The sequence below is a fragment of the Butyricicoccus sp. AM78-15b2TA genome (assembly GCF_027665985.1).
Classification (GTDB): Bacteria; Bacillota; Clostridia; order Oscillospirales; family Butyricicoccaceae; genus Agathobaculum; species Agathobaculum butyriciproducens.
Map to the genome: position 1 here is coordinate 176,792 of NZ_JAQEHY010000001.1, position 57,671 is coordinate 234,462.

At 54.7% G+C, this 57,671-nt stretch carries 59 protein-coding genes, 2 tRNA genes, 1 other RNA gene and 1 pseudogene (1 of these 63 cut by a window edge); 27 read left to right on the top strand and 36 right to left on the bottom strand.

All coding sequences use genetic code 11. From position 1 onward, the window contains the following. Positions 1-107: 107 nt before the first annotated feature. From PGS25_RS01015 to PGS25_RS01055, 10 genes are all read right to left on the bottom strand, one after another. Entirely contained in the window at positions 108-602 is a 495-nt protein-coding gene (locus PGS25_RS01015; protein WP_442861144.1) for an antirestriction protein ArdA, read from the bottom strand. Positions 603-672: 70 nt separating this feature from the next. Next, a complete protein-coding gene (locus PGS25_RS15695; protein WP_382737162.1) occupies positions 673-846 on the bottom strand; it encodes a helix-turn-helix domain-containing protein in 174 nt (57 codons plus the stop codon). A 43-nt stretch (positions 847-889) separates the two neighbouring features. Continuing rightward, positions 890-1,111 carry a hypothetical protein gene (locus PGS25_RS01020; protein WP_110436175.1) on the bottom strand — a complete coding sequence of 74 codons (222 nt, stop codon included), beginning with the start codon at positions 1,109-1,111 and terminating at the stop codon, positions 890-892. A 48-nt stretch (positions 1,112-1,159) separates the two neighbouring features. Beyond that, positions 1,160-2,350, bottom strand: coding sequence for an XRE family transcriptional regulator (locus tag PGS25_RS01025; RefSeq protein ID WP_117492378.1), 1,191 nt, complete (start codon positions 2,348-2,350; stop codon positions 1,160-1,162). A 256-nt stretch (positions 2,351-2,606) separates the two neighbouring features. After that, on the bottom strand, positions 2,607-3,029 hold the full coding sequence (locus PGS25_RS01030; RefSeq protein ID WP_117492380.1) for a hypothetical protein: 423 nt from the start codon (positions 3,027-3,029) through the stop codon (positions 2,607-2,609). Beyond that, positions 3,026-4,426, bottom strand: a complete 1,401-nt coding sequence (locus PGS25_RS01035; RefSeq protein ID WP_117492382.1) for an FtsK/SpoIIIE domain-containing protein — start codon at positions 4,424-4,426, stop codon at positions 3,026-3,028. The genes PGS25_RS01030 and PGS25_RS01035 overlap by 4 nt, the downstream gene beginning before the upstream one ends. A 5-nt stretch (positions 4,427-4,431) precedes the next feature. Beyond that, positions 4,432-4,839: a YdcP family protein gene (locus PGS25_RS01040; protein ID WP_117492384.1), complete on the bottom strand. Its 408-nt coding sequence runs from the start codon at positions 4,837-4,839 to the stop codon at positions 4,432-4,434. Between the two features lie 23 nt (positions 4,840-4,862). Continuing rightward, on the bottom strand, positions 4,863-5,186 hold the full coding sequence (locus PGS25_RS01045) for a YdcP family protein (RefSeq protein WP_117492386.1): 324 nt from the start codon (positions 5,184-5,186) through the stop codon (positions 4,863-4,865). Between the two features lie 28 nt (positions 5,187-5,214). Then, positions 5,215-6,282 (bottom strand): DNA cytosine methyltransferase, encoded by a 1,068-nt coding sequence (locus tag PGS25_RS01050; RefSeq protein WP_117492388.1) that lies wholly within the window; start codon positions 6,280-6,282, stop codon positions 5,215-5,217. Further along, positions 6,269-6,424, bottom strand: coding sequence for a hypothetical protein (locus PGS25_RS01055; protein WP_158557260.1), 156 nt, complete (start codon positions 6,422-6,424; stop codon positions 6,269-6,271). The genes PGS25_RS01050 and PGS25_RS01055 overlap by 14 nt, the downstream gene beginning before the upstream one ends. Before the next feature lie 285 nt (positions 6,425-6,709). Between PGS25_RS01055 and PGS25_RS01060 the strand changes: the two genes are divergently transcribed. The 4 genes from PGS25_RS01060 to cysK all read left to right on the top strand — a co-directional run bounded on the left by PGS25_RS01060 (position 6,710) and on the right by cysK (position 11,683). Further along, positions 6,710-7,024 (top strand): DUF2584 family protein, encoded by a 315-nt coding sequence (locus PGS25_RS01060; protein WP_117492390.1) that lies wholly within the window; start codon positions 6,710-6,712, stop codon positions 7,022-7,024. A 134-nt stretch (positions 7,025-7,158) separates the two neighbouring features. Continuing rightward, positions 7,159-8,730, top strand: coding sequence for a hypothetical protein (locus PGS25_RS01065; protein WP_117492392.1), 1,572 nt, complete (start codon positions 7,159-7,161; stop codon positions 8,728-8,730). Between the two features lie 1,099 nt (positions 8,731-9,829). After that, a complete protein-coding gene (gene ung, locus PGS25_RS01070; RefSeq protein ID WP_270417381.1) occupies positions 9,830-10,501 on the top strand; it encodes a uracil-DNA glycosylase in 672 nt (223 codons plus the stop codon). 249 nt (positions 10,502-10,750) lie between these two features. Further along, complete coding sequence (gene cysK, locus PGS25_RS01075; RefSeq protein ID WP_110436951.1) at positions 10,751-11,683, top strand: cysteine synthase A; 933 nt, start codon at positions 10,751-10,753, stop codon at positions 11,681-11,683. Positions 11,684-12,117: 434 nt separating this feature from the next. On the opposite strand, the gene PGS25_RS01080 is transcribed toward cysK, so the two are convergent. The 5 genes from PGS25_RS01080 to rpsT all read right to left on the bottom strand — a co-directional run bounded on the left by PGS25_RS01080 (position 12,118) and on the right by rpsT (position 14,992). Beyond that, positions 12,118-13,209 (bottom strand): S-layer homology domain-containing protein, encoded by a 1,092-nt coding sequence (locus tag PGS25_RS01080; protein WP_270417382.1) that lies wholly within the window; start codon positions 13,207-13,209, stop codon positions 12,118-12,120. Positions 13,210-13,415: 206 nt separating this feature from the next. Beyond that, a complete protein-coding gene (locus tag PGS25_RS01085) occupies positions 13,416-14,063 on the bottom strand; it encodes an SdpI family protein (protein WP_270417383.1) in 648 nt (215 codons plus the stop codon). Then, a complete protein-coding gene (locus PGS25_RS01090) occupies positions 14,047-14,331 on the bottom strand; it encodes an autorepressor SdpR family transcription factor (protein WP_118358725.1) in 285 nt (94 codons plus the stop codon). Before PGS25_RS01090 ends, PGS25_RS01085 begins: the two co-directional genes overlap by 17 nt. Next, positions 14,331-14,564: a hypothetical protein gene (locus PGS25_RS01095; RefSeq protein WP_117490282.1), complete on the bottom strand. Its 234-nt coding sequence runs from the start codon at positions 14,562-14,564 to the stop codon at positions 14,331-14,333. The genes PGS25_RS01090 and PGS25_RS01095 overlap by 1 nt, the downstream gene beginning before the upstream one ends. 164 nt (positions 14,565-14,728) lie before the next feature. Beyond that, positions 14,729-14,992, bottom strand: coding sequence for a 30S ribosomal protein S20 (gene rpsT / locus PGS25_RS01100; RefSeq protein WP_110436956.1), 264 nt, complete (start codon positions 14,990-14,992; stop codon positions 14,729-14,731). 140 nt (positions 14,993-15,132) lie between these two features. On the opposite strand from rpsT, the gene gpr reads away from it, so the two are divergent. From gpr to PGS25_RS01135, 7 genes are all read left to right on the top strand, one after another. After that, positions 15,133-16,017 (top strand): GPR endopeptidase, encoded by an 885-nt coding sequence (gene gpr / locus PGS25_RS01105; RefSeq protein ID WP_270417384.1) that lies wholly within the window; start codon positions 15,133-15,135, stop codon positions 16,015-16,017. A gap of 71 nt (positions 16,018-16,088) precedes the next feature. Further along, positions 16,089-17,156, top strand: coding sequence for a stage II sporulation protein P (spoIIP, locus tag PGS25_RS01110; RefSeq protein WP_270417385.1), 1,068 nt, complete (start codon positions 16,089-16,091; stop codon positions 17,154-17,156). A gap of 90 nt (positions 17,157-17,246) precedes the next feature. After that, positions 17,247-18,695 (top strand): spore germination protein, encoded by a 1,449-nt coding sequence (locus PGS25_RS01115; RefSeq protein ID WP_270417386.1) that lies wholly within the window; start codon positions 17,247-17,249, stop codon positions 18,693-18,695. After that, positions 18,692-19,318, top strand: a complete 627-nt coding sequence (locus PGS25_RS01120; protein WP_270417387.1) for a Ger(x)C family spore germination protein — start codon at positions 18,692-18,694, stop codon at positions 19,316-19,318. The genes PGS25_RS01115 and PGS25_RS01120 overlap by 4 nt, the downstream gene beginning before the upstream one ends. Further along, positions 19,311-20,141 carry a hypothetical protein gene (locus tag PGS25_RS01125; protein ID WP_270417388.1) on the top strand — a complete coding sequence of 277 codons (831 nt, stop codon included), beginning with the start codon at positions 19,311-19,313 and terminating at the stop codon, positions 20,139-20,141. The genes PGS25_RS01120 and PGS25_RS01125 overlap by 8 nt, the downstream gene beginning before the upstream one ends. Positions 20,142-20,308: 167 nt before the next feature. Next, positions 20,309-20,644 (top strand): arsenate reductase family protein, encoded by a 336-nt coding sequence (locus PGS25_RS01130; RefSeq protein ID WP_110436962.1) that lies wholly within the window; start codon positions 20,309-20,311, stop codon positions 20,642-20,644. A gap of 207 nt (positions 20,645-20,851) precedes the next feature. Then, positions 20,852-21,268 (top strand): hypothetical protein, encoded by a 417-nt coding sequence (locus PGS25_RS01135; protein WP_270417389.1) that lies wholly within the window; start codon positions 20,852-20,854, stop codon positions 21,266-21,268. Between the two features lie 392 nt (positions 21,269-21,660). On the opposite strand, the gene PGS25_RS01140 is transcribed toward PGS25_RS01135, so the two are convergent. From PGS25_RS01140 to PGS25_RS01170, 7 genes are all read right to left on the bottom strand, one after another. Further along, on the bottom strand, positions 21,661-23,019 hold the full coding sequence (locus tag PGS25_RS01140; protein ID WP_110437238.1) for a PFL family protein: 1,359 nt from the start codon (positions 23,017-23,019) through the stop codon (positions 21,661-21,663). Between the two features lie 72 nt (positions 23,020-23,091). Next, positions 23,092-23,361 carry an ACT domain-containing protein gene (locus tag PGS25_RS01145; protein WP_117490297.1) on the bottom strand — a complete coding sequence of 90 codons (270 nt, stop codon included), beginning with the start codon at positions 23,359-23,361 and terminating at the stop codon, positions 23,092-23,094. A gap of 81 nt (positions 23,362-23,442) precedes the next feature. Continuing rightward, positions 23,443-24,585 (bottom strand): radical SAM family heme chaperone HemW, encoded by a 1,143-nt coding sequence (gene hemW / locus PGS25_RS01150; RefSeq protein ID WP_270417390.1) that lies wholly within the window; start codon positions 24,583-24,585, stop codon positions 23,443-23,445. Next, a complete protein-coding gene (gene lepA / locus PGS25_RS01155) occupies positions 24,572-26,383 on the bottom strand; it encodes a translation elongation factor 4 (RefSeq protein ID WP_110436966.1) in 1,812 nt (603 codons plus the stop codon). The genes hemW and lepA overlap by 14 nt, the downstream gene beginning before the upstream one ends. Before the next feature lie 595 nt (positions 26,384-26,978). Next, a tRNA-Gly gene (locus PGS25_RS01160) sits at positions 26,979-27,054 on the bottom strand. A 218-nt stretch (positions 27,055-27,272) separates the two neighbouring features. Further along, positions 27,273-27,348: transfer RNA gene (locus tag PGS25_RS01165), tRNA-Phe, on the bottom strand. A 224-nt stretch (positions 27,349-27,572) separates the two neighbouring features. Further along, complete coding sequence (locus PGS25_RS01170; protein ID WP_270417391.1) at positions 27,573-28,259, bottom strand: hypothetical protein; 687 nt, start codon at positions 28,257-28,259, stop codon at positions 27,573-27,575. Positions 28,260-28,457: 198 nt separating this feature from the next. Between PGS25_RS01170 and PGS25_RS01175 the strand changes: the two genes are divergently transcribed. The 5 genes from PGS25_RS01175 to PGS25_RS01195 all read left to right on the top strand — a co-directional run bounded on the left by PGS25_RS01175 (position 28,458) and on the right by PGS25_RS01195 (position 34,290). Further along, positions 28,458-28,991, top strand: a complete 534-nt coding sequence (locus PGS25_RS01175; protein WP_270417392.1) for an RNA polymerase sigma factor — start codon at positions 28,458-28,460, stop codon at positions 28,989-28,991. After that, on the top strand, positions 28,992-29,672 hold the full coding sequence (locus PGS25_RS01180; RefSeq protein WP_270417393.1) for a DUF4367 domain-containing protein: 681 nt from the start codon (positions 28,992-28,994) through the stop codon (positions 29,670-29,672). Positions 29,673-29,802: 130 nt separating this feature from the next. Next, positions 29,803-31,812: an S-layer homology domain-containing protein gene (locus PGS25_RS01185; RefSeq protein ID WP_270417394.1), complete on the top strand. Its 2,010-nt coding sequence runs from the start codon at positions 29,803-29,805 to the stop codon at positions 31,810-31,812. 24 nt (positions 31,813-31,836) lie between these two features. Continuing rightward, on the top strand, positions 31,837-33,267 hold the full coding sequence (locus PGS25_RS01190; protein WP_270417395.1) for an MBOAT family O-acyltransferase: 1,431 nt from the start codon (positions 31,837-31,839) through the stop codon (positions 33,265-33,267). Between the two features lie 12 nt (positions 33,268-33,279). After that, the gene (locus tag PGS25_RS01195; RefSeq protein WP_270417396.1) at positions 33,280-34,290 is read left to right on the top strand and encodes a hypothetical protein; all 1,011 of its coding nucleotides are present in this window, start codon (positions 33,280-33,282) and stop codon (positions 34,288-34,290) included. 58 nt (positions 34,291-34,348) lie between these two features. Here PGS25_RS01195 and PGS25_RS01200 read toward each other — a convergent pair whose 3' ends face one another. Further along, the gene (locus PGS25_RS01200) at positions 34,349-35,764 is read right to left on the bottom strand and encodes an alanine/glycine:cation symporter family protein (RefSeq protein ID WP_270417397.1); all 1,416 of its coding nucleotides are present in this window, start codon (positions 35,762-35,764) and stop codon (positions 34,349-34,351) included. 109 nt (positions 35,765-35,873) lie between these two features. After that, complete coding sequence (locus PGS25_RS01205) at positions 35,874-36,506, bottom strand: alpha/beta hydrolase-fold protein (protein WP_270417398.1); 633 nt, start codon at positions 36,504-36,506, stop codon at positions 35,874-35,876. 131 nt (positions 36,507-36,637) lie between these two features. Here PGS25_RS01205 and glpK point away from each other — a divergent pair, with 131 nt between their 5' ends. Next, positions 36,638-38,125, top strand: coding sequence for a glycerol kinase GlpK (glpK, locus tag PGS25_RS01210; RefSeq protein ID WP_270417399.1), 1,488 nt, complete (start codon positions 36,638-36,640; stop codon positions 38,123-38,125). A gap of 68 nt (positions 38,126-38,193) precedes the next feature. Here the strand turns inward: glpK and phnX are convergent, their stop codons facing one another. The 4 genes and pseudogenes from phnX to PGS25_RS01230 form a co-directional block, all read right to left on the bottom strand. Beyond that, positions 38,194-38,808: a phosphonoacetaldehyde hydrolase gene (phnX, locus tag PGS25_RS01215; protein ID WP_330671827.1), complete on the bottom strand. Its 615-nt coding sequence runs from the start codon at positions 38,806-38,808 to the stop codon at positions 38,194-38,196. A 26-nt stretch (positions 38,809-38,834) separates the two neighbouring features. Further along, positions 38,835-39,140 (bottom strand): annotated as a pseudogene (locus PGS25_RS01220) (ABC transporter ATP-binding protein); the annotation flags it as partial. A 338-nt stretch (positions 39,141-39,478) separates the two neighbouring features. Next, positions 39,479-40,153, bottom strand: a complete 675-nt coding sequence (locus PGS25_RS01225) for a response regulator (protein ID WP_118479595.1) — start codon at positions 40,151-40,153, stop codon at positions 39,479-39,481. Between the two features lie 12 nt (positions 40,154-40,165). After that, the gene (locus PGS25_RS01230; protein WP_270417400.1) at positions 40,166-41,794 is read right to left on the bottom strand and encodes an ATP-binding protein; all 1,629 of its coding nucleotides are present in this window, start codon (positions 41,792-41,794) and stop codon (positions 40,166-40,168) included. Between the two features lie 191 nt (positions 41,795-41,985). Between PGS25_RS01230 and PGS25_RS01235 the strand changes: the two genes are divergently transcribed. The 9 genes from PGS25_RS01235 (at position 41,986) to PGS25_RS01275 (ending at position 48,658) form a co-directional block, all read left to right on the top strand. Next, positions 41,986-42,672: a F0F1 ATP synthase subunit A gene (locus PGS25_RS01235; protein ID WP_270417401.1), complete on the top strand. Its 687-nt coding sequence runs from the start codon at positions 41,986-41,988 to the stop codon at positions 42,670-42,672. A gap of 31 nt (positions 42,673-42,703) precedes the next feature. Continuing rightward, entirely contained in the window at positions 42,704-42,919 is a 216-nt protein-coding gene (gene atpE / locus PGS25_RS01240; protein ID WP_270417402.1) for an ATP synthase F0 subunit C, read from the top strand. Between the two features lie 15 nt (positions 42,920-42,934). Next, positions 42,935-43,426, top strand: coding sequence for a F0F1 ATP synthase subunit B (atpF, locus tag PGS25_RS01245; protein WP_270417403.1), 492 nt, complete (start codon positions 42,935-42,937; stop codon positions 43,424-43,426). Continuing rightward, the gene (locus tag PGS25_RS01250; RefSeq protein ID WP_270417404.1) at positions 43,423-43,929 is read left to right on the top strand and encodes an ATP synthase delta subunit family protein; all 507 of its coding nucleotides are present in this window, start codon (positions 43,423-43,425) and stop codon (positions 43,927-43,929) included. The genes atpF and PGS25_RS01250 overlap by 4 nt, the downstream gene beginning before the upstream one ends. A 14-nt stretch (positions 43,930-43,943) precedes the next feature. Continuing rightward, positions 43,944-45,452 carry a F0F1 ATP synthase subunit alpha gene (atpA, locus tag PGS25_RS01255; RefSeq protein WP_270417405.1) on the top strand — a complete coding sequence of 503 codons (1,509 nt, stop codon included), beginning with the start codon at positions 43,944-43,946 and terminating at the stop codon, positions 45,450-45,452. Further along, on the top strand, positions 45,440-46,393 hold the full coding sequence (gene atpG, locus PGS25_RS01260; protein ID WP_270417406.1) for an ATP synthase F1 subunit gamma: 954 nt from the start codon (positions 45,440-45,442) through the stop codon (positions 46,391-46,393). The genes atpA and atpG overlap by 13 nt, the downstream gene beginning before the upstream one ends. Positions 46,394-46,410: 17 nt before the next feature. Continuing rightward, positions 46,411-47,808 carry a F0F1 ATP synthase subunit beta gene (atpD, locus tag PGS25_RS01265; protein ID WP_270417407.1) on the top strand — a complete coding sequence of 466 codons (1,398 nt, stop codon included), beginning with the start codon at positions 46,411-46,413 and terminating at the stop codon, positions 47,806-47,808. After that, positions 47,808-48,206, top strand: a complete 399-nt coding sequence (gene atpC / locus PGS25_RS01270; protein WP_110436414.1) for an ATP synthase F1 subunit epsilon — start codon at positions 47,808-47,810, stop codon at positions 48,204-48,206. Before atpD ends, atpC begins: the two co-directional genes overlap by 1 nt. Positions 48,207-48,319: 113 nt before the next feature. Further along, positions 48,320-48,658 (top strand): threonine/serine exporter family protein, encoded by a 339-nt coding sequence (locus tag PGS25_RS01275; RefSeq protein WP_442865190.1) that lies wholly within the window; start codon positions 48,320-48,322, stop codon positions 48,656-48,658. Between the two features lie 238 nt (positions 48,659-48,896). Here PGS25_RS01275 and ssrA read toward each other — a convergent pair. The 8 genes from ssrA to PGS25_RS01315 all read right to left on the bottom strand — a co-directional run bounded on the left by ssrA (position 48,897) and on the right by PGS25_RS01315 (position 56,435). After that, positions 48,897-49,250, bottom strand: a transfer-messenger RNA (tmRNA) gene (gene ssrA, locus PGS25_RS01280). 67 nt (positions 49,251-49,317) lie between these two features. Beyond that, complete coding sequence (gene smpB / locus PGS25_RS01285; RefSeq protein ID WP_117490323.1) at positions 49,318-49,788, bottom strand: SsrA-binding protein SmpB; 471 nt, start codon at positions 49,786-49,788, stop codon at positions 49,318-49,320. An 84-nt stretch (positions 49,789-49,872) separates the two neighbouring features. Next, entirely contained in the window at positions 49,873-50,478 is a 606-nt protein-coding gene (locus PGS25_RS01290; RefSeq protein WP_270385242.1) for an Ltp family lipoprotein, read from the bottom strand. A 445-nt stretch (positions 50,479-50,923) separates the two neighbouring features. Further along, positions 50,924-51,505, bottom strand: coding sequence for a xanthine phosphoribosyltransferase (locus PGS25_RS01295; RefSeq protein ID WP_118753351.1), 582 nt, complete (start codon positions 51,503-51,505; stop codon positions 50,924-50,926). Positions 51,506-51,615: 110 nt separating this feature from the next. Continuing rightward, complete coding sequence (locus tag PGS25_RS01300) at positions 51,616-52,227, bottom strand: toprim domain-containing protein (RefSeq protein WP_270385241.1); 612 nt, start codon at positions 52,225-52,227, stop codon at positions 51,616-51,618. Then, entirely contained in the window at positions 52,224-53,276 is a 1,053-nt protein-coding gene (holA, locus tag PGS25_RS01305; protein WP_270417408.1) for a DNA polymerase III subunit delta, read from the bottom strand. Before holA ends, PGS25_RS01300 begins: the two co-directional genes overlap by 4 nt. 3 nt (positions 53,277-53,279) lie before the next feature. Next, on the bottom strand, positions 53,280-55,502 hold the full coding sequence (locus PGS25_RS01310) for a ComEC/Rec2 family competence protein (RefSeq protein WP_270417409.1): 2,223 nt from the start codon (positions 55,500-55,502) through the stop codon (positions 53,280-53,282). Positions 55,503-55,571: 69 nt separating this feature from the next. Beyond that, positions 55,572-56,435, bottom strand: a complete 864-nt coding sequence (locus PGS25_RS01315; RefSeq protein ID WP_270417410.1) for an AraC family transcriptional regulator — start codon at positions 56,433-56,435, stop codon at positions 55,572-55,574. Positions 56,436-56,614: 179 nt separating this feature from the next. Between PGS25_RS01315 and PGS25_RS01320 the strand changes: the two genes are divergently transcribed. Next, positions 56,615-57,671, top strand: the 5' portion of a protein-coding gene (locus PGS25_RS01320; protein ID WP_270417411.1) for an MATE family efflux transporter. The gene runs 311 nt beyond the window's last position; the window shows 1,057 of its 1,368 coding nt (coding positions 1-1,057); it begins with the start codon at positions 56,615-56,617; the stop codon falls past the right edge of the window.

Sequence of the window (57,671 nt, forward strand, 5' to 3'; positions counted from 1 at the left end):
GTCTTTCCTCGCCCCCTGCGCCCGGTTATGGATAACTGCCATGCAGTTACCCACAGCCGGACACACCCCCACACCATTCTCACAGCGGCGGGCGAAAGAGAAAACGGTTAAACTGCGATCTCAAACACACCATTCCGCGTTTCAACAAACGTACCCTCCATAGATAAGTCGCGCCCATACGCTTCATAGTCAAAGTAGTATATCAGGTGGTCTGGTACGGAGATATAACCTTCCTCCACCATTTGACGCGCTACATCCGCCATATCTTCGCAGCCGGGGTAATAGATAATGTCGTCCTGATGGTCGCACAAATCCTCAATACTGCTGAAATAGCCTTGCAGTTCACGTAAATTATCCTGGATATACTCCGGCAAATCCTCCACCATTTCACACAGGCGGTTGACTTCCTCAATAGGCGTGTACTCGTCTATCTCAAAGGGCAGCTCGTAGTCGTGGATGGCGTATTCCTCGTAAAATTCGTTCAGGCCGATGCGCTCCGCCATTTCGTCATAGTCTATGGGCGGTTCAAACCAGTCGCCGACAAGCTCGCCCTCGTTGTATTTGCCGAGGTTCGCTACATATACCCGCATTTCTTCCATAATCCATTCTCACCTCCACCATGCAGGCATAAAAACGGCCGGTCTCACATTGAAACCAGCCGTTACATCAAACTCAAAAGCCCATGAGATAAGGGACAGACACACCGAAATACACTGCGAGCCTGTCCCATACTTCCTGATCTCTCGGTATACTGCTTCCATTTTCATAGTTTGTAAGCATACTCTGTGATACGCCTACCAGTACCGCAAGTCGTTTTACTGTGATACCACGCGCCCTGCGCAGCATCTTGATACGGTTTTGACGATAGCGCACATCCACACCCCATTCCTTATGCGCCGATGATCTGATTGAACAGCGTGAGCAGAACGTCTTTCACGCCTGCCGCATTGAATACAAGGCCGACCGCGATCAGCGACACGACCAGAAAACCAATGAGCTTGGAAAACTCGCGCTTAAAGCCGAGATAAATACCAATCACCACGATCGCCATAAGCACAAGAGACTGGGCGTTCGTAAGAAACCAGTTGTAAAGGTTGACGCCGAAATTCATAGGCTAATATTCCTCCATTCCGCTTGTAATTAAACTTTTGCTTGCATTTTATTCTGTAATTACAACATCCCCGATTTCCTGAAGCTGCTGTTCAATGATCTTGCGGTGCTTATCTGCCAGCTCGGTTGCCGCAAGCATTTCTTCCATGATATTTGTCCCGCATTTGCGGTCTAACTCCAGCAGCATCTTCCACGACGGCGCGACCTGATGGGACAGCCAGTTCAGCGTTTTTTCAAGGCTGTACGGCTCAGGGTCAGTCGTCAGTTTGAGCCGGTCACGATGTTCCCCAATAAACACCGACCACATATGATTCAGCGGCCAATCTTCGGGCGGCTTACGGCTATCCCTATCCACGAACCGGACATACCGGTTGATGATGCCGAATGCAGTATCTTCGGGGCTTTCGTTAGACACCAGATCATAAACCGCATAGAAAGCACGGTCGTTTTTGAGCCGGATTTCAAACCGGTTTTTGACTTCCGCATCTTCAACGGGGATTCCTTTTTTCACAAGCTGTTCATATGCCTTTTCGTAAATGCAGAAATACAAGTCAGACTGCATCGAGCCGATATACAGCGTCGCACCCATGCTTTCCTTGTTTTCCTCCCGCAGATGTGCAAGCCCGCCCGTGCGGTACGCCTTGAAACTGCGGAATACCGAGATACATTCCCCGCGGTCGCATTTATCACACAGATAGGGGATATCCAAAATCCCCGCCCGATCATTGATTGCAAGGTCTATCCGCTTGAAAACCGCTTTTTCATCGAGAAACATCCGGAACAATTCAATCCAGCTTCTTTTCTGTCCATCCAGATAGGCTTCAAATTGGCGGCAGCCCTTGCCTTTAAGCTCAAGCAGCACACCTTTTTCCTCCATCGGTGAAGTCATGACCGCAATATCGCCCAGCACATACATACTGGAATAGGAATAAAGCCCGTGATCTTCCTGCGCCATATAGTTCATTTTGAGCCGCAGCACATCTTCAATAATATGCCTTGCGTCCATCGTAGGGAAGCGCACCCGCACATAGTCGATCATCAGGTTAAGCGGGTCTGGGTACAGGGTCTTGAGCGCCGCGGCGAGCCTTTTCCTTGTCTTGTCTGTCACCGGCAGCTTTCCGGTTTCCAGACGGCACAGGTATTCACGCGAAATACCTGCAACAGCGGCAACCGCCTTGCGCGAAATACCGTTGCGTTCCCGTTCTTCACGGAAATGCCAAATCCATTCGTTGTTTTCCATGAGATGGTCTCCTTTCTGCGTCATGTGACATTGACGCCCGTTTTTGACATAACCCTTAAAAGCCCAAAATCCAGACGGCATCAGGGTTTCTACTTTGTAAAGCGGCTGGCCATTGGCGATTTGTACCCCCCTGTTAGATACAGGGGGTTCAGGCACGCGGGCGCGGCTTCGCCGCGCCCGCCATCCGCCCTTGCCGCGCTGGCGGCTTTCGCGCTGCACACCGCGCGCGGCAGGGCGGGGCGTGCAGACAGAAATGCTATACATGGTATGTCACTTGCAGGAGTATGCCGGAAAAGGAAAGTTCGACATGCTCATCCGCTGGACGGTAACTGTCCTGCATACAGAACTCCCACACTGCCGCATCCTCAAACCCCAGCCAGACCATTTCGGAAACTTTTTTCTGCTCCGGATTATCCCGCATCTTCGCTTCAAGGAAACGCACAGCAGCGTCAATACTGCTTTCGACCTTCTGCATCCGTCCGTCTGCTTCCCGCATGACCTGATTAAATTCCGGTACGGTGAGATCAGATGCCGAACCTCCTACGAACTGCAATTCATCCAGCTCGTTTACATGAAACCATGTTGCTATCTTGTCCTCATTGTATGGAAACAGCACCATTCCCGTAATATTTTCGTCCCTATCCTTTGTTGTAACGAAGCGTTCTACTTTGTCATTCACTGCAAATCCTCCATTATATCCCTATCTGAACACACTTGCTTTAGTCCAGCCGCCAGTGTGCCGATCTCCCTTAGGAAGTCATACCCTTTGGGTACGACCGGCGTATAAAACTCGGTAATGACACCCTTACCGGTATCTGCATAGCCGCACCCCTTGACGTTCTTGAAGAAAAACTCTTTCTTCACTTCACCGAACATCATGCTGTATCCCAGCTCGGACATACGCCCCAGCGCGACACGGAAGTTAAACTGGTCACGGATACCGTCACCGAGATACTTTGCATCCGGGCGCTGGCAGGCGAGGATCAGGAAGAATCCCACCTGCCGTCCCAGCATGACAATCTGCTTGAGCTTGTTTAATACGTCCTCACGTTCGCGCGTGTTCAGCATTTCCATGAACGCGACGTATTCGTCGAATATCAAAAAGTGCGGTTCCAAGCTGAGATAGGCGTAGTTCTCGCCGGTCTTATAGCCCTGCATGGATTTCATGCTTTCGCTTCGCTGCATCATCCTGTCGCAAAACCGGCTGACACCGGCAGCAATATCCTCCTTGCGGTAATACACCTCCGGCATCACAGTAGACAGGTCTGCCAGATCAGCATTTTTCGGGTCTAAAATATGCAGCACAGCATCGGTCTGTAAAAGCGCCTGGATGATCGTCAGGATGAAATACGTCTTGCCGCCGCCCGTACCGCCTGCGATCAGCATGTGCGGGAGCGTGTCATACTCCCACCAGACGTTCTTCATCAGCCGTAGACGCCCGCCCTCGGCTTTCGCTTCGGCAATCGGGATACGGTTTGCCACCATGTCATAAAGCAGGGTATATTCCACATACCCGTCCCGCAGCTCGCGGCTGACCAGCTCGCAGTACAGGCCGCTTTCCAGCTTGGTTTCCAGATGAAGCAGCGGTTCCTGATATTTCCCCATCGTGATTTCCACTTGAAAATGCAAAAGCCCGTTTTCCATGCGGTAATACATCCGTGGAAAACGGGCTATCTTCGTTTTTGTATCCGGACTGGGTAAATCCTTGAAAAAGCCGTCCTGCTTTGTCCGTTCGGCCTGCTCGTACCACTGATTTTCGAGCACCATGCGCGCCAGCTTTTGACGGTGCATGAGCTGCCGCACGACATCCGGGAATAGACGGTACAGCAGGACAAGCACTGTCCCAGCAACCGCCGCCGACACAATACTACTGAGCAGCAGATACGGCATATGCCAACCAAAGCCGCCGACGCCCAGCATGAACAGCCTGCGCCAGTCTGTTTGCAGGATGGTTTTCAAGTTGAGTAAAGCGAAAGCCGCAAGGAACACCGGAAGCACCACACAACAGGCAGACCGGAACACCAAATCCCTATCTGCCGGACGGATACGCTTGCCGCGATACCGGAAAAGCTTCATATCACTTACGCTTTCTTCTCCGGCGGGTTGTCCTTGCGCGGCTGGGCGGGCTGCCCGCTGTTCGGCGCAGAAGCCGGTTCGGGCTTGACCAATACGATATCCTCCGCCTTGATATACCAGTCTACATCTGCGTTGTCGCCGAACGTCGCGTGCGCCACAGCGCCGAATTTCGCGCCCACGAGGTCTACCACCGCATTATACGGATAGTCCCGGACCGGGACGCTGGCCGGGATACTCACCTGGATCATGCGGCCCTGCGTTTTGCTTTTCAGATCGTAGGTACGTTCTTTTACCACATCCGACCGCGTACCGTCCTCATTCTGCACATAGACCTCACGGCGCATGGAAGAAAAGCGCAGCTCACCCAGCGTAGGGACATGTCTCCCTGTAAATCCATTTCCGAATCTTGCCATAAACAATACCCGTCCTTTCTTCCTTACGCCTTGATGATATCATCCGCGTGGATAATAAAATCTATATAACCATTCCCGTTGATCGCGTAACCTTCCGCCGTCACCCACGGGTTGACAAGCTGCACCGGCTCCATATAGTCAAAATGTTTTTCGCCCGCCTGCGCCGGGATCACGACTTCGATATCGTCCGCACGCTGTACATCCGAAAACAGCTTGTACCGCCGCTGGACAACAACTTCCTGCCGCCCGACACGCTTTTTATCTTCACGGCTGGCCTGTTCCGGCCCGCCAAATTCCAGATTGCCAAGGTCTTTTTCCTTGTCCGGGACTACAAACAGTAAATTCATAATGTTACCTCCAAACTGCTGTTATGGTTTATTCTGTCATTACTTCTGCGATACCCGCCATGATATACTCCGCGCAGGGCAGGGCGATCGCGTTGCCGAGCGCAAAGCAGCGGGCATGGTTGCTGATGGGTTCATCCTTGCAGCCGTATGCCGTCCAGCCCTCGGGCAGGCCCATGAGCCGTTCACATTCCAAGGGCGTAAGGTCACGGATAAAACCGTCCTGCTCTTTTCCCTCATACCAGAATGCGAAGGGCTGACCTACACTGGCAAGCAAAGTTGGGAAGGGTTCGCCGTTTCTGCCGAAACACGTGCGGAAACCTTTTTGATCGCCCTGCTTTGCCATTGACCGCATCCGCCGGAGCTGGAAGGGACGCACGACGGGTACCTGCCGCCCTGCTTGAGCAGCAGGTATTCGATCTCCGCGGGCGGCGGGCAGCCTGCTTTCGCCGCAAGGCGCAGGATACGGGAGCATACTGCGGGGCTTAAATAATACTTCTGCGGCACGTTCTCCTGCAAAATCCGCCACGACGAACACCCGCCGCCTACGCTGCGAAAGAGCGGGTTCTCCCCAATACTGGGCGTCCATGAGCCGCCAAGCGGTATCAGCCCGTCCCCCTCGCACCATTCCGGCGTGCGCCCAGATACCACTATCAGGCATTGGAATCTCGGTACCTGTGAATGCGTGGAGCACGGCTGCAAAATCCAGCCGGTCATTTGACACAAAAGCTCCCGCGACGTTCTCCCAGACAGCGAAAGCTGGATACCGGTTATCTGTTGCATTCCTCATTTCCTCAATAATACGCATGGCCTGATAGAACAGGCCGGATTTACTGCCTGCCAGACCGGTACGGTTGCCGATCTGCGACAGATTTTGGCACGGCGAGCCGAACGTGACCACATCCACGGGCGGTATTTTGCCGCCGTCTATCTGCGTAATATCGCCCAGATGCAGCATTTCAGGGAAATGCCGCTTGGTGATGGATACCGGCGCTCTGGCGATCTCGCTGGCCCACACGGGGACAATGCCACAGCGGGACGCGGCGAGAGGGAACACGCCGATGCCGTCAAAGAGACTGCCGAGTTTAAGTGCGGACACGGCCGGACCTCTTGCGCCCCCGCGCCCGCACGCCGTCCATGCTGTTCCACTTTGGGGATTTCCCACGGATGCGGGAGAAGCAGTCACAGCGTTCGTCCGGGTCCAAATTCGCCCCGCAGTAGGGGCAGGTGTGATAGTACATAAGCTGTCCTCCTTTTGATGGTTGGTTGATGGCCTGCACAGATCCCGGCGGCGGGCGGGCATGGTGAGTGACGATCTCAGGGCATAAAAATAACCGCCCGGACAGGGCGGTTCGGTGGATTGTTCGGTTGTTCATAAACTTATTCTTTCTACATAATATTTTTGTCACACATGATTCACCTTGACAAAAAAGGCAATCTAAGATATCCTTTTATTAGAAAAAGCAGAATACAGAATTTTAACATAATTTCTAACATCAAAAGATATTTCAAAGGAGATTTGCTACATGGGTATGATTATTGAGTTTAATTGGTTTATGGTTGTCGCTAATGAAAATAAAATACTTGAAGAGCAAGAAAACCTATTCTATACAATAAAGAGTGAAAAACGCATTTATCCAATAGGTTTCCAAATTCCATTAATCGTTAAAGAACAGGGTTGCATCGGCATGATAAAAGTTTTAAAAACTGTTATTAATGAAAAAGAAACAAGGATTTATTTCAATAAAACTGAGTCTTTTGATATGAAGAGTGCAGTAGCCACTCATTACTATGAAAGATATTTAGATTTCAAAAAACGTGAGAAAGAAATAAATCCTTGATTCATATCACCATAATTATTATATCTGTGGCACCCTAATCTAAGTTTTTATGGTATATCATTGAGCTATGATATAAATTCCATAAAATTGAAGATCGGGGTGTCGTATTTTTAGATATGATGATGGAGGTCATTATGCTAGGAATGCGAGGATTTTATATCACTAAGGCCGAATATGATTCAATACGAAAAAATCTGGTATCTAACAACAATCAACTGATAAAAATTGCATTACAGAATCTTATTACTAAGTTAGAATATGGTCAACGTATGAATAATGTCTGTTCAAAAGATTTATGTGCAGTACTATATGATGTTGTTCAGAACGATGATTATAAAATCAGGAAATGGGCATATCACCTCATTGTTTACAAACAAAATCGTGCATTGGTAAATCGTTGCATTCATAACTTGAAATCTGGATTCGAAAAAGATGCAGAAAATATTAGTTGGATATTGGCGATTGTGTCAAGATCTTATAACTCGGATATGCTTCACGAGTTATATAAAAAATGTCCAGATACAAAAATATCACAGCAAACATATACTTTATGCTCTACCTTGTTTTCTTCAAATTCAAATATGCTTAACGCTCAAGAAATCAATCATATTGTTGATGGGGAAGATTTTCTGTCTAAAATGTGGTTAACCAAAGTTTTTGGCTGTAATTATAATCGACAAAAAAAGAGAGATTATTCGAATTTGATCAACGCTAACGTGATGAATTCTTTGTTGCAAGATACCAGCATTCAAAGATATGCTTTATGGGCCTTTTCTACTTTAGAAAAAGTCAATGTAAAAGTAATTGAAATCAATCCATATGATGCAAAAAAATTACCATCTAAAAGTCTAGCATGGTACTATACAGGATTATTTAAAGATGAAAATTATATTCAAGAAAATGTGGATCATATTATAAATATTCTTGAAGACTTTCTGATTTACCCTCAAGTTGTGCAAATGGGTATATTAAGAGGCATTTGTAGTGCACATTATCCATTAGGGGAAATGTTATATCCAATAGCAAGTGCATTTTTAGAATTAGATGAGAACGATGATAAACAGTTACCCTTGGTGATACTATTTATTCAAATTCTAATTGATCATGAAAAAGAAAGCGGGGAAATCACCAAAATATTGAAAGATTATAGCGATTCAACAACTTGTGATGAATTGAGAAGATTATTATGGTATCGTGAAGGGATAATCACGGAGGAATCTAATATGGGAATAGTTATCAACGGGAATGTTGGAAATATTCAAAATAATGAAGGAATATCAATGGCAAACCAAAATAATATTTTATTTTATACAGAATCCGATTCGACATTAAATCCGCAGTCTATTCAGCAAGATGTAAATCAAATAAAAGAAAAAGTCGTTGCCGGTGAATTTGATGGATATTTTGAAGGCGAAAACGATGAGTTAGAGGCGCTTTTTGAAAAAGTGCAATATGGATTTAATTCGGCAAAACGTAGCAACGTAGTTAAGGAAAAAGAGGTTCTGGAACTACTATCTAAAGTAGAAGTCGATTTAAGAGAATTGGCACATGAAAGTAAAACGGACAAGAAAAAATCACGATTCTCTGATATGCTATCAAAGGTTTCACAAATTTGCTCGATATCCGTCAACGCACCAAAGCTGTGGCCCTTGTTAAAAGATGCAGTGGATTTTATCAAACAGTTTTTGCATATTTTGGAAATTTAATCAATTTTTACACAGGGAGACTAGAGCCTTAAATCTTTATTTTAATGCAAACTCGCCCATCCCCATCTTAGATATACGGACGAGATCATCTAAAAAATGACATCAATTTCGTTAAAATAGTGTCATTTCATGTTAGCTGCTGCTGCCACCTGGATTTTGACACCACAAATGACACCAGAGATTTCGGCTACTATAATTTTGAAACGGCCTGAAACGGTGCTTTTCGTAGATCCTTTACACTGCATTATTGAAACTTCTGATTTCAAAATTACAGACTGTAAGCATTTTAAAGGGGAAATGCTATACTTTTGTTCTACCTTTGAACTTTTCGTATAATTGAAGGGAAACTGCTTTTGAAAAACTGCGGTTTTCCACCCTCTTGTGAATCTCCCCTTTTCCCTTAGAGGGCACGGCGGTAACGGTAGAGAGGAGACCGCTGCGAAAAAAAGAGTACGGCAGAGGATTTTTCGTTCCGCGTTGTATCCGCCTATTCGTAGTGTCGGATACCGTACTGCTACATCCAATTTGGGTCTACGCAGGCGCGGCATAACAGTGCCGCGCAACACGATTACGGGTGCATATCGCCTATATCCGTAGGATTTGGATAATCTGCACAGGCAAAAAATTTGCGCGGCACGGGTATGCCGCGCCTGCGTGGAGTAAGCCGCCTGTGTAGCAGTACGGTATCTGGCGCTGCGAATAGGTAGAGGAATGGACGCGCAATGCGCGCCCCTACGGAACGGTAACCCGACTGCCGTACTCCTTTTCGGAGCGGTCTCTTCTCTACCATTACCGCCGTACTATCAAACAAAGGAAAGGTAGGAGTTCAAAGAGGAAGGGAAACCATGGGTGTCCCTTCCTTTTTGTCCCCGCGGCGGACGCCGCACGTTCCTCACCGCCGCAGCGGCGGAATACTCGCCCGGAAATGGCGAACCACCTTCGCAGTTCGGGCACACCGGAAAACCTGTGCCTGCGACCGGTGCAGCCCGGATAGGACGAACTGTCTGCGCGATAGGACGCTCCCTATCCATTCTCAATTTTGACACACCCCCTTCCCTATGCTATACTAAAGGTATGAAAACAATTTTGGAGTGATCGCATGGTACATCTTGGCAATGATTGGGACGAGATCCTTGCCGGTGAGTTTGAGCAGGATTATTACAAGCGCATTCGCTACTGGCTGAAAAAGGAATACGCCGAGCAGACCATCTATCCGGCGGCAGAGAACATCTTTAACGCTCTGCGGTACACGCCGTATTCCAAGGTCAAGGCCGTTATCCTCGGGCAGGACCCATATCACGGTCCCGGACAGGCGCACGGACTTTGCTTTTCGGTTCAGCCGGGTGTTCAGCCGCCTCCGAGCCTGCAGAACATCTTCAAGGAGCTGCAGAGTGATCTTGGCATTGCGCCTCCCAAGGACGGCACACTCACCAAGTGGGCGGAGCGCGGTGTGCTCATGCTGAACACGACTCTGACCGTGCGCCGCGGGCAGGCGAACAGCCATAAAAACCTCGGCTGGACGACCTTCACCGACCATATAATCGAAAAGCTGAACGAGCATGAGCAGCCGATCGTCTTTCTGCTCTGGGGCGGCAATGCCCGCAGCAAAAAGAAACTCATCACCGCACCGCAGCACCTTGTGCTCGAAAGCGTGCATCCCTCTCCTCTGTCGGCGTACAATGGCTTTTTCGGCTGCAAGCACTTCTCCAAATGCAATGCGTTTCTCGAAGCGCACGGCATCGACCCCATCGACTGGGATCTCAATCATTAAATCGTGAGCTTCCGCACCATTTTCCGGGTGCGGAAGTTTTTTTGACTTTTTTCAAAATCCCTATTGACAAACAGGAGTTTCGGTTGTATATTTAATTCATACAAAACACATATGAATAAAGTGAATTTAGGAGCGTGCTCTCAATGACGATCCGGCGAATGTGTCGATGTTGCATCGACTGAGTTTTCCCATCATTCCTTACTAACATCACATTCTAATTTTTCTTAATTTTGAAAGGCGGTTTATCCCATGTCTGATATTAAAAAGAGCTTCTCCGACCTGATCGGCAACACCCCGCTGTACGCGGCTGAAAAGTTTGCAGCTAAAGCTGGCGCTAATGCACAGGTTCTCGCAAAGCTGGAGTACTTTAATCCGGCCGGTTCCGTTAAGGATCGTATCGCAAACGCCATGATCAACGAGGCTGAGAAGTCCGGTGCGCTCAAGCCGGGCGCAACCATTATCGAGCCGACCTCCGGCAACACCGGTATCGGTCTGGCAGCAGTTGCAGCTTCCCGCGGCTACCGCATCATCCTCACCATGCCGGAAACCATGAGCGTTGAACGCCGCAACATGCTGAAGGCATACGGCGCTGAGCTGGTTCTGACCGAAGGCACGAAGGGCATGTCCGGTGCGATTGCAAAGGCAAACGAGCTGGCTAAGGAGACCCCGAACAGCTTCATCCCCGGTCAGTTCGTAAACCCGGCAAACCCGGCTGCACACTACGCAACCACCGGTCCCGAGATCTGGGAGCAGTCCGGTCACAAGGTTGACATCTTCGTTGCAGGCGTAGGCACCGGCGGCACCGTAACCGGCACCGGCAAGTACCTGAAGGATCAGGACCCGAATGTCAAGGTAGTAGCTGTTGAGCCGGATACCTCCCCGGTACTGTCCACCGGCAAGGGCGGCCCGCATAAGATTCAGGGTATCGGCGCCGGCTTCGTTCCGGATGTACTCGACACCAAGGTTTACGACGAAGTTATTCGTGTAGCAAACGAGGACGCATTTGAAACCTCTCGCCAGTTCGCTCACAGCGAGGGTCTGTTCGTAGGTATTTCCTCCGGTGCTGCTCTGTGGGCTGCTGTTGAGCTGTCCAAGCGTCCGGAGAACGCCGGCAAGGTTATCGTAGCTCTGCTGCCTGATACCGGCGACCGTTACCTGTCCACCCCGCTGGTTTCTGAGTAATTTTAATTCTCAAATCCTGCAATTCTCTCCAAAAATCCATTCATCTCCAAATGTATAAAAAAGACACCTCTGCATAGCGGAGGTGTCTTTTTAATTGAAATGGAGAATGAACGTAACGTTTCTCCAGTTTCTGCCCACGAATTTAACAACGAAAAACCACCCTGTGAAAGCAGGGTGGTTTCAGTCTGTCGATAAAGTCAATCTATCGTTTTTACCTTTCGTGCGGCAGCACGCATAAAATAGAATTTGCACAGCAAATTCATAATTCCCGGGGGCGTGTACCTCGGGAATTATACAAGGGACGAAAAATTGTGCCCGTGGGGCGCGGCTTTTCGTCAAGATTCGATTGAAAGCGTGGTTTCAATCGAGAGGCTGCTCGAAAAACGGAGTTTTTCGACAGCCTCAAACCACCCTGCTTTCGCAGGGTGGTTGCGTTATACCTTGGAATAATAAATCGCAGTAACCGCACCGTCCTCGATGGAGGGATAGCAATATCGGTAGGTACTGCCGGTGCTTGTCGGCGCATTCAGCTGATGGTACGGCTGGCTGACGTCGATAGCTACGCAATCTGCAGCCGCCGGGATGCTCACTGTACCCTCACCGTCTGCAAAGATGAACACGCCGTTCGTGTACGTTACCGTGCGGTCGATTGCGCGTTTGCCGCTCAGCGAAACATAGCTAACGCCGCCGACTCGTCGGAAATCCGTATACTCCATCAGACCGGTATACGTAACCGAAGGATCATAGTTCTCGATCACAACATCGCAGTAATTCTGCGTGCCGATACACAGATTGACCAGATCGCCGCGGCCCTGATACACCGCGCCGCTGCCCTGCACAGTCAAATGCGTTGCCCGATAGAGCATCACCGCCATCTCCGCACGCGTTACCTTGGAAAGCGGATTGATTTTCCCTTTCGAGCCGCCGATCACCTTAGCACCGACCAGTACGCTGACCGAAGGCTTCGCGTAATTGGAAATCCTGCTCGCATCCGAGAAGCTGCTCACCGAACCGGTTCCCAGTTTGAGCGCCGTGCGGTCAATCGTGCGTTTGAGGAACACCATTGCGTCCTGACGGGTCATGCTCTGCTGCGGCTGAAACGCACCGGTCTTGGTGCCCGCCGCTATGCCGAAGGCTTTCGCCGCGATAACCGCCTTGCTGTAATAGGCGCTGCTCGGCACATCGACAAATGAGCCGTTTGAATTGACCTGACCGTTGTCGAGCGCTTCACTCATGCCATAGGCGCGGTCGAGCATAACGATGAAGTCCGCTCGGGTAATGGCGTTCCCCGGATAAAACAGATGGGTTCCGCTGCCCTTGATTACGCCTGCAACGGCAAGCGTATCAACCTCGCGGGAAGCCCACGCGTATTCTCCTGCTGTATCATAAAAGTAAACCGAGTGTTCAGGAAGATACGCATACGTCTCCGTGGTGTTCGCGCTCAGTGCATAGGCTGCCGTGATCGCGCTTACGACCACCACAACCGCCAGCACCGCGACGGTTACCAGCTTTCGCGTTCTTTTCATAATATTCTCCTTGCCCAGTGGTTATGATAGATAGGGTATATTCCCCACCTATGTAAACTTGCTTCAAAATTATAGCACACCGTTCCCCACTTGACAAGTTAAAATATGACTAAATTTGTTGTAACCATTCTGTAATTTTAACCTTTTTATACAAGAAAAGCGCGATTTTCCAGCAAACCGCGCTTTCAAAGTCCATTTTTCGTCTATCACTGCTGTTCTGCGCGGTACCATCGCCAGCTCAGCACAGTCGGGATAATCGTTGCCGCCGCCGTTGGCGCAAGCACCAGCACAAACTTTGCAATCTCGTTCGGAACGAACGAACCTGCCGCACCAATAATACCCGCCGCAAACATCATGCGGCCTGCAGCACGATGCGTTTTCGCCCAGACAGTTTCGCTCGACAGCGTCCACGGCGTTTTGAGTCCGCAGTACCAGTTCATGCGAAACTTCGGCATAATGTTGCCGAGGCACATCACCAGCAGGCTGACGAGCAGACATACGACTGTCGGCACATCGACCGTACCCGGACGCAGTGCTTCCGCAATGCAGATGCCGCACATTGCGGTCAGGAACAGGTCGATCATGATCTGAAACCCGATATAGGCATCGGAAAATTTGTCGTAGTTCTTGCTTTTCGGGTCAAACCGCGGCAGAAAGTAAAACAGAACCGCAAACAGCGGTGCCATCCCGGCCACGATCCACAAATGCCATCTGGTTTCGTAATTCATATGGCCGGCAAGATCCCACTGCATAGGAATTTCCGCGGGCAGCCTGCTGTAAAACACCGCTGTCATTGCCGCCGGCAGCAGCGACAGCACCCACGCCGTCACCTGCAGTCTACTGATTTTTTTCATTCCTGCCATCTCCTTTCAAGGCGCTGATCCATTCGAGAATCTCATCCACGACCGACATATTCAACTCATAATAAATGTACTTGCCCTGCTTGTCATCCAGCACCAGACCCGCATCCCGCAGGACGGACAGGTGATGCGAAATGGTTGCGCCCGACACCTCGAAGTGCGCCGCAATATCGCCCGCCGCCATCGGTCCGCGCCGCAGCAGCGACAGAATTTCGCGCCGCACCGGATCGCTGAGTGCCTTAAAGCTCTGTTGAAACCCCATTACTGTCCTCTCTTTCGTGCGGTAAACCACGTTTTGCGCCCGCAGACCGGACAATCCAGCTGCCAGTCATTTCCCACATGCGTGCGGAAAACCAGCCGCTTCCACGGCAGATTCTGCTTTGTGCCGCAGGATTTACAAATTAAATCGCACCTTGCAAGCGCTTTTGCCTGCCAGATTACCAGTATTGCCGCTAAAATCAGCGCAATCGCGCAAATCAGAATGGTAATGTCCATTCCATTCACCGTCCTTCTCGCTATCCTGTTAATTAGATGGCCATCTAATTGTTTTCAGTATACCACAGCTTCTGCATTTGTCAATACATTTCGATAAATATCTAAATGATGCAAAAAGAAAAACCGCAAGTTAAACTTGCGGTTTCAATGTTCTATACCAGAACTTACGCCATGCCGTTGAGCTTGGTAGTCATCTTGCTCTTCTTGTTGGACGCATTGTTCTTGTGCAGGAGGTGCTTGGCAGCCGCCTGATCGACAGCCTTGACAGCGGTCGTGTAAGCAGCAGTTGCTTCAGCCTTATCGCCGCCAGCAATCGCAGCATCAAACTTCTTCAGAGTGGTCTTGAGCTCGCTCTTAGCCATCTGGTTGTTCAGCGCCTTTACGGAGTTAACCTTAACGCGCTTCTTTGCAGACTTAATATTGGGCATTCTGAAAACACCTCCTTCGTTTTCTATTCAACAGTGATATTATTCTATCATCTTCTCGCAAAAAAAGCAAGTGTTTTTTTCATTTTCTGCATAAAAAACTTTTCCTCGAAAAAAACTATCCTTATAAGGAGGGATTGTGCATGGCTTTCCGCACCGATCTGGCCGTTGAGGCGATTGAAAACCATAAGTCAGCCGCTGCCCTGCCGCATGTCCGGCAGTCCGACCGCATGCTTGAGGGCTTCGCCATACACGAAGTACGCATTCTCTCAGAGGATGCCGCCCGCGAGATCGGCAAGCCGCAGGGACGCTATCTCACACTTGAGCTGGATGCACTCATCCGCCGTGAGGAGGACGCGTTTCCGCGTGCCTGCAAGGCGCTCAGCACACTGTTGCGCGAGCTGCTGCCGCGTCCGAATGACGGTCCGGTGCTCATTGCCGGACTGGGCAACCGTATGATAACCCCTGATGCCATTGGTCCGCAGACCGCCGATCATGTCATTGCTACGCGGCATCTGGTCGCGCAGTCGCCCGCTATTTTCGCGGACTGGCGGCCCGTTTCCGCACTGGCTCCGGGTGTGCTCGGACAGACCGGCGTCGAGACCGGCGAGGTCATCTGCGGTGTGCTCGACCGTGTGCGCCCTGCCGCTGTCATCGCCGTGGATGCGCTTGCCGCCGGTCGGCTGTCGCGGCTGCTGCGTACGGTCCAGCTGGCAGATACCGGCATTACACCGGGGGCCGGCGTGGGAAACGCCCGCGCAGCGCTCAACGAGGAAACACTCGGCGTGCCGGTTATCGCCGTCGGTGTGCCGACCGTGGTGGACGGCGCAACGCTCGCACATGAGATCAGCAGTCAGCTTGGGCAGCCTGATTGTGAAGCGCTGGACGACCTTTCTCAGCCGGTGATGATCACCACACGCGACATTGACCGCGAGGTCGCTGACATCTCCCGCATGATCGGCTATGCGGTCAACATGGCGCTGCATCCGCACCTCAGCGTTGCCGATATCGACCTGTACCTCTCGTGACAGGTTTCGGGCATACTCGCACGCTGTACGGCGTATGATAGATAGCATGAAACAGCAAGGAGGATGGCGCAATGAAGCGGCGTAAACATCAGAAATTCCGATCGAGAGGCGGCATCCGCCTGCCTGCCGCCATCACCCTCTGTCTGGCGCTGTCGCTGCTGATTTTTTCCCGGGCAGGCGGCGAGCCGATCGCACAAAAAGCACTGACCGGTCTGGCTCGCAACAGCGGCTTTGTCACCCGCGCAATGGCGCTCGAGTTCGGCGTTTCGCCGGAGGATACCGCCGAGGTGTACACGCCGCGCACGGCTGCCGCAGCGCGGGATGAGCAGGCGGAAAATCCGCTTGCAGAGAGCACCTATGTGCCCTCGTCCGACACCGAGAACGACAATCCAGTGCTGTCGGCCGCTGACAAAGCTGCCACGGTCTCCATCAACAACGAGACCTCGTATGACGTGGATGCGGCAGACTGTCTCGCCGCAGACGAGCATTTTTCCGCTGATGGAGATGGGCCGCAGGTGCTTATCTATCACACACACAGCAGCGAAAGCTACACGCCGGATGCCGCTTTTCCGTATACACCGACCGAGACCGAGCGCACGACCGATACCAATTATAATGTAGTGCGCGTCGGTGACGAGCTGCAGAAGGTGCTCGAGAACAACGGCATTGAGGCCGTACATATCCGCGAAATTTTCGATTCGCCCGTGTACACCGGTGCGTATGACCGCTCACTTGCCGTGGTTGAGGACACGCTGGAAAAATATCCATCCATCACAACCGTCATTGATGTGCACCGCGACTCGATCCTGACCGATGACGGCCGTGCCTACAAGACCTCCTGCACGATAAACGGCGAGGAAACCGCACAGCTTATGCTTGTAGTCGGCACAGATGACGGCGGCCTGTATCACCCGGACTGGCAGGAGAACCTGAATCGTGCAGCATCGCTGCAGTACCGGCTCAACCGCACCTATCCGACGCTCATGCGTCCGCTTAATCTGCGGACCCAGCGGTTTAATCAGCATGCAACGCACAGCGCGTTTCTGGTGGAGGTAGGTTCGTCGGGCAATACGATGACAGAAGCGCTGAAAGGAATCCGATTATTTGGCGAGGTTCTTTCGGCCGAATTAACCGCTTGACCGCAGGGCGGGATGACCTCATCCCGCCCTGCAAGATAACTTTCTGAATAATTTTTATCATAGTGTGCACCCTAACTTGGGGGTGAAACTATGGAAACGATCACATTTACCGCCGATCTGGAACGAAACATCCGCATGATGCAGGAGCTGTTCCGGAACGACGATACACTTATCATCCGGCGTGCCATCGGTCAAAACGGACTGCGCTGCGCGCTGTTTTTCTTTGACGGCATGGTAAATTCCCTTGCCATCAACCAGAGCCTTGTGCGGCCTATCCTGCGCTGTGAGCAGGCGCGGCTTTCCGCCGATGTGCTCGCCGCCACCGTGCTCCAAGCCGACGAATGCCGCGTGGAAACCGATATGAACAAGGTATTTGCCGCCTTTCTCTACGGCGATGCCATTGTGCTGACCGACGGCGATTCACGTCCGGTGCTTGTGAACACCAAGGGCTTCGACAAGCGCAGCACCGCCGAGCCGGAAAACGAGCGCGTGCTTTCCGGCCCGCGGGAGGGCTTCACCGAGTGCTTTATGCCCAATCTGGCGCTCATCCGCCGCCGCGTGAACGACCCTCGGCTGAAATTCCGGTTTATGCGCGTCGGCAGCCGCACGAACACCAACGTGTGCCTGTGCTATATCGCCGGACTGTGTGAAAACAGTCTGGTTGAGCGTCTGGAAACACGTCTGACCGCGCTCGATATCGACAGCGTGCTCGACTCCAACTATCTTGCCGAGCGCATACGCGACCACCGCTGGTCGCCGTTTCCGACACTCGGCACGACCGAACGACCGGACGTTGCCGCTTCCCGTATGCTGGAGGGTCGGTGTGTCCTTGTCGTGGACGGCAGTCCGGTAGCGCTCACAGCGCCGTTTCTGTTTCAGGAGTGCTTTCAGTCCAACGATGACTACTATATCAGCTTTCTGCAGGCGAATCTTTCGCGCATCCTGCGTGTCATCGGATTTGTATTCACGATCACGTTTCCGGCGGTCTATGCCGCGCTCATGCTTTATCACCGTGAACTCGTGCCCGCGCGGCTGCTGTTTGCCGTCTCCGCCGCACAGCGCGGCGTTCCCCTTCCCATCGGTTGGGAGATTTTGCTCATGCTGTTCGTGCTCGAGGCACTCAAGGAAGCCGGAGCGCGAACGCCCGGTGCCATGGGACAGACGATGAGCATTGTCGGCGGTCTGGTGCTCGGTGACGCGGCAGTTTCCGCGCGATTTGCCGCCGCACCGACCGTTATCGTAGTCGCTATCGCGGGTGTCACCGGTCTGATGGTACCCAAACTGCAGACCGCTGCCCTGTGGCTTCGCTTCGTGCTGCTCGCTGCTGCAGCCTCCTGGGGACTGTACGGCATTGGTCTTGCACTCGGATTAACACTCGCAGCACTGTGCCGCATGCACTCGTGCTCGGTACCGTACCTGCTCAATCTGGTGCCGCGCATCTCCGCCGAGCACGAGGACACCTGGCTTCGCTATCCATGGTTTTTCATGCGCTGCGACCGCTTTGCCGTCAAACGCCCGTCGAAGGAGGAACGCCCGTGAAGCTGCTCAGATTCCTGCCGCTGCTGCTGTTGCTGTGCGGCTGTGCGAGAGAGGTTTCGCCGGTATCCGCACTTGCGCTCGACTGCAAAAACGGTGTATACTGCCTGACCGCCGAGGTTGTGCGGCAGGACTCGCCGGATGACACCGCCGCTCCGGCTTACCTGTCCGCTACCGGAACCGATGTGACGGACGCGCTGCGCAATCTGCGCAGTATCCTGCCGGGAGACCTGTATTTGAGCCATGCACAGGTGCTGCTTTTAAGCGAGGATGCGGTTTCCGAGAGCATTCTTCCGCTGGCGGACTATCTTTGCCGTGAAAACGATGTGCGGCTCAGCCTGCGGGCAGCCGTCGTGCGGGACAGCTCTGCTGCCGAGCTGCTGGAGAACGACAACGAGGTGTACGCGCTCAGCGAGCTGCTTGACCGCTCCGCGCAGGACGGCGTTCTGCCGGATATGCCGCTGTACCGCGTCACCGATGTGCTGCACGCAGACGGCACGGCCATTCTTCCGGCCTTGCGCGTGGATGCGTTCGGGCAGACGGCACCGGCAGGCACGGCAGTGTTCAAAAACGAACGGCTGAACTGCTTTTTAGACGGTGAGATTGGCGGTGGTGCCTATGCGTGAGCGGCTGTTTCCGCGGTGGTGTACGGCGCTGTTTGCCCTGCTGCCGATGAGTGAATTACTGTATCTTCCCGCCGACGGGCAGAGCGTGTACGCCGCTGCACTCGCGTGTACGGTCTGTGCACTGGCCGGTATCGGAGCGGCAAGGCTGTCCGACCGTGTTCGGCATTCGGCTCCTGCACAATGGGTGCTCGCCCTGACCTCGCTGTTTCCGCTGCTTGCATCCATCGCCCGCATGAGCATTTTCCTGCAGAAGACCGTGTTCACCGGACGCTCATGCGGCAGCACAGTTGTGTTGCTGACAGTCTGCATCCTGCTCACGGCCTCAATGGGGCTCAACCGCTGTGCCATGTGGGCACTGCCGATCGCGTGGCTTGCCGGTGCGGTACTCCTGCTCTCCGGTGTGCTGACACTCACGCAGCTTACGCCCGCAAACTTTTCCGCACCGACAACGGCATTGCTGCCGCAATTCCGGCATATTCTGTACTCCCTGCTGCCGGTATCGGTCGTACTGGCGTTATCTCTGCCGGAGGCCAAGCTGTCCGCAAGCGTGTCGCGCGGACTCAGCGCAGGTGGTGCATTGCTCGCACTCCTGCTGCTGCGCACAGTGCTGCTGCTTGGAGCAAACACTGCTGCCCTGCTCCCCTATCCGGCGTTCACTGCCGCCGGACTGGCTGCCGTCGGCAATTTTGCCCGACACGGCGAGGTATTCTTCGCAGTGCCTCTCCTCCTGTGTGAGATTGGCCGATGCGCCGCACTTGTCTGCGTGCTGCTGTATCCGTTCACACGCACCTGCGGCGTTTTGCACCTGCGCCGACCGCAATAGGATTTGGGCAACACCGCACAATTAAAGCTGCGGCTCCTTGCGCAGGCTCCGGTCGCGCTGTCGCGGCGCTTTGCGCAAATCGCTCTTGTTCAATTATGCGGTATTGCCCTTGTTTTCCTCTCCCAGTTCTGCTATAATGCAAACAGCAGAGCAAAGGAGATTACGGCATGAATATTCAGATTTTCGGCAAAAACAAGTGTTTTGACACCAAAAAGGCGCAGCGATGGTTCAAGGAGCGCGGCATTAAATTCCAGATGATCGACCTTGCGCAAAAGGGCATGTCCAAGGGTGAACTGGACAGCGTGCTGAAGGCTGTCGGCGGACTGGACAACCTGCTCGACCAGAAAAGCAAGAGTTATGCGTCGCTTGCCTACCTCGCCTACGACGAGGATAAGAAGGAAAAGCTGCTCGAGGACGGCACGCTGATGAAAACGCCAATTGTCCGCAACGGCCGTCAGGCAACTGTCGGCTACCAGCCCGATGTTTGGGAGCAGTGGGAATAACTTCTCCAAAGCCGTTCTATGCCTCAGAACGGCTTTTTCCGTGTCCGTTGTCCGCTTTAGTGCCTTGTATAAAATATTTTTAGGAAAATGCTGTCATTTCGCAAAATATACCCTCTTTCTGTATCTGCTGTCTGATAAACTATGTTCGATAATAAGAAGCGGCATTGATTTATACTTCTGATTTCATGCGAAAGTGAGGGAGAGCTCATGAAGAGAAAAGGCAAGCGTTTTCTTGTTCTGCTGACCACCGCCAGCCTGAGTCTGAATATGCTCGGCATCAGCGCTTTTGCAGCAGAAGATTCTCCGGAGACGGACGCTGCTTTCGTTTCAGAGATCTCAAACAACGAGACCGATTTATCTGTAAACCGTCCAGATTCCGATGTTCCGGAGGTTTCCTACGAGCCGATCATTATCGACATTCCTGATGGACCGATTCCGGCCGGTGAAACCTGGGATAACGAGGCTTCGGCTACAGATATTGCAGAGAACGATATTCCAACGGCTGACAGCTTCAAGGAGCACCTGTCCGGCGGCTCATCCAAACTGTGGATAACCGTAGGGGTTGTCTCCGGTGCAGGCGTGATTTTCACTACCATGTGCCAGAAAGGCAACGAGAATCGGTAAAAACCATAAACGCCCGCTCATTTTTGAGCGGGCGTCAGTCTGTCAAAAAAGTATTATTTTAATTTTTACGCTTCGTGCAGCAGCACGCATAAAATAGAATTTGCGGAGCAAATTCATAAAAAGTCGGGGCGTGTACGCGCAGCGCGACCGAGAAGGCGCGCAAGGATAGCGCCTGACTTTTTATACAAGGGAAGAAAAAATGTGCCCGCAGGGCGCGGTTTTTCTTCAGTATTCGCTCGAAAGCGTGGTTTCGAGCGAGAGGCTGCTCGAAAAACGAAGTTTTTCGACAGTCTCACGCCCGCTCATTTTTGAGCGGGCGTCTTTTCGTCTCACCGGCATAGCATAAAAACAGCTCAGACATTGCTGAGCTGTTTTTTATGCGCTTTATGCAGTTAGTTCTTGAGACTCTGAATCGGAGCCGGAATACGACCTCCACGGTTAATGAACTTCGCAGGAGAACCGGTCTTGATCGGCATGATCGGAGCCGAGCCAAGCAGGCCGCCGAACTCGACCATATCACCGACTCCCTTGCCGATGGCCGGGATAACACGGACAGCAGTGGTCTTGGTGTTGACAACGCCGATTGCGATCTCGTCCGCGATCAGGCCGGAAATAACCTCAGCGGTGGTGTCACCCGGGACAGCAACCATGTCGATACCAACCGAGCATACCGCAGTCATTGCTTCGAGCTTCTCAAGGGTCAGTGCGCCTGCCTGAGCCGCCGCAATCATGCCCTCGTCCTCGGAAACCGGAATGAATGCGCCGGACAGACCGCCGACACTCGAGGATGCCATAACGCCGCCCTTCTTAACGGCATCATTCAGCATCGCGAGGATTGCGGTCGTGCCGCAGCCGCCGCAGACCTCCAGACCAACTTCCTCCAGAATACGCGCAACCGAGTCACCGATAGCCGGCGTCGGTGCGAGAGACAGGTCAACGATGCCGAACGGCACACCCAGGCGCTGGCTTGCCAGTGCGCCAACCAGCTGGCCCATACGGGTGATCTTGAACGCAGTTTTCTTGATCACGTCAGCTACCTCGCCGATGGAGCAGTCACCTGCACGGCGGATGGCGGACTGTACAACGCCCGGGCCGGAAACGCCGACGTTGATAACGGTTTCCGGCTCACCGATGCCATGGAACGCACCGGCCATGAACGGGTTATCGTCTACCGCGTTGGCAAAAACGACCAGCTTGGAGCAGCCCATGGAATCGTTGTCCTTGGTCAGTTCTGCGGTCTGCTTGATGATGCGGCCCATCAGACCGATGGCATCCAGATTGACGCCCGCCTTGGTGGACGCAACGTTGACCGACGAGCAGACCAGATTGGTCTCCGCCATTGCCTCCGGAATAGAGTTGATCAGGATTTCATCGCCCTTGGCGAAGCCCTTCTGCACCAGCGCCGAGAAACCGCCGACAAAGTTAACGCCGGTGGTCGCAGCGGCACGGTCAAGCGCCTTGGCCAGCGGTACATAGCTGTTCGCCGAGGAGGTCGCACCGACCATGGCGATCGGCGTTACCGAAATACGCTTGTTGATGATCGGGATACCAAGCTCGCGCTCAATCTGCTCACCGGTGGCAACCAGCTTTTCCGCGCGGCGCGTTACCTTGTCGTATACCTTGTCTGCCAGCACATTGATGTCGTCCGCCGCAAGGTCGCGCAGCGAAATGCCCATCGTGATGGTACGAATGTCGAGGTGCTCCTCCTCGATCATCTTAATGGTTTCCAGAATATCTTTCGTGTTGATCATAGACATTTAACTAAACCTCCTGAAAAATTGAGAGTTGAGAATCGGTTACCTGCTCTCGATTCCGTCAATTTGTCAGATTTTGTGCATTGCGTCAAAGATGTCCTCATGCATGGTGTGAATCTTCATGCCGAGCTCCTCACCATCCTTGTCAAGCAGGTCGATGAGCGTGTTGAAGTCTACGGTGCACTTATCAATGTTTACCAGCATGACCATTGCAAATACATCGTCCATTACATTCTGAGAAATGTCGATGATGTTGACCTGCTGCTCATAGAGCGTGTTCGAAATCTTGGCGATGATACCGGTGCGGTCCTTGCCTGTTACTGTGATTACTGCGCGCATGTTGATTCCTCCATTTTTGCGTATATGTTAATTTATCACAAACAAATGAATAATGGAAAATTGAGAATCCGTCGTTCTCAATTATTCTCCGGCTTCCACCACGGTATTGATAATACTGTTGGAAACCAGAAAGCCCTGTTCGGTGAGATACCACCGTGTACCCTCGTGAGCGGCAAGACCGTGCTTTTCCAGCATGCGGAATACCTGCTCGTAAGGAGCCGTACTGACATGGTATCGGTTTTCGAGATCGTGCATATCCGCACCGTCCGAGGTACGCAGACGCACCATCAGGTATTCGCCCTGCCGCCGGAAGTCCGAGACCTCCTCCTCGTCCTGCGGGATGCTCTCACCGCTGATATAAGCCCTGATATCCCGGGCAAACGCGAACCGGCGGCCATTCAGGAAAGAATGGGCGCCCGGTCCCAGTCCGAGATAGTCGGAAAGATCCCAGTATTTGAAATTATGCCGGGAACGAAAACCCGGTTTTGCGAAATTTGATATTTCATAGTGCTCGAAGCCGTTCCTGCCGAGCAGTCTGCACATGGCAAGATAGGTATCTGCCTGCGTGTCGTCATCCGGCAGAACCGGATTTTCACGTCCCATCGGTGTTGCAGGCTCCAGTTTGAGTCCGTAGCACGACAAATGCTGCGGGTTCAGCGTCAAACACTGCGTTACCGAGTCGAGAAACTGCGCCTGCGTCTGGTCCGGCAGGCCGTACATCAAGTCAAGGCTGATGTTGGTAAAGCCGCACTGCCGTGCGAGTTCTACGGCTGCCTGTGCCTGCGCAAAGTCGTGGATACGACCGATGCGTTTAAGCTCGGTGTCGTGCGCCGCCTGCACGCCAAACGAGAGCCGGTTGACGCCGTGCTTATGCATGGCCTCCAGCACCGCTTGATCCGTGCTCTCCGGATTGCATTCCACCGTGATTTCGGCGTTTTCCGCAATTGTAAAGCATGCCCCAACCGCCTGTAAAATCTCGCTGAGATAGCCTGCGCCAAGGCAGGTCGGCGTACCGCCGCCGATGTACACGGTATCGACCGTGTAACCGGAACAGCGTTCGCCGTACGCCTTTATATCACGAATCAGCGCCGCCGTGTAATCGGCTTTGAGTGACGCATCCGTGATCGAATAAAAATCGCAGTACGCGCACTTTTTCACGCAGAACGGGATGTGCAGGTAGAGGCCGAGCAGCTTGCCGCCTGTTGCAGCGTTAGTTTTCCTCATCGAGTTTAAGCACAGCCATAAAAGCCTCGGTCGGCAGCTGAACCGTACCGAGCGCACGCATCTTCTTCTTGCCTTCCTTCTGCTTTTCTAGCAGCTTCTTCTTACGCGTGATATCGCCGCCGTAGCACTTAGCCAGTACGTCCTTGCGGAGCGCCTTGACGGTTTCACGAGCGATGACCTTGCCGCCGATGGCTGCCTGGATCGGCACCTCGAACAGCTGGCGCGGGATATTCTCCTTCAGCTTTTCACAGATACGGCGGGCACGGCCGTAGGCCTTGTCACGGTGCGCGATAAAGGACAGCGCGTCCACCTGATCGCCGTTGAGCAGCATATCGACCTTAACAAGATCGCTCTTGCGATAGTCGATAAATTCATAATCGAGCGATGCATACCCCTTGGTACGAGCCTTGAGCGCGTCGAAAAAGTCATAAATGATCTCACCGGTCGGCATTTCGTAGTGCAGCTCAACCAGATTGGAGTCCAGATACTGCATATCCTTAAAAATGCCGCGGCGGTCCTGGCACATCGGCATGATGTTGCCGACAAACTCCTGCGGCGTCATGATGGACGCCTTGACATACGGCTCGCGAGCCTCCTCGATAACATCCGGGCTCGGATAATCGTGCGGATTATCGCAGCGCTGCACGGTGCCGTCGGTCTTGCTGACCTCATAGATAACGCTCGGCAGCGTGGTGACGAGGTCAAGGTCGAACTCGCGTTCGAGCCGCTCCTGAATGATCTCCATGTGCAGCATACCAAGGAAGCCGCAGCGGAAGCCGAAGCCGAGTGCGACCGAGCTTTCCGGCTCAAACGACAGCGCTGCGTCATTGAGCTGCAGCTTTTCAAGTGCGTCGCGCAGGTCAGGGTACTTAGAGCCGTCCTCGGTGTAAATACCGCAGAATACCATCGGACGTGCCGGACGATAGCCGGGCAGCGCCTCCGGCGTCGGATTTTCCACACCGGTAACGGTATCGCCGACACGAGTGTCGGATACCTTTTTAATAGAGGCGGTAAAGTAGCCTACCTCACCGGCACACAGCTCCTGCTGCGGAGACAGACCGAGCGGCAGCATGTAGCCGCACTCAAGCACCTGAAATTCGGCACCGGTGGCCATCATTTTGACCTTCATGCCCGGGCAGATCTTGCCGTCAAGCAGGCGCATATAAACGACAACGCCCTTGTACGGGTCGTACTGGCTGTCGAACACGAGCGCACGCAGCGGCGCATCCGCATCGCCCTCCGGTGCCGGAATATCGGTTACGATACGCTCGAGCACCTCGTGAATGTTGATATTCATTTTTGCGGAAATTTCGGGCGAGTCCTCTGCCGGAATGCCGATGATATCCTCGATCTCCTTCTTGACGCGCGGCGCGTCTGCCGCCGGCAAGTCGATCTTGTTGATGACCGGCACGACCTCCAGACCGGCGTCAATGGCAAGATAGGTGTTGCCGAGCGTCTGCGCCTCAATACCCTGTGCCGCATCAACGACCAGAAGCGCACCCTCACACGCCGCCAGAGAACGTGAAACCTCATAGTTGAAGTCCACATGCCCCGGGGTGTCGATCAGGTTCATTTCGTAGGTCTTGCCGTTGTCCGCGGTGTATTCCATGCGGACAGCGCGCGCCTTGATGGTAATGCCGCGCTCGCGCTCAAGCTCCATATTGTCGAGTAACTGCTCCTCCATTTCACGCACGGAAACGGCCTTGCACTGCTCCAGCAGACGGTCTGCCAGCGTAGATTTGCCGTGGTCAATATGCGCAATGATGGAGAAATTGCGAATTTGCTCGCGATTTTTCACGTCGAAAGCTCCTTATCTGTAAACTGTAAAGCGAACAAGGTAATACCGCATAATTGAACAAGTGTGATTTGCGAGTAAATTTTGCGTACTGACTATACGCAGTTTTGCGGTAATACTTGCTGTATTACCGTGAAACCGGAACGAAGTCAGGGCGCAAAATTTCCGCAAAGCACCGCAGCTTTCATTGTGCGGTGTTACCTCAAATATAGGCTCATTATAGCATATTTGACAGGGTGTCACAAGCGTTCTTTCGCAGTTTGCGTTTGTTTCTCTGCTGCAAACGTGAATTTTGTATTTTTTCATAAATTTCATTTTCTGATAAGGGGAATTTCATGCAAAGCGGTTATTGCACTATCATGGTGAAGCGGTAAACCGGCAAAGAATTAACAGCAGCTGGCGGTTTGGGTAAAACAAAAAGCACCGAATACATCGGTGCTTTTTGACTCGGAGCGGCTGACGAGGCTCAAACTCGCATCCACACCCCGCAAAAGCCGCAGGCTTTCACGGGGACCCCGACCTCTGATTTTACGAAGGTGGAGGAAGCGAGTGTGCTGCGGATAAAAAAAACACCGAATTACATCGGTGTCCTTTGATTTGGAGCGGCTGACGAGGCTCGAACTCGCTACCTCCACCTTGGCAAGGTGGCGCTCTACCAGATGAGCTACAGCCGCATATTTAATTGTTGGCGTTACACGCTGACGCGATTTTTTCACTCTAAGCTGAGTTAGCAAACGCTGCGAATTGAACGCTCACGGGCGGAATCGCTTTTTCTGCGGAAAAAGCCACGCTGGTTGAAATATGCCACCGGCATATTTCCAAGAGCCAGCTTTCGATTCCTCAGCACGGAGGTATTATTTTTTAATGAGTGTCAATGGCACTCATTAAAAAATGGTGCCTCCGGGCGGAATCGAACCACCGACACGGGGATTTTCAGTCCCCTGCTCTACCGACTGAGCTACAGAGGCGTTTTTTACAGCGCTTGTTTAGTATATTATATTCTCTCGGAAATGTCAACAACTTTTTTCAAAAATTTTTGTATATTCTGCAAGCAGGAGAAAACAGTCACAGAAGCTCAGCCTGCGACTGTTTCACTTTTCTCTGCCGTTTTGTGGCGGATTTGTCCCCACAACAAGTCCGCCGCTCTATCCTTTTCATGCGGGAGCAGCCACACGGTGCAGCCCAAAATAGTTCAAGCGAAACGCGCCTCCTTTATGTATGCCTGGTCATCTATACTGTCTGCCGCCTGCCTTGCCGTTTCAAATGTCGGATAGCGTTCTCTGCAAACCTCATCATCCGCCGATACGGCAGCCGACAGACTAATCTGTGAATCAATCGAGTCCAGTTTCCACACACCGTTCTCCTTCTTCATGGTCGCAGTGATGGTATCCCGATTGACCGGCAGCTCCACCGAAAATCCCTGCTCCGGATTGCCGGAGATCCGTTTATCCCAAACAACGGTCTGTGCCTGCACCACCGCCGTCATTCGGTCTGCATACAGCCGCACGCTGTCAAATCGGCAGTCGGCCACGCCGCCGGACTCGCTGTATTCTACATCAGAATCGCAAGCCGTCAGAAAATCCTCGTTCAGTGCAATGTATCGTTTTCGGCAGGGATTTTCCTCGGTGTAATACCGCTCCACGCGCGAAGCGTATGCCGTCTGCAGTTCCGTGCGTTCCCGCTCGGTCAGCTCGGCCGGTGAGCCGGTCTCCGACGGATAGCACCCTATCTGTATCTGCGTTTCCATCGCGCCGAGGAACGCCCTCTGTACATTTTTTGCTTCCTGCGCACGATCGGAGACAACGGCCGCACCGCCTGTGCAGACAGCTGCCGCAGCCAGTACGCCGCCTAATCGAAACCATATCCTGCGATTGTTCATGCACTCCCTCCTTTTCGGCTCTCCTGTCCTGCTCATACTATATAGACGAATGTCCTTCCGGTTTTGTGACACACTCCCGCAAAAATTTTTGAATTTTTTCGGCATGAGAAAAACCGGCCTGCAAATCCGCTCTTTGGATTGCACAGCCGGACACAATATGCTATAATCTGCTAAAATAACAGGCAGGAAGGCGTAAAAATGTTTCTCTATCTGGCAATGATCGACTCGGATGCAGACAAGTCCAAGTTCGAGATTCTTTACAGCGAATACAAAAATCTGATGTACTACACCGCAAACCGCATTCTGCGCAACAGCAGCGATGCGGAGGACGTGGTGCATCAGGCTTTTCTCAAAGTCATCGAAATTCTGGATACCATTTCTTCACCAAGGTGTCACAAAACGCGTGCGCTGCTCGTCACTATTACCGAGCACAAAGCGATCGACCTGTACCGCGAAAAGCAGCGCCGCAATGTCCTGCCGGTTGTCGAAGAATATGTCGGAGCCGCGCCTGCTGCCGAGATCGAGCGTCTCGCCGAGCGCGACACACTGGCCGCCGCTATCGCGTCCCTGCCGCCGCGTTACCGCTCGGTCCTGCTCCTGCGGTACGACTGCGGCTATTCCAACGCGGAGATTGCGAATATTCTGGATACGACCGAGCCGAACGTGCGCAAGCTCATCCAGCGTGCCAAGGAAAAACTCAGCGCAGCGCTGAGCGGGATGGAGGAACCGTAAATGAAGATCACTGACGATATGCTGTCCGCGCAGGCCGCCGAAGCGCGCGAACTGTGGCTGCAAGCCTGCACGCCGGATGCGCTGCCCGAGCACCGTTTCTCCCGAAAATTCCGGCGTGAAATGCGCCGTCTGGTGCGTGCACAAAAGCACTCTGCGGCGTTTAACCGGAGCCTCCGTCTTGCGCGCCGCACGGCCGCTGTTCTGCTGCTTTCCGCTGCGGTTTCGTTCGGCTGCGCGATGAGCGTAGAGGCATACCGCGTATCGCTTATCAATACTGTCGTGCGCGTGTTTAACGACCTGACCGACTATCGTTTTTCATCGGCCCTGCCGTCCGAAACCGACAGCAAGGCGTTCACACCGCCGGTTCTGTCCGGTCTGCCGGATACCATGCACAAAACCGATGAGCGCAGCACACCCAACGGCTATACCGTCACCTACGAGAGCACTACCGATTTTCTTGACCTGACCTGCACCCGGATTACAGATACTTCAGAGGCACACAAGTTTGTGGACACGGAAAACGCATCTGTTACCGAATTTACTCTGCATGGCAGTCCGGTTACGATGATTGAGAAAAACGGCACAGTCACGCTCCTCTGGACGCAAGATGACATCGTCTATCACCTGTACAGCAGCCTCTCCGCCGATACCTGCCGTAAACTCATCGAGAATCTGCAGTGATTCTCTGCTGATATTGCAAAGAATTGCTATTGCGGCCTGCCCTTCCGCGGTGTTATAATGATAAATTGTGAAAGTGTATAAACCACGCGCATGATTTTCTGCGCGAAAACAATCACGGAGGTTTACTCTTTTGAAAAAACATCGCTATACCGCGGCGGCCGTAATGCTCAGTCTTTCGATGCTGACCGGCACCGCTGCCGCCGATTATTCCGATCTAAAGCCGCACTGGGCCGAGCAGGCCATGGAATTCGCCGTACAGTCCAATCTGATGGACGGCATTTCGGAATATACCTTTGCTGCAGATGCACCTGCGACCCGCGCCTGTCTGGTGCAGGCGCTGTACCGCATGGAGCACGCGCCTGCGGCTGACACAGTGCTTACCTTTCAGGATGTCGCGGAGGATGCGTCCTTCCTGACCGCGGTTCAGTGGGGTGTGTCCAACGGCATCATCACCGGTTACAGCGACACGGTATTTCGCCCCGGCACCTCACTTACGCGCGAGCAGTTCGCCGTTATGCTGTACCGCTTTGCCGAATACAAAAAGCTGGATGTGACGGCACAAAGCGTGCTCTCCGGCTACACGGATGCTTCTTCGATTCATCCGTATGCGCAGGCCGCCATGCAGTGGGCCAACGCCGAGGGACTGATCACCGGCACGACTGCGACCACACTGTCTCCGCAGCGCACGGTCTCCCGCGCACAGCTGGCGACTATTTTGCAGCGTTTTGCGCCGATGGTCTCCTACCAGCAGCGGGAAACCGATGCGCCGAAGCCGCCGCAGACTCATTCCTACACAGCCTTCACCACCAAACTGGGTGACGTGACGCGCAGCGAGACCGAACAGGACCTGACCGAAGTTCATCGAGCGACCCGCCGTTACACGGACGGTCAGGGCTGCGCGGTCGAGATGGGACACTCTGCCGCCGTACTGGACGCACCCGCACACACAGCCGCGCAGTTTGAGATGAAGGGCACGTCCGGCACGGTTCGCTGGTACGACACCGCAGCTTCCTCATGGAAACAGCAGCCGCTCACTGCGGGTACGCTGCCGAGCGGCATGTACTTCCTGCGGGTGGACGGCGTGGACAGCATTCTCGTCACGCCGATGACCTATGCCGCGCGAGACAACGGCATGATCGAGTATTTTCCGGGCAAAAACGGCTCTCTGAAGATCGAGCGGACAGCTTCCGGCTTTCGGTTCTCCGTGCAGGTTGCGGCTCTTACGCAGGGCACCTACAGCGACTATCTGCTGCTGACTTCTCAGCAGACGCTCATCGACTGGAGCGACCCGTCCATGCTCAGCCGCTGGGCGAACTACAGCCTGATCGGCACCAACCGCTGGTGCTACAACGGCTACTACTATACCGCGCCTTCGACCTACTATCCGTTCGATGAGAACTACTTCTACTCGCTTCCGGCGGCGCATATTGCCGGCAAGATGGCAAACGACACCGATCAGCCGGCCTCCCGCGCGATCGGTCTGGCGATGATCGACCTGATGCGCGAGCAGCAGAACGAGTACGGCTTTATCCCCTCTCAGGCAGGCAGCACCTGGCTCAAGACGGATTACGGCATCGAACCCGGCTACTACGACACCCGCTTCAACACGGATTTCTGGCTGGCGAATATCAACGCAGCCGAAAACTTCGGCGTGACCGGCTGGCTGGACAAGACCCGCAAGTATGCGGATTTTCTCGTCAGCTTTGCCGAGCAGCATCACTTCACCTTCGGGGCCGGCGATGACGAGGGATGGCTCGTGCAGGATTACTGGCACCCGAACGGAGAGTCCTCGCCGACACACGCTTCGCTCAACCATCATGCCGCCGAAGCCGAATTCCTGTACCGGATGGCAGACGCAGTTAATGAGGACAGCTACGCCGTTCTCGCTGACCGCATGGTGCGCGGCATTGAGCAGAGCGAACTGCTGTGGTACAAGCCGGACGGTGATCTGAACTACTCCTACAAGCCGGACGGCACCTGTTCCGGTCAGGATTATCCGTATTTGACCTACAACGACCTGCTTGAGCTGCAGCGGCTGTATGCAGCCCGGCACGGTCAGGAAAATCCGGCGATCGCCCGTTTGCTGCAGGTCAAGCTGACCTGGATGAATAAAAACGGCGTGACCGGCTACAACAAATAATTTTGGGGACGGAGAGAAATAAACGTGACACCAAATTCATTCGCTTATATCGTCTTTCTGGTGATAGGCGCACTCATTTACCACCCACTGTCACAGAAGGCCAAGAAACCGTTTCTTCTGCTGCTGAGCATCTGTTTTTACGCCATCGGCGGTGTAAAATTTCTGCCGTTGCTGGCGCTGACCGTTGCCTTCAACTTCTTTGCGGCGCAAAAGCTGGAACGCACCGAGCGTAAGCGCGGTCTGCTCACGCTGGTGCTTGTGCTCAACCTCGGCGCACTCGGGTTATTCAAATACCTCGGCTTTTTCGGAGAGCTGCTCGGCTGCACCGGTGTGCAGCTCAGTCTGCCTCAGCTTGCCCTGCCGATCGGCATTTCGTTCTACACGTTCGTCATCTGCGGCTATATGATCGACGTGTACCGCGGTCGTGAAGCCGAGCGCAATTTCCTCGATTTTGCGCTGTTCACCACCTTTTTTCCGGCAATCCTGTCCGGCCCGATCGAGCGCTCGAAGAGCCTGCTCCCGCAGTTCAAGCAGCCGCGCCGCGCAAACGCGGACGATGTGCGCTTTGCCGCCGAACGGCTGATCGAGGGCACGGTCAAGAAGGTGCTGCTCGCGGATAATCTGGCGATTCTGGTCAACACCGCATACGCCGATCCGGCGCAGTTTTCCGGTCTGGAGCTGGCGTTCGCCGCGGTGGCGTATGCCCTGCAGATCTACTGCGACTTTTCCGCCTACTCCGACATGGCGATCGGCTCCGCGCGGCTGTTCGGCATTACGCTGATGGAAAACTTCCACGCACCGTACATGGCGCAAAGCTCCAAGGAATTCTGGCACAGATGGCACATTTCCTTGTCCACCTGGTTCCGCGACTACTTATATTTCCCGCTCGGCGGCAGCCGCAAAGGCAAAGCGCGCACCTACATCAACGTGCTGATCGTGTTCGCACTGAGCGGCCTGTGGCACGGTGCCGCCATGAAATATGTGCTCTGGGGACTGCTGTTCGGCGTTTTTCAGGTTATCGGCGGCCTGCTGACACCGGCAAAGCAGCGCCTGTGCGCTGCACTGCACATCCCGTGGGACGCAGGCTGGCTGCAGATCATCCGTGTGATTATCACCTTCGGCCTTTCCACGTTTGCGTGGATATTCTTCCGCGCGGATTCCGCTTTGCAGGCGTGTGCTATTATCAAACGCATTGTGACGGCGGCAGGCGCATGCTTCCCGCTTAACCTGACGCATCTCGGTCTGACCGAGCGTGCGCTGCATGTGCTTGCCGTGAGCCTCATCGGACTGGTGCTGACCGACATCATCGGTGACCGGTTCCCGCTGCGGGAAAAGCTGCTGGGGACGGTCTGGCTCCGGTACGCGGTCTGGGTTATCCTGCTGGCAGTGACGGCCGTGTGCGGCGCGTACGGCACCGGATTCAACCCGCAGGAATTCGTCTATTTCCAGTTTTAAGGAGGAATCGCCGTGAAACACATTTTCAAGAGAGAACCGGCGGCTTTCCTTGCCGCTGCGGCAGTGCTCGGCGGTATCCTCGCCGGTGCGACCCATTATCTCACACCGCAGCAGCATGATTACGGCTCGGTCTGGGGCATGTACGAGCAGGAGCAGACGGATTCGATCGACGTGCTGTTTTTCGGCTCGTCCGTCGCCTACTGTGATGTAGTACCTGCCGTATACTGGGAAAACTCCGGTCTGACCGCCTTTGTGCAGGCCGGACCCGAGCAGCCGCTTCCGCTGACACTGGATTACTTAAAGGAAAGCCTGCGTACACAGTCACCCAAGGCGGTTTTCGTGGAGTGCACCGGTATAGCGTTCCGTAAATACATGGGCTTCACCAAGACCAACATCGGTCAGATGCCGTGGGGCATCAATCGTCTGCACGCGACCTTTTTTAATGCCGAACCCGAGGTCCGCAAGGGACTGCTGTTTCCGCTGTACTTCTATCACGACCGCTGGACGACTCTCAAGAGCGAGGACGTGCAGCCGTACACCGAGGATATGCTGGCCGGCTACACCTTTCTGTCCGGCGGCACGGACAAGGGTCCGGACGACTGCGAAACGGTTGATATTGCCCCGGAGGACTGGGCGCGCAATATGGACGCCCTCGAGGACATTTACGCGCTCTGCCGCAGCAACAACATTCAGCTGGTGCTGTACCGTGCCCCGACAAAGCGTCTGCACGATGCCGACTGGAACAAGCTGACCGCGCAGTTTGACGGACGCGAGGGTGTATCGACACTGAATTGCAGCGACTACACCGCGCAGATTGCCGCAGATCCGGAAAGCGACTTCTACGACTCACTGCATTACAACTGTGTCGGTGCGGAGAAATTCAGTGCGTTTCTCGCGGACTGGACGAAGAACAATCTCTCGATCTCGCCGGATGAAACGCAGAATACCGTGCTGTGGACGGCACGCCTGCAGCATTTCCGTGATTTAACGGCAAATCCGCCGCAGGAGGACACAAGCGCATAACAAAAAAGGGACTGCTGCACAGGTTTTATCCTTGTGCAGCAGTCCTTTGCTTATGCGCTTATTTCCAGAAATCAGTTTCTTCCTTGATGCCGATGTTCTTCGCATGAAATACCGGATTCTCACCGCGCTTGCGGCTTGCGACGTAATCGTTCAGACACCTGATGGCCGTGCCGCCAAGAATCAGGATGGTCGGCACGTTGACTACGACAATCATACCCTGCAGCATATCCGCAGTATCCCATACCAGACCGGCGTTTGCAATCGCACCGATGAACACGATGGCTGTAGCAAACAGGCGGAAGAAGAGCAGCTCATGCTTTTTGATGCTGCGATGCAGGATGAACTCCAGACAGCCCTCGCAGTACGAGTAGTTGCCGAGCAGCGTGGTGAACGCGAACAGCATCATCGCCACTGCCAGGAACACCGGACCTGCCGCGCCGAGCGTGGATGCGATAGCGTTCTGCACATAAACCGCACCGGCGATTTCCTCGGTCGGAACAACGTTGGTGGACAGACACATGAACGCCGTTGCCGTACAGATGAGCAGCGTGTCAATGAATACGGACAGCATCTGCACCAGACCCTGCTTGGCCGGATGAGAAACAGATGCGGTTGCGGCTGCATTCGGCGCAGAGCCCATACCTGCTTCGTTCGAGTACAGACCGCGCTTTACGCCGTACATGATGCAGCTGCCGGAGAAGCCGCCCATCACAGACTGGAGGTCAAATGCGTTGTGGAAGATGGACGCGAACATGCCCGGTACATTCCTGATGTTCAGGCAGATAATGAGCAGCGAAACCAGTACATACAGAATACCCATGAACGGAACAAGGATTTCGGTGATGCTTGCCAGACGCTTTGCGCCGCCGAGTACCATTACGCCGAACAGGAACGCCAGAATGACACCGATGAACGCCGGCGTGATAACCGGATGGTAGAACTTGAACACAGAGAACGTAGACTGCAGATTGTACGCTGCCAGCATGTTATAGCCGACTGCGTAGATCAGGATGATGAGCACCGAGAAGATGACACCCAACCAGCGCTTGCCGAGTGCATCGCGCATATAGTACGCAGGACCGCCGTAGCAGCTGCCGTCCGGTGCACGCTTTTTGTAAATCTGCGCGAGCGTAGACTCGATGAAGGCGGTTGCACCGCCGAGCAGTGCGGTTACCCACATCCAGAAGATGGCGCCCGGTCCGCCGAGGCAGATTGCCGTGGATACACCGATGATGTTGCCCGTGCCGACACGCGACGCGGTGGAGATCATGAGTGCGCCGAACGAGGAAATGCTCCCCTCGCTTTCCGGCTTCTCCATGATGACCCTGCACGCATCCCTGAACAGACGAATCTGGATGAACTTGCATCGGAACGTGAAGTAAATACCGCTGACTACCAGAAACAACGGCACAAACCATGGCTGATACAGCACGCCTGATATTGCTGCGATAACGGAGTTGATCGTTTCCAACATAATTTCTATTCCCTTTCCAAAGTACTTCCGTTACCGGTTGTAGTCAACCGGTAACATTTATTTATTATTATACAGGAATCCGACAAACTTCTCAAGTACAAGTTATACCTTAATGAAATAAGTGTTCCAGCACCCACGCAAACGCCTTTGCCGTGCGGCGGTCCGGCTGCTGAAAGTGCCCGCCGCTGTTCCATTCCAGTGTGCAGCTTACGTTTTTCTCCTGCAGGAGCGCATACGCCGCCCGCATGCGGTCGCCGACGGTGGACATCACCGGATTGCGCGTTTTTTCCTCGCGGTTGCCCAGACTGAGATAGACGGCAGCGCTGTGCAGATCATGCGCCTGCATGTACTCCAGAAATTTCGGAAACCACAGAGACGGCGAGGCTGCCGCAATGCCGGAAAAACGGTCGGTCCGGTATGCACTCCACAGGGCAAACAGCCCTGCCATTGAGTACCCGCCGATGATGTATCGTCTGTCTGCGTCCTCACACAGCGGCATGATTTCGCGGAGCAGTGCTGCAGCACCGTCTCCGAAGTCCTCATGACCGAAAACCGCCGGTGCGCACCACGGAGACAGGTCATCGTTCCAGCTTTCAACCTTGACGGCAATCAAACGGAACGGCTGTGCAGTCAGCCGCTTGATCTCACGAATTTCGTTCTCGATGACCGGCAGGTCGTGATCCCCAACCGGCTGCAGCAGCACGTTTTTCGCATTCGGCTCGCCGTATTCGTAAATTCTCATGCAATCCCCTTCTTCTATGCATTTTCGCACTGATTTTACCACAACATGCACCGCATCGTCAAATTTGCAGCGATTGACAATCCGCGTCCGCAACGGTATGATAGATGCAAAGAGTAAAAGGAGTTTCCGCTATGGGAAAATATATACTGGCGCTCGATCAGGGCACGACAAGCTCACGAGCGATCTTATTTGACAGCGAACAGAATATTCTCGCCATCCGGCAGCATGAGCTGACCCAGCACTATCCGCACGAGGGCTGGGTCGAGCAGGACCCGATGGAAATCTGGTCCACGCAGTATGCGGCTATGCTCGAGGTGCTGTCGGCAGCCGATGTTTCTCCGGCCGATGTGGCGGGCATCGGCATCACCAACCAACGCGAGACGACCATCCTGTGGGATAAAAATACCGGACGGCCGATTCACAACGCTATCGTCTGGCAGTGCCGCCGCACAGCGGATATTGTAGACAGGCTGGTGCAGGACGGTCTGTCCGGGCACATCCGCCGCACGACCGGTCTGGTTCCGGATGCGTATTTCTCGGGAACGAAAATCAAGTGGCTGCTCGACCATGTGGAGGGCGCACAAGAGAAGGCCAAGCGCGGAGAAATCCTGTTCGGCACGGTGGATTCCTGGCTGGTGTGGAAGCTGACCGGCGGCAAGGTGCACATCACGGACGCGACCAATGCCGCACGCACAATGATCTTCGACATTCACCGTCTGGACTGGGACGATACCCTGCTCCACGCGCTCGATATTCCCCGGGCGATGCTGCCGCGCGTGTGCTCCTCGAGCGAAGTGTACGGTTATGTTTCCCTACCGGGCGGCGATATTCCGATTGCAGGCATTGCAGGCGACCAGCAGGCGGCGCTGTTCGGTCAGACCTGCTTTGCGGCGGGCGACGCGAAAAACACCTACGGCACGGGCTGTTTTCTGCTGATGAACACCGGAACCGCGGCCTGCGAGAGCGAAAACGGCCTGCTGACCACCATCGGCATTCAAATCAGCGGAGAGACGCAGTACGCGCTCGAGGGCAGCGTGTTCGTCGGCGGTGCCGTCATCCAGTGGCTGCGGGATGAGATGCGCTTTTTCTCCGAGAGTCGTGATGCGGAATACTACGCGGACAAGGTGAAGGACACCGGCGGCGTGTACCTCGTGCCCGCATTCACCGGTCTGGGTGCGCCGCACTGGGATATGTACGCACGCGGCTGCCTCATCGGTCTGACACGCGGCACAACCCGCGAGCACATTATTCGCGCCGCACAGGAGTCCATCGCCTATCAGGTGAACGACCTGCTGACCGCCATGAAGCGCGATACGGGCGTTTCCCTTTCCTCCCTCTCGGTGGACGGCGGCGCCAGCCGCGACAGCTTCCTGATGCAGTTCCAGAGCGATATTTCGGACTGCACGATTCGCCGTCCGGTCATCCGTGAAACGACCGCGCTCGGCGCATGCTATCTCGCCGGACTCGCGACCGGTGTGTGGCACAGCCGCGAGGAGCTGAAGCAGCTCTGGCGGTGCGATACGCTGTACGCGCCCTCGATGGACGAGAATAAGCGCCGCAAGCTGCTATCCGGCTGGGATAAGGCGGTTGGACGGTCGCTCGATTGGGCGGAGCATTAAAAAACAGCACAAACAAACCCGAAGTACAGGCGCAAAACCTGCACTTCGGGTTTTGTATTTAATCTGGTTTAGTCGTTCGCTTGAATCCATGCGGGCAGCTGCTCGATGTTCAGCTGCACATCGTCCGCACCGGCCTCGAGGAACACCTGCCGCGCACGATCGAGTGCAGCCTGCTTTTTCTCGGCAGAGAGTGCCTCATAGGCCGCCTGCGTCATGCCCATCACACTGCTGCCTTCGAGCACGCCGGGCGAGCGGACACCGGCGTTCCTGCCTTCCCGGATATCGGACACAGTGTCACCGACCTTGACGACCGCCTGCACAGACGGCACCTGAAATTTCTGCATGTTGGCAAAAATCATATACGGGTTCGGGCGGCTCAGACCGTCCACCGAATCCGGGCTGAACCACGCGTCCGGTGCGTAGCCCTGTTTTGCCGCGTTTTCGGTGACAACTGCCATCATTGCATCGGTATAACCGGTCGTGGAGCCGATTTTCAAACCCATTTCACGCAGCTTCGTGACTGTCTCCACGACACCCGGCTTAGGCGCCGCATACTGCTCCGGACTGCGCATGAGCGAGTCCTCAAACGCGCCGTAGATGCTTTCGACTGCCGCTTCGTCCGGCTCTGCGCCGTATTTTTCCGGTCGACCGGAACGCCAGCGCGAACGCGCCCACCGGTGCAAAGCAGCCGTAATCGACCGCCGTGCCTGCCGAACAATGCGTAAATATTATTGCGCTTGATCTCAAGCTGATTGAGGATAAACTTGTGCACGAAGTCGTTGTTCGGACGGTGAATGATCTCGGGCGGCTGGCCGTACTGCGCGATCCTGCCGCCGTCAATGATGAGAACGCGGTCGGACAGCGTGAGCGCCTCCTCCGGGTCGTGGGTAACGATGATGGACGTCAGGTGATATTCACGGGCAATGGTCTTGATGCGCTCCTTGATGGATTCCTTGATGACGCCGTCAAGTGCGCTCAGCGGCTCGTCCAGCAGCAGGATGCGCGGCTTCATCACCGGAGGATTTGAGGCTGTCGAAAAACTAACGTTTTCCGAGCAGCCTCTCGCTCGAAACCACGCTTTCGAGCGAAACCTAAGAAAAACCGCGCCCTGACGGGCACATTTTTTCTTCCCTTGTATAAATTCCGAGATACACAAGGTGAATTGCCGCATAGCGGCAAGAGAGGGTGATCTGGACCATGCTCCCGGAATTTATGAATTTGCTTCGCAAATTCTATTTTATGCGTGCTGCCGCACGAAACGCAAAACGCCAATCTGACTTTTTTGACAGACTGAAATCCTCCGTAAAACGGAGGATTTTTACAACACTCATCTTATATAGAATGATATAGGATTTATTTCCGCAGAAAATACACCAGACACGGTCGTCCGCCGGTGCGGTAATCCATCTCACTGCCAATAACCTGCTGTTCAGTCAGGTAATTCATATACCGGCGCACAGTGACAACTGACAAGCCAACATGCGATGCGATCTCATCACTGGTATGCCGTGTATCCGGCGCAGCCCGCAGATATGCCTCAATGCGCGAAAGCGTCTGACTCTGCAAACCTTTTGGCGGCGTGACAGGCTGTGTCGGCACCGCAGCCTGAAACAGCGTATGATCGAGCGCCTCCTGACTGAAGCTGTCACGCTGCACGCTCTCTCTCCGGCGGCAGAACACGTCCAGCGCCTGCCGGAACCGCTCATATGCGAATGGTTTGACCAGATAATCCACTGCACCCAGTCGCGCGGCATCGTTGACCGTTTTTGCGTCATTCGCCGAAGTGACCATGATGACATCCGCGTCCACACCTTCCGCGCGAAGCTGCAGCAGCAGCTCGGTGCCGCTCATCTGCGGCATGTAAACATCTAAAATAATCAGGTCGATCGGGTTGCGCTGCAGCCAAAACAGCGCCGGATGTGCCGCTGAAAACGTCTGCACGACGGCAAACCGGCTGTCCTGCTCGATATACCGGCGGTTGAGCCGTGTAATCATCGGATCGTCCTCAATAATAACCGTTGTGTACATCGGATTTCCTCCTTACTGCTGTCCGTTTGCGGATTCCGCAACCGTAATGATGAACGAGCTGCCGATTCCCGGCTCGGATTCCACGCGAATCGTTCCGTGGAACGCGTCCACGGTATCCTTGACGAGTGACAGACCAGTGCCTCTACCCTCGCCCTTGGTGGAAAAGCCGCGCTCGAAAATGCGGTCCAGCTTATCGGCGGCAATGCCTGCACCGCTGTCGTCCACGCTGATGAGCATGCCGTGCTCTCCCTCGCGAATGCTGACCGTCACTTCCTTCTGTGCGTTTTCCGGTGCATCTCGCAGTGCGTCAAACGCATTCTCAGTCAGGTTTCCAAGAATGGTGATCAGACTGCTCACCGGAAGATACTGTCCGTCTCCATGCAGCTCACTCGCCGGGTCGAGCACAAACCGGATGCCCAGCTCTGCCGCACGATACGCCTTGCCGATCAGCAGCGCCGCAACCGACGGCTCCCGAATACGCTCAGAAATATAGCCGATCGAGTGTGCGCGCGTCTGCGTTAAATGCAGCACATAGTCCTCCGCCTGCTTGTACTCGCCCAGCTGTAACAGACCGAGAATCACATGCAGCTTGTTGGTAAACTCATGCGTATACGCCCGCAGCGCACCGACTATGTGCTGCACGCCGGTCAAATCCTGCGCCAGCCGCGTGACCTCGGTCCGGTTGCGGAAAATAGCGATAACTCCCTCCACCTTGCCGTCCCGCCAGAGCGGCATACGGTCGGAAATGACCGAAACATGCTTGATGGACTCCAGACCGATGTTGTATTCACTTTTGCCGGTCTGCAGCACGCGCGCCATCGTTGAGCGCGGATAGACCGTCTGTAACGGCTGACCGAGTGCATCCTTCACCTTGATTTTGAGGATATCCGCTGCCGCACGGTTCATATAGGTGATCATGCTGTGTTCGTCGATCGCCATCAGACCCTCATCCAATGCATCCAGAATATCCATGCGCTGCAGAAACAGCTGACGGAACGCGTCCGGCTCATAGCCCAGCAGTTTCCTCTTGACCCGCTCAGAAAACCGCACGCTGAGCAGACTGCCGATGCCGAGCGCAAACAGCGTGATGAGCAGATAGGACAGCAGCACGCGCAGCACCGTCCGATGGTAGGAGCGCAGATACAGCCCTGCCATGACGATGCCGGCTGCCTGTCCGTTTTCATCGCGCACGACGGCATACGCACAACGGTCGGCACCGTTCGGCATCTCGTCGCTCGTGAACACCGTTTTTTCCTCGCTGCACAGTCGGCTGACGGTATCTGCCCGCAAGGCCGGCAGCACGGATACGTCTCCCGCACCGGAGGCAAGGTCGTAAAATGCGGTCGGCTTGCCCTCCATATCATACACGCCGAGCATATCCACCTCGGATACGTGCTGCACCGTACGCGCCAGATATTGCTGTACGCCGTCCGCCTGAATGTCATCGGTCAGCAGCGGCGCGTCTGCCGCCATCTGCGCCGCATTGGACAGCAGCTGGTCACGCGTCCGGATCTCCTGATGCAGTTCAATCCCCAGACAGACCGACATTGCAAGCAGCAGCACAATCGTGATGCACTGCACCAGCATCCGACGCACCTGCCGGTGCAGCGAGCCGGAGGAACGCGCATTTGTCAAATTCATCCACTCCTTTTAAGAAGATACTTTATATCATAGCACACTGGTCAACATTCATCAAATCCCATCGGCAATTTTTCTGCAAACCCGTCAATTTGCGCGGGTTTATTTTTTTTAGTTTCGTAAGCTTGCGCAAACCTCGACAGTTTTTTACAATAGGCACCGCAAAACAAAAACGAAACACGAGGTGATGCCCCTTGGGTGAAATCAAAGCGGAATTGAATGCCGAACTGCAAACCCATATTGCGTTCGAGATTCCGCTGTTTGGCGGAATACCGGTTCCGGAATCCGCTGTGGTAAGCTGGGCAATCATAGCAGTGCTGACCCTGCTTGCCATCTGGCTGACGCACGGACTGCGCAAGCGCCCCGGGCGGCGGCAGATCGCCGCAGAAATGCTGGTGGGCTTCATCAACAGCTTCTGCCGCGACACACTGGGCGACCGATACTGGCGCACCTTCGCCCCGTACCTCGGCACGGTAGGTCTGTATCTTGCGCTGGCGAACATGGCCGGTCTGTTCGGCGTAACGCCGCCGACCAAAGACCTGAACGTCACCGCCGGTCTGGCGATCATGAGCGCACTGCTGATCTATAGCGCGCAGTTCCGTTTCCACGGTCTGCGCGGCGGACTGAAAAAATTCAGCGAACCGGTTGCAGTCGTCACGCCGCTCAACATTATGGAGATCGGCATTCGGCCTTTGTCGCTCTGCATGCGACTGTTCGGCAACATTTTCGCCGGATTCGTTATCATGGAGCTGGTCAAAATGGCCATTCCGGTCGTTGTCCCCATCCCGCTGAGCCTGTATTTCGATGTATTCGACGGTATGATACAGGCAATCGTATTTGTATTCCTGACAACACTTTTTCTGTCGGAATCGCTTGAGTAACCACTGTTTTATCTGAGAAAGGACCACAAAAATGAGTATTGCTATTGGTGCAGCTATCGCAGTTATGACCGGCATCGGCGCCGGTCTCGGTATCGGCTATGCAACCGCGAAATCCTCGGAAGCCATTGCACGTCAGCCGGAGGCCTCCGGCCAGATCAGCAAAAACCTGATCCTCGGCTGTGCACTGGCCGAGGCAACCGCCATCTACGGTTTTCTGATCAGCATCCTGCTTATCTTCATGAATTGATCGGGGTGAGATCGAATGATCCTCAATCTAAATTCGCAGATTATCTGGGTGTTTGTTGATCTGCTCATCCTGTTCGTGCTGATGAAGAAATTCCTGTTCGGCCCCATTACCCAAATGCTCGATGACCGTGCGCAGCAGGTGTCGGACACGCTCGATCAGGCGGACAAGCGTCTCGCCGAGGCCGAGCAGCAGCAGACCGCGCACGCCACGCAGCTTGCTTCCGCCAAACAGGAAGCCGCACAGATCATCGAGGACGCCCGTGCACGCGGTCAGCAGGAGTACGATCGTCTGGTTGCAGAAGCGCAGACCGCTGTGCAGCGGCTGGACGAGCAGGCTGCCCGCCGTCGGGAGTCCGAGCGGACGCAGATGCTCCGTGAGGCGAAAAAGGAGATTGCCGCTCTCGTTCTGCTGACCACCGCCAAGGTATCCCAGCGGACGCTGAACAGCGACACCGACCGCGCTATGATCGACGATTTTCTGCGGGAAGAAACGGAGGCCGCGCGATGAGCTCGACCGCCGTACAGTATGCCGGTGCCCTGCGTCATACCGGCTGCACGCTGAGCAATCTGCAGCGAACCGCCGATTATCTGACCGGCTGTGCGCCGCTGTGGGACGCGCTGTGCTCGCCTGCCGTTTGTGCGCGGGAGAAAAAAGCTGTGCTGTCCCGCCTGCCCGATTTTGACGCGATGGGCGAGCTGAAGCACTTTTATCTGCTGCTGGCGGACAAAAACCGCTTTGCGCTCCTGCCGGAGATCGTCCGGCAGTTCCGACTGCTTGAGCTGCGCGACCGCGGTGAGGGCCTGTGCGTATTCCGCTGTGCCCGCGAACCGGATGATGAATCGCTGAGCGCACTTGCCAGGCTGCTGTGCGCACGGCATGGCTGCCGCGCGGTTACGTTTGAAATCGTGCAGGACGACACGCTGCTCGGCGGCTTTACTGCCGAAATCGACGGCGTAACCTACGATAAAAGCGTGCGCGGACAGCTTCGCGCACTGGCGCATGACCTGTAAAGGGGTGAAAACCATTGAATCATTCAGATGAGATTTTATCTATTCTCCGCGAGGAGATTGAACAATATGACAGCCGCACGCGCTGTGATGAGACCGGCACGGTCATCGAGGTCGGTGACGGCATTGCCACCGTATACGGACTAAGCCGCGCCGTCTACGGCGAACTGGTGCAGTTTGACACCGGCGTGCACGGCATCGTGCTTGACCTCAAACGCGACAGCGTCGGCGTGGTACTGCTCGGCAGCGAGGACGGCCTGCACGAAGGCTCGGCGGTCAGCCGCACCGGACGTGCGGCTGACGTTCCGGTCGGCGATGCGATGATCGGCCGCACGGTCAACGCCCTCGGTGAACCGATTGACGGCCTTGGACCGATTGAAACGACCGAGCGCCGTCCGATCGAGCGAGAGGCTTCGGGTGTGGTATCGCGTGAGCCGGTAAACCAGCCGATGCAGACCGGCATCCTTGCCATTGACGCGATGGTGCCGATCGGACGCGGTCAGCGCGAGCTGATCATCGGCGACCGCCAGACCGGCAAAACGTCCATTGCCATCGACACCATCCTGAACCAGAAGGGGCAGGATATGATCTGCATTTACGTTGCCATCGGCCAGAAGGCATCCACAGTGGCGCGCCTGCGCGGCACGCTCGAGAAATACGGCGCACTCGATTACAGCATCATTGTTTCTGCCACTGCAGCAGACGGTGCGCCGCAGCAGTATATCGCGCCGTATGCCGGCGCCGCTATCGGCGAGTATTTCATGAGTCAGGGCCGCGATGTGCTCATCGTGTATGATGATCTATCCAAGCACGCGGTCGCTTACCGCACGCTGTCGCTGCTGCTGCGCCGCTCGCCCGGCCGTGAGGCGTATCCGGGCGACGTATTCTACCTGCATTCCCGTCTGCTCGAGCGTGCCTGCCGCCTGACGCCGGAGTACGGCGGCGGCTCGATGACCGCTCTTCCCATTATCGAAACGCTGGCAGGCGATGTGTCCGCCTATATTCCGACCAACGTTATTTCCATCACCGACGGCCAGATTTATCTGGAAAACGACCTGTTCTTTGCCGGTCAGCGTCCGGCGATCAACGTTGGCCTGTCGGTATCGCGTGTCGGCGGTGCGGCACAGACCAAGGCGATCAAAAAAACCGCCGGTACCCTGCGTATCGACCTTGCCCGCTTCCGCGAGCTGGAGGTATTCACCCAGTTCAGTTCCGATCTGGACAAGGACACTCAGCAGGCGCTCGAGCACGGCAAACGCCTGATGGAAATCCTCAAGCAGCCGCTGTGCCACCCGATGCCGGTTTGGCGGCAGGCGGTTATCCTGTATGCTGCGACCAACGGTCTGCTGAGCGATGTTCCGCTCGACCGGGTACGCGATTTTGTGCAGAAATTTGCCGACAGTCTGCCCGATTCTCTGCTGACAGAGATTCAGTCCACCGGTACCCTGACCGGCACGGCTGCCGAGCAGATCCGGGTAGCCCTGAAAACCTATAAAGATCAGGTGAGCGCAGCATGGCAGGCATAAAGGAGATCCGCACCCGCATTGACAGTGTGCAGCAAACGCTCAAGATCACAAACGCGATGTATCTGATCTCGTCCTCCAAGCTGCGCAAGGCACGGCAGCAGCTGAACAATGTGCAGCCGTATTTTCTCAAGATCAGCTCCACGATTGCCGATATCCTGCACCACTCTGCCGAAATCGAGCATATTTATTTCGACAAGCGTCCCGATGTCAAGCGCCGCAAGGCCGGCTACATCGTCATCACGGGCGACAAGGGACTGGCCGGTGCGTACAATCATAATGTGCTGCGTCTGGCCGAGAAGCATCTTGCGCAGGAGGACGATCCAACGCTATTTCTCATCGGTCAGATGGGCCGCGCGTACTTCGCCGAACGCGATATCCGCGTGGACGGCGAGTTCATGTTCACCGTGCAGGATCCGACGATCGCCCGTGCACGAGACATTGCAGATATTTTCATCCGTCTGTTCCGCGAAGGACAGCTGGACGACGTGTACGTTGTTTACACCGAAATGATAACGCCTATGCGGCTTGAGCCGCGTGTGCAGAAGCTGCTGCCGCTCGACCTTGATGCATTCCCATGGGAGCCGCGCCCGAGTGAGCACGGCCCCTATCATCAGATGGTGCAGTATGTGCCATCGGCAGACCGCGTACTCGAGCATCTCGTGCCCGGTTACGTCAAGGGCGAGCTGTTCGGCGCGCTGGTCGAGTCCTTCTGTGCCGAGCAGAATGCTCGCATGACGGCAATGGACTCCGCCACCGACAACGCACGCGATATGCTCAAATCGCTGTCACTGCACTACAACCGCGCACGGCAGTCCGCCATCACGCAGGAGATTACCGAGATCGTCGGCGGCACACAGGGCAGCGCCGAAGAAACACCGCAGCCCCGCCGTCCGATTCCGACGCGGACCGTCCGCTTTCTCGCAGACGGCAGACGCGCATAGAAAGTGAGGAAATTACTATGAAACGCAAAGGTACCGTGGTACAGGTAACAGGTCCGGTTGTGGACGTTGCTTTTGACGGCGGCAGCCTGCCTGAGATAAATGAAGCACTCTCCGTTGCACCGGACGGACAGCCGCGCATGATGGAAGTCGCGCAGCACATCGGCGGCGACACCGTGCGCTGCATCATGCTCTCCCCGAGCGAGGGCATCGGCCGCGGCGATGAGGTGCTGTCCACCGGTCGCACGATCGAAGCGCCGGTCGGTGAAGCGACCCTTGGACGCATGTTTAATGTCCTCGGTCAGCCAATTGACGAAAAAGGCGATGTGAACGCACCGGAAAAGTGGTCCATCCACCGTGCTCCGCCCTCTTTTGCCCAGCAGAACCCGACAACTGAGATTCTCGAGACCGGTATCAAGGTCATCGATCTGCTTGCGCCGTATGCCAAAAGCGGCAAGATCGGTCTGTTCGGCGGCGCCGGTGTCGGCAAGACCGTGCTCATTCAGGAGCTGATTCACAACATCGCCACCGAGCACGGCGGCTACTCCATCTTCACCGGTGTCGGCGAACGCACCCGCGAGGGCAACGATCTGTGGCGCGAGATGGCGGAATCCGGCGTACTGAGCAAGACCGCGCTCGTGTTCGGACAGATGAACGAACCGCCCGGAGCGCGTATGCGCGTTGCACTGACCGGTCTGACCATGGCGGAATATTTCCGCGATGTGAAAAAGCAAAACGTGCTGCTGTTTATCGACAATATTTTCCGCTATGTACAGGCAGGCTCGGAGATTTCCGCACTGATGGGCCGCATGCCCTCGGCGGTTGGCTACCAGCCGACGCTGGCTGATGAGGTCGGTGCACTGCAGGAGCGTATCGCTTCCACCAAGGACGGCGCGATCACGTCCGTGCAGGCGGTCTATGTTCCGGCGGACGACCTGACCGACCCGGCTCCGGCGACCACATTCACCCATCTGGACGCAAAGACCGTCCTCTCCCGTAAGATTGTCGAGCAGGGAATCTATCCTGCCGTTGACCCGCTGGATTCCACCTCGCGTATCCTCGAGCCGGATATTGTCGGCGAGCGGCATTACAAGGTCGCACGCGGCGCACAGGAGCTGCTGCAGCGTTACCGCGAACTGCAGGACATCATCGCCATCCTCGGTATGGAGGAGCTTGGTGCGGATGACCGCCGCATTGTTGATCGTGCCCGCCGCATGCAGCAGTATTTCTCACAGCCGTTCTCTGTTGCCGAGCAGTTTACCGGTCTGGAAGGGCGCTATGTAACGCTTGAGGACACCATCAGCGGCTTTGAAGCGCTGCTCGGCGGTGAGCTCGACCAGTATCCGGAAGCTGCCTTCTCGATGGTCGGCACGGTAGACGAGGTCCACAAAAAGGCCAAGGATATGGGGGCACTCTGATGGAGAACACCTTCTATCTGGAGATCATCACGCCGGACCGGCAGTTTTACACCGGACCGGCAACCAATTTGACTATGCCTGCACTCGATGGTGAATACGGCGTGCAGCCGGGACATGAGCCGGTCGTTACCGCACTCCGTCCGGGTACGGTGCGGTTCCAGACAGACGGCACACCGCACGAGGTCGTTGTCAGCGACGGCTTCGCGGAAATTATGCCGGACTACTGCATTCTTCTGGTATCCAGCGCCGAACGGCCTGATGAGATCGACCGCGCGCGTGCCGAACGCGCCAAAGAGCGTGCGGAAGAACGGCTGCGCCAGAAGCAGAGTATTCGTGAATATCATCTCTCCAAAGCAGCTCTGGCCCGTGCTATGGCACGCCTGAAGGCTACCCGCTGACTCCCCTTTTTAATCGCCTGCCCCAGTGTGATCAGATGGAACATCGGAGCAGGCGTTTTCGCAGATGCTTACGCTGACCAGTACAGGTGTCAGCACCTAAAAACTCAACCGACTTGAGCAATTCGTTGCTGATGCTCGGTCTGGCTGCCGCACTCGCCCGCTGTGCCTTTACATTTCTACTCGGCGGCGCCTGGGTCGAGATGATACTCGCGTTCTTCGGTGCAGGTATCGGCAACGCCGTGCGCTGTAAGCGGTCCAAGCACTACCGGGCTCTTGTGCTCTGCACAACCGTTTCGGTCGCGGCGGCCTGTCCGGTGTACGCAGGCTCTCTCAAGATTGCCGAAATGACCTGCGGCATCGCCATGGTCAAGTCGGATATGCGGTCAGGTCTCGAGCGGCATCATTCCTGCGCTGCCGCTCGGATTCATCCTCGCCCGCATTATGATGGATAAGATGTTCCGCCACTGCACCTGATATCGCAGAAAAATCCCGCTGACCTAAAACCAGCGGGATTTTCCTGTTTTCACAGCCGCAGAACACCGTAACGCCCGCAAAATGCAGAAAAACCGCTGTGAAAATGCTCCGCAGCGGTTGTTTTTTATGTAGCTGAAACGGAAAAATCTTGATTTTATGCAGTTTTCGAGCATAGAAAAAGTCCACCGTAATTCTATCAAAATTACGGTGGACTTATGGTGGAGCCGAGGGGAGTTGAACCCCTGTCCGAAAGTGCATCCACGAGGACTTCTCCGGGCGCAGTTTGTCGATTAAAATTCCCGCCGCAGCACGCCGGCAAACAGGCTTACCGTTTTGGTAGAGTCATTTTACATGACGAGGGCAACTCTTACCTCGTACACGTTCACCACTAATCGACGCCGGGTCTCTGAGCCGTGGTCCTCTCTGAGCCGACGGGCTAAGCCTAATTAGGCAGCCTGAAGAGTATAATTGTTGTTGTTTAATTTATAAACAGTTGGAGCTTTTATCGCAGATCCCCACTGCGGCCCGCTATCCCGGCTTCAACACCCCCGTCGAACCCGTTACGGCCCCATTTTGAAATGGAGAATGGAAAATTGAGAATGGAGAATATTCTGCTCTCAGCTTTTCCATTTTTTGATTAACGATTACGCTCTTTCATCGCACGGTCCATCTCGCGTTTTGCATCGCGTGCGGCGATACTGTCACGCTTATCATGCAGCTTTTTGCCCTTGCACAAACCGATTTCAACCTTCACGCGCGAGCTTTTGAAATAAACCGCCAGCGGAATGACCGAATAGCCGTCCTGCTTGGTCTTGCTGAACAGGTTGACAATCTCACGCTTGTGCATAAGCAGCTTACGCACGCGCAACGGGTCCTTATTAAAGATATTACCCTTTTCGTACGGCGAAATATGCATGCCGCGCACGAAAATCTCACCGTCCTTGAACGAACAGTAGGAATCCTTGAGATTGATCTGTCCCAAACGGATAGACTTTACCTCGGTGCCCGCAAGCTCGATGCCCGCTTCATACTTTTCCTCGACAAAGTAGTCATGCCATGCCTTTTTGTTGGCCGCAATCTGCTTTGTGCCCTTTTTGTCAACAGCCATGGCGAAACCTCCCTTACCGTAGTATATACTATAATACCATGGTAAAGGAGGTTTGTAAAGTTACTTCTGTGTTACAGTTTTCGATTATTTCAGATTTGCAATTGCATAATCTGCTTCTTCTGCTGTGAATTTTTCTCCATATTCCGAAATCAGCTGATTTCGAACGGCATCTTTAGACATATTCATATCTTCATAATAAGATTTCGCTTTTTCTAATGCATTTTCCTTGTAATCAGCATCAAGATGGTCAATTGCATACTGTGCCGCATCAGCTGGGAATTTTTCTCCGTATTCCGAAGTCAATTGATCGTAAATCCCTTGTTTCGACATATGCATCATCGAACTGTACGACTCAGCTTTTGCCAGAGCGTTTTTATATTCCTGCGGCACTTGGGGTTCTTCTGTTTTCGGCTCCTCGGTTTTCGGTTCTTCTGTATCCTTTGCTGTCTTTTGTTCCGTACCCTGTTCTTCATTTTGAACTGTGCTTTCCGGCTGTTTGGTATTGGCATCAGCGGTTGTATCTCCGGGACCGCCTGCAATCGCCACAATCACGATTGCAACAATCACCCATAGCCACCATTTTTTATAAAACGGTTTCTTATTCTTTGCTCCGCAATGCGGACATGCTTTGCAATTTGCGGCAATCAGTTGTCCACAAGTTGCGCAGTTCTTCATTTTGTCCTTTGCCATGATTTTACCTCTCTTGATGTGAAATTTTCCCCACCGGGGGACAAAGGGCGGTAAAACCGCCCTGCCCACGGTTTGGGAAAACAAAAAATCCGTGCAAGTGCGGCCTAAACGGCCGTCCACACACGGATCTTCACACAAGAAGTATATGTGAATGCGCAGCAACATCAGCCAATGTATTATGAAACTGCAATGCAAATCTTGTAATTTGCACGCACTTCCGCTATAATACATAATTGTGGTACGGTAATGTTGCCGTTGTGTATGGTGGGTATAGCACCTGCATAGGTCATAGGGTGTTGGCGCACCCTATGACTGCCGCATTTTCTGTTTTCCTTGTGTTTAGTATACCATCTTCATGATTACTCTGCAAGACTTGACAGAAAAATTAACCAATCCACAAAAAAGAGGGAGACTACACGTCTCCCTCTTTTTAATTCCATATATTTTACTGCTCTCTAAAGTGCACCTCACCGGTCTCAGCGTCCATGCCGTCCACGATAGCGAGCGACTCGAGCTGATAGCCCAGATTGCGGATAATACGGCCGCCCTGCTGGAAACCCTTCTCCACGGCAATGCCGATGCCTTCGACCGTACCGCCGGCCTGTGCCACGATGGAAATCAGGCCCTGCAGCGCACAGCCGTTTGCCAGGAAATCGTCGATAACAAGCACATGGTCATCCGGACCGAGGAACTTCTTAGAAACGATAACCTGATTCTTACACTTATGTGTAAAGGATTCAACCTCGGCAACATAAACCTCGCCGTCGATGTTGACGCTCTGGGTCTTCTTTGCAAACACGACCGGAACGCCGAAATGACGAGCCACAATGCAGGCAATGCCGATGCCGGATGCCTCAATGGTAACGATCTTGTTGATCGGCTTGTCCGCGAAACGGCGCTTGAACTCCTCACCCATCTGATCAAACAGGTTAATATCCATCTGATGGTTCAGAAAGCTGTCTACCTTCAGAATGTTGCCTTCCTTAACAACGCCATCCTTGACAATTCGTTCCTCTAAAAAGTTCATGCTGCCACTCCCTGTTTTTTGCTTTATTTTCATCAGCTCTGCAATAGCTGCACTTGGTATTTTACCATTGTACTATACTTCGACAGGTTTTTCAATCATTCGTGCGGAAATTATTCCTCAATTTTCTCCGCATACTGCTGAATGATTTCCGCAACCTGCTCATGCGTGCCAACGGCGTTGATAAACTCCAGCAGGGCATTTGCCGTCATGTGCGCAGGCAAATCCAGCGCGTGCAGAACGGCAGCGCGGCGCGCCGTGCTGTCCGATCTGCCGGACAGTCCCCACTCGTAAAAATCCGCCTTGGTGATGACAGGATGCACCGGCATTTCGCTCTCGTCCTGCTGTGCAAAGGTTGCACCCGCTCGGCGGAGCGCGTCCAGAATCACCTGCGGACGCATGCCCTCCACGCCCAGCTTGCCCTCCTTGGAGCCATGCCGCTTGCGGCGTTCCTTGCCCGCGATATCGGGCACATACGCCTGCTTGACGCAGCCCTTCGGCAGCGCGCCCTTGAGGTAATTGCGAATGACAAAGCCTGCACCGTCACTGTCGGTCAGCACAATGAGACCGCGCGTTTCCGCGATACGGCGCAGCAGCTTGAGCTGGTCTTTATTGTTAAAAATGCGGAATCCGCCGCTTTCGAGCACCACGGTATCCACCACCTGCCGGACGGTGTTCACGTCATACCGTCCCTCTACCAGAATCGCTTCCCTGATACGCGTCATTTCTTTTCCCCCTTCAGCTCTGCCGCCATGGTGAGCAGCGTCAGCTCGATCTGCTTCTGTCGGTCTGCTGCGCCGCCCTTGAGTGCGGCATCGGTCTCCGCGCACAGCGACGCCGCCTTTCGCAGCCAGCTGAGCGGCACACGCCGTGCTGCATTCTGAATCTGCCTTGCGTAGTACGGCGATTTCGAGCCGATCATCTCCATCAGCTGTTTTTCGCCGCCGCGATTCTCCGCGCACAACTTGGCAGCATACAGACGCTGGATGTGACGTGTGATGGCGGTGAAGATCATGACCTCGTTGTTCTTCTGCGCGAGCAGCTCCCCGACGAGTGCGACCGCCCGATCAAACCTGCCTGCGGTTACCGCGTCGGTCAGGTCGAACACGACCGCATCCAGCACCGGCGAGCATACCGCATCGATGTTATAGCGCTTGATAACGCCGGTTGTGGTGTGCGCGGCTGCCTTTTCCATCTCACCGGCGAGGTTGGTCATGGAATTGCCGCACAGGAAGATCATGTACGACGCATCTCCCGGTTCGATCATGCAGCCGAGCGCCTTTGCACGACGCTCGAGCCACGCCACCAGCTCCTGCTCCTCTGCGTGTGCGAACTCGGCAAAGCAGGCGTGCTTCTCGAGCGTTTTGTACAGCTTGGTGCGCTTGTCCGGCTTGCCGTCCAGCACGTCGTAGTAGAACACAAGGCAGACGTACTCCGGCAGGTCACCGAGCACGCCCGGCAGCACGTCTGCGAAGCCGGCAGGCGGCTTGAACAGGTCGAAGTCCTTGACGATGATGAGCTTTTTATCTGCCATCGCGGGATAGCTGTCAATGGCCTCGGTCAGCATTTCCGGTGTCAGACCCTTGCCCTCGAACTCAATAAGATTGAAATCCGCAAAGGTCTCGTCCACCACTTTCTGCCGCAGCTGCCGCAGATAGTATTCCTTCATGTAGCTTTCCTCGCCCGAAATGATGTACAGCGTGGCAAATTCGCCGTTTTTCAGGTCGCGGATCAGCTGTGACTTTCCGTTTGGTTTGTTTTCTCTTGCCGCCATGTGTTACTCCTTTTTGAACTGCCGTGCGATCTCGCCTTCCTTATAGGTGCTCTGCACGTCCAGTCCCTTGTGCGACCGCAGTCCCTTCTCCGAACTCGCCGCAATGATGATATGCTGTGCGCCTGCCGCTTCAGCGTACTGTACCATGCTTTCGCCGCTGCTCAGATGGTTCGCACTGAGCACCAGCTCCGCTGCGGCAGGCAGCGTGTTTTGTTCCAAATAGGCTGAAAGCTGCTTCTCGGTCGGACTGTGCAGGATGAGCACCTCGTCCGCTATGCTTACGGCCAGTTTTCCCTCGGTGATCGGGAAAAGCTCCACCGGCGCAATCGGGTTTGTGAGCGTCACCGGCTCGCTTACCTCCTGCGCCTCACGCTCGTGCACGAAGGAAAGCAAATCGGCGTTGGTCCTGCGCTCCTGACAGCCTGCGGGCATGAGCAGTTCCCCAACCTCGACCGTTTCCATCAGCTCCGGCAGGTTGCGCGCATGTCCCTGATCGACCGCGGTCAACACGACCGTATCCAGCCGCTTCAGACCATTCCAGCGCAGCCACTCGCGTACCTGACGCGCAGCGTTCCGGTAGCTGCCGCAGTCTATGAGCATCGCGTGTTCGGTGTCGCTCAGCAGAATGGCCTGACCGCTGCCGCACGGCAGATACGTCACCGTATACCGGCCGTTCTGGTGCTGCACCTCGGCAATACATAAGCCGATCAGCACCACCGCCAGACACGGCAGCACGGCTTTCCATTTGACGTGCTTTCCGGCAGTCAGCCACACGAGCAGCGCCGCGAACACGATGCCGAGCGCCGCCAGACCGAAGGTGTTGTTCGGATGCAGCGTGCCGAAGCCGAGGTCCGCGATGATATTCGCTGACCAGAGCAGATAGCTTATGAGCGGACGCACCAGTCCGGCGAGCATCGGCACAAGCGCCGGACAGACGGCTGCTGCAACACACAGCACGAACCCGCCCACAAAGCAGAGCGAGGTCACGCCGACCGTCATCAGGTTGCTGATGGGCGACAGCACGGACACCGCGCCGAACGAGGTCAGCAGAATCGGTACTGTAAATATCGTAGCGCAAACCGTGCAGCTGAGTGCGCTCGTGATGACCGCAAGCACCTTGCGCACGAGTTTCGGCGCACCGGCAAACGGCTTTTCGAGTGCATGCTGCAGCTTCCCTGCGAACAGGATAAGACCGAGCGTAGACGCGAATGAAAGCTGCAGGCCCACACTTGCAATCGAGTACGGATTGACAAGCAGCAGAACAGCCAGTGCCATCAGCAGCGCGTTCAATCCGCCCGAGCGGCGCCGGAGCAGAAATCCGCCTGCAGCCGTCAGATACATCAGTGCCGCGCGCAGCACGGACGGCGTGGCTCCCGCGACCGGCACAAACAGCAGCACCAGCGGGATGGACACAACCGTTCCCCACCGTTTGCCGAACAGCAGCGTGCAGAACCCGACGAGAAAGCCGATGTGCAGTCCGGAAACGGCCACCAGATGGCTGAGACCCGCAATGCGGAACGCGGTCTGGTCGGTGTCGCTCAGATTTTTGCTGCCGCCGACCAGCAGTCCGGTCAGCAGACCGGCTTCACGTTCCGGAAGGGCATGCTGCACCGCATTTCGGCAGAACCGTGCGATCCTCTGCGGCGCAAAGCGCAGGCTGTCCCGTTTAGAGTCCAAGACCTCGAACTGCACCGCGTTGTGCTCCTCGTCGGTCGCATACGCGCCCGCGATATAGCAGCCCTCGGACGCCTGATACGCCGCACGGTCAAAGCCGCCGAGCGTGTCCGGCACATAAAGTGTGGCCATGACGCGTACCCTGTCTCCTGCCAGCAATGGCGGTTCGGTTTCCGGCAAATAGCACCGCAGGCGAAACCGCCTGCCGTCTGCAGTCTCCGCCGAGAGCAGTACGCGCTGGTCGGTGTCGTACACCTCGGCATCCCGCAGGGCGGCTGCGGTGAGCTCCTGCGTTTCGCCGGCTAAAGCACGAATGGGCACGACCCGCAAATCCCGGAACACGGCAAAGCCGGTCAGCGCAAGAGTGGCAGCCGCCAGCACAGCAAACACATTCAGCAGACACTTGCGGCGGCGCAGAAACACAGCCGCAAGCACCAGAAGAAGCGCGATCGGCGCAATGATATGCAGCTGCACCGGCAGCTCCAGACAGACTGCCGCGTACAGCGCGGCAGCCATCGGCGGCACCAGATAAACCAGAGGGCGTTCTCGCATACAGGGTCACTCCCTTGCCTTTTCTACTATTATAGCAAAGACCGGAACGCGCCGCAACCGCAGACCGACTTACAGCGTATTTCTACGGAACTGGGTCGGTGTTGCGCCGGTTTTCTCGGTGAAGGCTGTAATAAAGTTGACCTCACTGCGGTAGCCGACGCGGAACGCAATTTCCTTGACCGAAAGCGACGTGGACTGCAGCAGGGCCTTGGCCTCGTCGATCCGGTGCAGCATGATGTACTCGTGCGGGGAAAATCCAGTCGTGCTGCGGAACAGCCGCGAGAAATGCGACGGACTAAGGCTGACCGCATCCGCCACCTTCTCCACGGACAATGATTCAAACAGGTGTTCTCCGATATACTTGACCGCCTGTGCAATAGCATCGTTCTTCCGGTCGGGTCCCGCCTGCGCCGGAAACAGCAGCGCGCACAGGATTCGGTAGATGCGCTGCGAGCGGTCCAGCTCGGTCATGTCGCCGGTGCGCAAGCCGGAAATGATCTGTGCCAGCTCCTGCTCGATGCGTAAATCCGCCGGCGGCGTAAGCACCTGCCTGCCGCCGCGGAACGCGAGTATCTGCTCGAAAAATGCCGCCGCATTTGCGCCGTCAAAGTGAATCCAGAGCGCTTCCGCATCGCCCTTGGTATAAAAATGATGCGGTCTGCGGCAGTCCACCAGTCCGATCTGTCCGCGCTCGGCGCAGTAGAGCTGGTCGGTCTCGAAGTACATCATACCCGAGCGAACGTAGGTCAGAAAGAGATTCTTATGGCTTTCCAGATGGGCGATGTCGCAGCTGTCGAGAAAATTATACCGTGCATCGTAGTAATAATGTCCCACGCGGGTGACATAGTAAAACAGCCGCCGAGCCGTTGCGGACGGCGTTGAGAAAAATCGTTCCGAGCGCGACAGCACACCCGGCTCACTGAAAACCTTCACGGCACTCCCTCCTCTGCTTTCTATGATAGCACAAAATATGAATAGATTGCAGTATTTTGTTATTGCCAAATCAAAGAAAATTCGGTATGCTGTTTACGGAAAATAAAAAAGCTGAGCCGGAACGATAGATATTGCGGTTCGTTCCGTCCGATCAGCTTTGAAGGCAAGGGGTTGTTGTAATGATAAAGGAAAAGACGTTTTATAAATCCTTTATGGTGCTGGCACTGTCGCTGGCGCTGCAAAACCTGCTTACCTACGGCGTAAACCTGATGGACACCATGATGCTCGGCCGGTACAGTCAGGATGCCATGGGCGGCGTAAGCCTGTGCAATCAGGTGCAGTTTCTGCTGCAGATGCTGGTCGTCGGTGCAGGTGAGGGCGCGGTCGTTATGGGCTCGCAGTACTGGGGCAAAAACAAGCTGGAGCCGATCCCTCACATTATCGGTGTGGCTTTGCGCTTCGGCGGTTCACTGGCGGTGCTGATGTTCGGCATTGTGCTGTTCTTCCCGCACCAGCTGCTGTCGCTGCTGTCCAACTCGCCAACGGTCATCGCGGAAGGTGAAAAGTATTTCCAGATCATCTGCTTTACCTATATTATCTTTACAATAACCAATATTCTGGTCGCGTCTCTCCGCTCGATCGGTGTAGTAAAGATCGGCTACATGATCTCGGGTTCGACGCTCATCATCAACGTGTGCCTGAACTACTGCCTGATCTACGGCCACTTCGGCTGTCCGGAGCTGGGTGTGCGCGGTGCAGCTATCGCAACGCTGGTTTCCCGCTGTGTGGAGCTGCTCATCGTTATCTACTACCTGAAGTTTAAGGAGCACAAGCTGAACCTGAGCCTGCGCAAGCTGGTTCACATCGACACCAGCTATGTGCAGGATTACATGCACGTTTCCCTGCCGGTGCTCATCAATCAGGCGCTCTGGGGCATCGCGCAGATGGTACAGACCGGTATCCTCGGTCATCTCGGCGGCGATGCCACGGCTGCCAACGCGATCGCGGTGCAGGTATATCAGGTTCTGTCGGTTGTCTGCTATGGCGCCGCGTCCGCATCCGGCATTGTGGTCGGCCGCACCATCGGCGAGGGCAATCAGCAGCGGCTGCATCCGCTCGTACATACACTGCAGATCCTGTTCGTCTCCATCGGACTGTGCTCGGGTCTTTTGATCTTCCTTCTGCGCGTACCGATCCTTGCGTTGCTCGGCGGTACGCTCACCGAAACCGCCTACA

Coding starts and splice junctions, on each gene's coding strand:
- PGS25_RS01095 (WP_117490282.1), bottom strand. CDS start 14,564: ATGGACATTACCATTCTGATTTGCGCGATTGCGCTGATTTTAGCGGCA.
- PGS25_RS01200 (WP_270417397.1), bottom strand. CDS start 35,764: ATGTTGGAAACGATCAACTCCGTTATCGCAGCAATATCAGGCGTGCTG.
- spoIIP (WP_270417385.1), top strand. CDS start 16,089: ATGAAGCGGCGTAAACATCAGAAATTCCGATCGAGAGGCGGCATCCGC.
- PGS25_RS01045 (WP_117492386.1), bottom strand. CDS start 5,186: ATGAATTTACTGTTTGTAGTCCCGGACAAGGAAAAAGACCTTGGCAAT.
- PGS25_RS01250 (WP_270417404.1), top strand. CDS start 43,423: ATGAGCTCGACCGCCGTACAGTATGCCGGTGCCCTGCGTCATACCGGC.
- PGS25_RS01115 (WP_270417386.1), top strand. CDS start 17,247: ATGGAAACGATCACATTTACCGCCGATCTGGAACGAAACATCCGCATG.
- PGS25_RS15695 (WP_382737162.1), bottom strand. CDS start 846: ATGCTGCGCAGGGCGCGTGGTATCACAGTAAAACGACTTGCGGTACTG.
- PGS25_RS01230 (WP_270417400.1), bottom strand. CDS start 41,794: ATGAATTTGACAAATGCGCGTTCCTCCGGCTCGCTGCACCGGCAGGTG.
- PGS25_RS01090 (WP_118358725.1), bottom strand. CDS start 14,331: ATGGGGTTTCAACAGAGCTTTAAGGCACTCAGCGATCCGGTGCGGCGC.
- PGS25_RS01175 (WP_270417392.1), top strand. CDS start 28,458: ATGTTTCTCTATCTGGCAATGATCGACTCGGATGCAGACAAGTCCAAG.
- PGS25_RS01130 (WP_110436962.1), top strand. CDS start 20,309: ATGAATATTCAGATTTTCGGCAAAAACAAGTGTTTTGACACCAAAAAG.
- atpC (WP_110436414.1), top strand. CDS start 47,808: ATGGAGAACACCTTCTATCTGGAGATCATCACGCCGGACCGGCAGTTT.
- atpF (WP_270417403.1), top strand. CDS start 42,935: ATGATCCTCAATCTAAATTCGCAGATTATCTGGGTGTTTGTTGATCTG.
- cysK (WP_110436951.1), top strand. CDS start 10,751: ATGTCTGATATTAAAAAGAGCTTCTCCGACCTGATCGGCAACACCCCG.
- PGS25_RS01225 (WP_118479595.1), bottom strand. CDS start 40,153: ATGTACACAACGGTTATTATTGAGGACGATCCGATGATTACACGGCTC.
- PGS25_RS01145 (WP_117490297.1), bottom strand. CDS start 23,361: ATGCGCGCAGTAATCACAGTAACAGGCAAGGACCGCACCGGTATCATC.
- PGS25_RS01290 (WP_270385242.1), bottom strand. CDS start 50,478: ATGGCAAAGGACAAAATGAAGAACTGCGCAACTTGTGGACAACTGATT.
- PGS25_RS01040 (WP_117492384.1), bottom strand. CDS start 4,839: ATGGCAAGATTCGGAAATGGATTTACAGGGAGACATGTCCCTACGCTG.
- PGS25_RS01060 (WP_117492390.1), top strand. CDS start 6,710: ATGGGTATGATTATTGAGTTTAATTGGTTTATGGTTGTCGCTAATGAA.
- PGS25_RS01085 (WP_270417383.1), bottom strand. CDS start 14,063: ATGAAAAAAATCAGTAGACTGCAGGTGACGGCGTGGGTGCTGTCGCTG.
- PGS25_RS01080 (WP_270417382.1), bottom strand. CDS start 13,209: ATGAAAAGAACGCGAAAGCTGGTAACCGTCGCGGTGCTGGCGGTTGTG.
- PGS25_RS01020 (WP_110436175.1), bottom strand. CDS start 1,111: ATGAATTTCGGCGTCAACCTTTACAACTGGTTTCTTACGAACGCCCAG.
- PGS25_RS01065 (WP_117492392.1), top strand. CDS start 7,159: ATGCTAGGAATGCGAGGATTTTATATCACTAAGGCCGAATATGATTCA.
- atpD (WP_270417407.1), top strand. CDS start 46,411: ATGAAACGCAAAGGTACCGTGGTACAGGTAACAGGTCCGGTTGTGGAC.
- ung (WP_270417381.1), top strand. CDS start 9,830: ATGGTACATCTTGGCAATGATTGGGACGAGATCCTTGCCGGTGAGTTT.
- PGS25_RS01310 (WP_270417409.1), bottom strand. CDS start 55,502: ATGCGAGAACGCCCTCTGGTTTATCTGGTGCCGCCGATGGCTGCCGCG.
- atpE (WP_270417402.1), top strand. CDS start 42,704: ATGAGTATTGCTATTGGTGCAGCTATCGCAGTTATGACCGGCATCGGC.
- holA (WP_270417408.1), bottom strand. CDS start 53,276: ATGGCGGCAAGAGAAAACAAACCAAACGGAAAGTCACAGCTGATCCGC.
- PGS25_RS01035 (WP_117492382.1), bottom strand. CDS start 4,426: ATGAAGCTTTTCCGGTATCGCGGCAAGCGTATCCGTCCGGCAGATAGG.
- PGS25_RS01140 (WP_110437238.1), bottom strand. CDS start 23,019: ATGATCAACACGAAAGATATTCTGGAAACCATTAAGATGATCGAGGAG.
- gpr (WP_270417384.1), top strand. CDS start 15,133: ATGGCTTTCCGCACCGATCTGGCCGTTGAGGCGATTGAAAACCATAAG.
- PGS25_RS01125 (WP_270417388.1), top strand. CDS start 19,311: ATGCGTGAGCGGCTGTTTCCGCGGTGGTGTACGGCGCTGTTTGCCCTG.
- atpG (WP_270417406.1), top strand. CDS start 45,440: ATGGCAGGCATAAAGGAGATCCGCACCCGCATTGACAGTGTGCAGCAA.
- PGS25_RS01295 (WP_118753351.1), bottom strand. CDS start 51,505: ATGAACTTTTTAGAGGAACGAATTGTCAAGGATGGCGTTGTTAAGGAA.
- rpsT (WP_110436956.1), bottom strand. CDS start 14,992: ATGCCCAATATTAAGTCTGCAAAGAAGCGCGTTAAGGTTAACTCCGTA.
- PGS25_RS01055 (WP_158557260.1), bottom strand. CDS start 6,424: ATGTACTATCACACCTGCCCCTACTGCGGGGCGAATTTGGACCCGGAC.
- PGS25_RS01135 (WP_270417389.1), top strand. CDS start 20,852: ATGAAGAGAAAAGGCAAGCGTTTTCTTGTTCTGCTGACCACCGCCAGC.
- smpB (WP_117490323.1), bottom strand. CDS start 49,788: ATGGCTGTTGACAAAAAGGGCACAAAGCAGATTGCGGCCAACAAAAAG.
- glpK (WP_270417399.1), top strand. CDS start 36,638: ATGGGAAAATATATACTGGCGCTCGATCAGGGCACGACAAGCTCACGA.
- PGS25_RS01205 (WP_270417398.1), bottom strand. CDS start 36,506: ATGAGAATTTACGAATACGGCGAGCCGAATGCGAAAAACGTGCTGCTG.
- PGS25_RS01180 (WP_270417393.1), top strand. CDS start 28,992: ATGAAGATCACTGACGATATGCTGTCCGCGCAGGCCGCCGAAGCGCGC.
- PGS25_RS01170 (WP_270417391.1), bottom strand. CDS start 28,259: ATGAACAATCGCAGGATATGGTTTCGATTAGGCGGCGTACTGGCTGCG.
- PGS25_RS01300 (WP_270385241.1), bottom strand. CDS start 52,227: ATGACGCGTATCAGGGAAGCGATTCTGGTAGAGGGACGGTATGACGTG.
- hemW (WP_270417390.1), bottom strand. CDS start 24,585: ATGAGGAAAACTAACGCTGCAACAGGCGGCAAGCTGCTCGGCCTCTAC.
- PGS25_RS01025 (WP_117492378.1), bottom strand. CDS start 2,350: ATGGAAAACAACGAATGGATTTGGCATTTCCGTGAAGAACGGGAACGC.